This window comes from Bacillus multifaciens, from assembly GCF_030756675.1.
In the GTDB taxonomy this organism is placed as follows: domain Bacteria; phylum Bacillota; class Bacilli; order Bacillales; family Bacillaceae_G; genus Bacillus_A; species Bacillus_A multifaciens.
The window spans coordinates 1-56,673 of record NZ_JAVBXD010000014.1; the positions used below are offsets into that span (position 1 = coordinate 1).

The 56,673-nt window shown below is 36.1% G+C and carries 65 protein-coding genes and 1 pseudogene (1 of these 66 only partly in view); 48 read left to right on the plus strand and 18 right to left on the minus strand.

Annotated elements, in window-relative coordinates:
* Positions 1-310 precede the first annotated feature (310 nt).
* Positions 311-523 carry a hypothetical protein gene (locus Q9306_RS10910; protein WP_306198214.1) on the minus strand — a complete coding sequence of 71 codons (213 nt, stop codon included), beginning with the start codon at positions 521-523 and terminating at the stop codon, positions 311-313.
* Positions 524-629: 106 nt separating this feature from the next.
* Positions 630-1,496 carry a metallophosphoesterase gene (locus Q9306_RS10915; protein WP_306198453.1) on the minus strand — a complete coding sequence of 289 codons (867 nt, stop codon included), beginning with the start codon at positions 1,494-1,496 and terminating at the stop codon, positions 630-632.
* 198 nt (positions 1,497-1,694) lie between these two features.
* Here Q9306_RS10915 and fadH point away from each other — a divergent pair, with 198 nt between their 5' ends.
* The 3 genes from fadH to Q9306_RS10930 all read left to right on the plus strand — a co-directional run bounded on the left by fadH (position 1,695) and on the right by Q9306_RS10930 (position 4,573).
* Positions 1,695-2,459, plus strand: coding sequence for a 2,4-dienoyl-CoA reductase (gene fadH / locus Q9306_RS10920; RefSeq protein WP_306198216.1), 765 nt, complete (start codon positions 1,695-1,697; stop codon positions 2,457-2,459).
* A gap of 220 nt (positions 2,460-2,679) precedes the next feature.
* Complete coding sequence (locus tag Q9306_RS10925) at positions 2,680-3,897, plus strand: EAL domain-containing protein (protein ID WP_306198219.1); 1,218 nt, start codon at positions 2,680-2,682, stop codon at positions 3,895-3,897.
* Positions 3,898-4,081: 184 nt separating this feature from the next.
* A complete protein-coding gene (locus tag Q9306_RS10930) occupies positions 4,082-4,573 on the plus strand; it encodes a DUF3993 domain-containing protein (RefSeq protein WP_306198222.1) in 492 nt (163 codons plus the stop codon).
* 51 nt (positions 4,574-4,624) lie between these two features.
* Here the strand turns inward: Q9306_RS10930 and Q9306_RS10935 are convergent, their stop codons facing one another.
* Positions 4,625-4,864: a glutaredoxin domain-containing protein gene (locus Q9306_RS10935; protein WP_306198225.1), complete on the minus strand. Its 240-nt coding sequence runs from the start codon at positions 4,862-4,864 to the stop codon at positions 4,625-4,627.
* A gap of 391 nt (positions 4,865-5,255) precedes the next feature.
* Here Q9306_RS10935 and Q9306_RS10940 point away from each other — a divergent pair, with 391 nt between their 5' ends.
* From Q9306_RS10940 to Q9306_RS10995, 12 genes are all read left to right on the plus strand, one after another.
* The gene (locus Q9306_RS10940) at positions 5,256-5,492 is read left to right on the plus strand and encodes a YkuJ family protein (protein ID WP_020059327.1); all 237 of its coding nucleotides are present in this window, start codon (positions 5,256-5,258) and stop codon (positions 5,490-5,492) included.
* Between the two features lie 187 nt (positions 5,493-5,679).
* Positions 5,680-5,829: a hypothetical protein gene (locus Q9306_RS10945; protein WP_306198229.1), complete on the plus strand. Its 150-nt coding sequence runs from the start codon at positions 5,680-5,682 to the stop codon at positions 5,827-5,829.
* Between the two features lie 74 nt (positions 5,830-5,903).
* A complete protein-coding gene (locus tag Q9306_RS10950; RefSeq protein ID WP_306198232.1) occupies positions 5,904-6,422 on the plus strand; it encodes a ribonuclease H-like YkuK family protein in 519 nt (172 codons plus the stop codon).
* An 87-nt stretch (positions 6,423-6,509) separates the two neighbouring features.
* Positions 6,510-6,701, plus strand: coding sequence for an antirepressor AbbA (gene abbA, locus Q9306_RS10955; protein ID WP_098916347.1), 192 nt, complete (start codon positions 6,510-6,512; stop codon positions 6,699-6,701).
* Positions 6,702-6,917: 216 nt separating this feature from the next.
* Positions 6,918-7,361 (plus strand): cyclic-di-AMP-binding protein CbpB, encoded by a 444-nt coding sequence (gene cbpB / locus Q9306_RS10960; protein ID WP_306198235.1) that lies wholly within the window; start codon positions 6,918-6,920, stop codon positions 7,359-7,361.
* Between the two features lie 75 nt (positions 7,362-7,436).
* A complete protein-coding gene (gene ccpC / locus Q9306_RS10965; protein WP_489670928.1) occupies positions 7,437-8,294 on the plus strand; it encodes a transcriptional regulator CcpC in 858 nt (285 codons plus the stop codon).
* Positions 8,295-8,365: 71 nt separating this feature from the next.
* Complete coding sequence (gene dapD / locus Q9306_RS10970; protein ID WP_090914268.1) at positions 8,366-9,088, plus strand: 2,3,4,5-tetrahydropyridine-2,6-dicarboxylate N-acetyltransferase; 723 nt, start codon at positions 8,366-8,368, stop codon at positions 9,086-9,088.
* A 57-nt stretch (positions 9,089-9,145) separates the two neighbouring features.
* Positions 9,146-10,276, plus strand: a complete 1,131-nt coding sequence (locus Q9306_RS10975) for an N-acetyldiaminopimelate deacetylase (RefSeq protein WP_306198457.1) — start codon at positions 9,146-9,148, stop codon at positions 10,274-10,276.
* 216 nt (positions 10,277-10,492) lie between these two features.
* Positions 10,493-11,041 (plus strand): peroxiredoxin, encoded by a 549-nt coding sequence (locus Q9306_RS10980; protein WP_306198237.1) that lies wholly within the window; start codon positions 10,493-10,495, stop codon positions 11,039-11,041.
* A gap of 72 nt (positions 11,042-11,113) precedes the next feature.
* A complete protein-coding gene (locus tag Q9306_RS10985; RefSeq protein WP_306198239.1) occupies positions 11,114-11,572 on the plus strand; it encodes a TlpA disulfide reductase family protein in 459 nt (152 codons plus the stop codon).
* Positions 11,573-11,670: 98 nt separating this feature from the next.
* On the plus strand, positions 11,671-12,537 hold the full coding sequence (locus Q9306_RS10990) for a cytochrome C oxidase assembly protein (protein WP_306198241.1): 867 nt from the start codon (positions 11,671-11,673) through the stop codon (positions 12,535-12,537).
* A gap of 297 nt (positions 12,538-12,834) precedes the next feature.
* Positions 12,835-13,503: a potassium channel family protein gene (locus Q9306_RS10995; RefSeq protein ID WP_306198244.1), complete on the plus strand. Its 669-nt coding sequence runs from the start codon at positions 12,835-12,837 to the stop codon at positions 13,501-13,503.
* 40 nt (positions 13,504-13,543) lie between these two features.
* Here the strand turns inward: Q9306_RS10995 and rnjA are convergent, their stop codons facing one another.
* Both rnjA and Q9306_RS11005 read right to left on the minus strand, forming a co-directional pair.
* Positions 13,544-15,211, minus strand: a complete 1,668-nt coding sequence (gene rnjA / locus Q9306_RS11000; protein ID WP_306198246.1) for a ribonuclease J1 — start codon at positions 15,209-15,211, stop codon at positions 13,544-13,546.
* A gap of 3 nt (positions 15,212-15,214) precedes the next feature.
* Positions 15,215-15,427 (minus strand): DNA-dependent RNA polymerase subunit epsilon, encoded by a 213-nt coding sequence (locus tag Q9306_RS11005; protein ID WP_306198248.1) that lies wholly within the window; start codon positions 15,425-15,427, stop codon positions 15,215-15,217.
* 494 nt (positions 15,428-15,921) lie between these two features.
* Between Q9306_RS11005 and Q9306_RS11010 the strand changes: the two genes are divergently transcribed.
* Entirely contained in the window at positions 15,922-16,695 is a 774-nt protein-coding gene (locus Q9306_RS11010; protein WP_306198250.1) for a Cof-type HAD-IIB family hydrolase, read from the plus strand.
* A gap of 105 nt (positions 16,696-16,800) precedes the next feature.
* On the opposite strand, the gene def is transcribed toward Q9306_RS11010, so the two are convergent.
* The gene (def, locus tag Q9306_RS11015; RefSeq protein ID WP_306198252.1) at positions 16,801-17,355 is read right to left on the minus strand and encodes a peptide deformylase; all 555 of its coding nucleotides are present in this window, start codon (positions 17,353-17,355) and stop codon (positions 16,801-16,803) included.
* Between the two features lie 107 nt (positions 17,356-17,462).
* Positions 17,463-17,543: pseudogene (locus Q9306_RS11020) on the minus strand (YjcZ family sporulation protein); the annotation flags it as partial.
* Positions 17,544-18,128: 585 nt separating this feature from the next.
* On the opposite strand from Q9306_RS11020, the gene pdhA reads away from it, so the two are divergent.
* The 5 genes from pdhA to Q9306_RS11045 all read left to right on the plus strand — a co-directional run bounded on the left by pdhA (position 18,129) and on the right by Q9306_RS11045 (position 23,527).
* Positions 18,129-19,244 carry a pyruvate dehydrogenase E1 component subunit alpha gene (gene pdhA, locus Q9306_RS11025; protein ID WP_306198254.1) on the plus strand — a complete coding sequence of 372 codons (1,116 nt, stop codon included), beginning with the start codon at positions 18,129-18,131 and terminating at the stop codon, positions 19,242-19,244.
* Between the two features lie 3 nt (positions 19,245-19,247).
* Entirely contained in the window at positions 19,248-20,225 is a 978-nt protein-coding gene (gene pdhB, locus Q9306_RS11030) for a pyruvate dehydrogenase complex E1 component subunit beta (protein ID WP_306198256.1), read from the plus strand.
* An 89-nt stretch (positions 20,226-20,314) separates the two neighbouring features.
* A complete protein-coding gene (locus Q9306_RS11035) occupies positions 20,315-21,607 on the plus strand; it encodes a dihydrolipoamide acetyltransferase family protein (RefSeq protein WP_306198258.1) in 1,293 nt (430 codons plus the stop codon).
* A 6-nt stretch (positions 21,608-21,613) separates the two neighbouring features.
* Positions 21,614-23,026: a dihydrolipoyl dehydrogenase gene (gene lpdA, locus Q9306_RS11040; RefSeq protein ID WP_306198260.1), complete on the plus strand. Its 1,413-nt coding sequence runs from the start codon at positions 21,614-21,616 to the stop codon at positions 23,024-23,026.
* A 267-nt stretch (positions 23,027-23,293) separates the two neighbouring features.
* Positions 23,294-23,527: a hypothetical protein gene (locus Q9306_RS11045; RefSeq protein ID WP_306198262.1), complete on the plus strand. Its 234-nt coding sequence runs from the start codon at positions 23,294-23,296 to the stop codon at positions 23,525-23,527.
* A 188-nt stretch (positions 23,528-23,715) separates the two neighbouring features.
* On the opposite strand, the gene Q9306_RS11050 is transcribed toward Q9306_RS11045, so the two are convergent.
* Positions 23,716-24,108, minus strand: coding sequence for a DUF1885 family protein (locus Q9306_RS11050; protein WP_306198264.1), 393 nt, complete (start codon positions 24,106-24,108; stop codon positions 23,716-23,718).
* Positions 24,109-24,239: 131 nt separating this feature from the next.
* On the opposite strand from Q9306_RS11050, the gene Q9306_RS11055 reads away from it, so the two are divergent.
* Complete coding sequence (locus tag Q9306_RS11055; RefSeq protein ID WP_306198266.1) at positions 24,240-24,536, plus strand: DUF3055 domain-containing protein; 297 nt, start codon at positions 24,240-24,242, stop codon at positions 24,534-24,536.
* A 198-nt stretch (positions 24,537-24,734) separates the two neighbouring features.
* Complete coding sequence (locus Q9306_RS11060; RefSeq protein WP_020059303.1) at positions 24,735-24,866, plus strand: GapA-binding peptide SR1P; 132 nt, start codon at positions 24,735-24,737, stop codon at positions 24,864-24,866.
* 31 nt (positions 24,867-24,897) lie between these two features.
* On the opposite strand, the gene Q9306_RS11065 is transcribed toward Q9306_RS11060, so the two are convergent.
* Positions 24,898-25,728 (minus strand): protein-glutamine gamma-glutamyltransferase, encoded by an 831-nt coding sequence (locus tag Q9306_RS11065; RefSeq protein ID WP_306198269.1) that lies wholly within the window; start codon positions 25,726-25,728, stop codon positions 24,898-24,900.
* Between the two features lie 324 nt (positions 25,729-26,052).
* A complete protein-coding gene (locus Q9306_RS11070) occupies positions 26,053-27,528 on the minus strand; it encodes an aminotransferase class I/II-fold pyridoxal phosphate-dependent enzyme (RefSeq protein ID WP_489670929.1) in 1,476 nt (491 codons plus the stop codon).
* A 479-nt stretch (positions 27,529-28,007) separates the two neighbouring features.
* Here Q9306_RS11070 and Q9306_RS11075 point away from each other — a divergent pair, with 479 nt between their 5' ends.
* On the plus strand, positions 28,008-28,277 hold the full coding sequence (locus Q9306_RS11075; protein ID WP_306198273.1) for a UPF0223 family protein: 270 nt from the start codon (positions 28,008-28,010) through the stop codon (positions 28,275-28,277).
* An 81-nt stretch (positions 28,278-28,358) separates the two neighbouring features.
* Here Q9306_RS11075 and Q9306_RS11080 read toward each other — a convergent pair whose 3' ends face one another.
* On the minus strand, positions 28,359-28,985 hold the full coding sequence (locus Q9306_RS11080; protein ID WP_306198275.1) for a YktB family protein: 627 nt from the start codon (positions 28,983-28,985) through the stop codon (positions 28,359-28,361).
* A 209-nt stretch (positions 28,986-29,194) separates the two neighbouring features.
* On the opposite strand from Q9306_RS11080, the gene Q9306_RS11085 reads away from it, so the two are divergent.
* Both Q9306_RS11085 and Q9306_RS11090 read left to right on the plus strand, forming a co-directional pair.
* Positions 29,195-29,383 (plus strand): hypothetical protein, encoded by a 189-nt coding sequence (locus Q9306_RS11085; protein ID WP_035429204.1) that lies wholly within the window; start codon positions 29,195-29,197, stop codon positions 29,381-29,383.
* An 88-nt stretch (positions 29,384-29,471) separates the two neighbouring features.
* A complete protein-coding gene (locus Q9306_RS11090) occupies positions 29,472-30,260 on the plus strand; it encodes an inositol monophosphatase family protein (protein WP_306198280.1) in 789 nt (262 codons plus the stop codon).
* 68 nt (positions 30,261-30,328) lie between these two features.
* On the opposite strand, the gene Q9306_RS11095 is transcribed toward Q9306_RS11090, so the two are convergent.
* Entirely contained in the window at positions 30,329-30,508 is a 180-nt protein-coding gene (locus Q9306_RS11095; protein ID WP_098916326.1) for a DUF5325 family protein, read from the minus strand.
* Between the two features lie 141 nt (positions 30,509-30,649).
* Between Q9306_RS11095 and typA the strand changes: the two genes are divergently transcribed.
* From typA to Q9306_RS11110, 3 genes are all read left to right on the plus strand, one after another.
* Positions 30,650-32,491, plus strand: a complete 1,842-nt coding sequence (gene typA, locus Q9306_RS11100) for a translational GTPase TypA (protein ID WP_306198283.1) — start codon at positions 30,650-30,652, stop codon at positions 32,489-32,491.
* A 168-nt stretch (positions 32,492-32,659) separates the two neighbouring features.
* Positions 32,660-32,962: a YlaH-like family protein gene (locus Q9306_RS11105; RefSeq protein WP_306198459.1), complete on the plus strand. Its 303-nt coding sequence runs from the start codon at positions 32,660-32,662 to the stop codon at positions 32,960-32,962.
* Positions 32,963-32,977: 15 nt separating this feature from the next.
* Entirely contained in the window at positions 32,978-33,253 is a 276-nt protein-coding gene (locus Q9306_RS11110) for a hypothetical protein (protein ID WP_306198285.1), read from the plus strand.
* Between the two features lie 137 nt (positions 33,254-33,390).
* Here the strand turns inward: Q9306_RS11110 and Q9306_RS11115 are convergent, their stop codons facing one another.
* Positions 33,391-33,591, minus strand: coding sequence for a YlaI family protein (locus tag Q9306_RS11115; RefSeq protein WP_098916324.1), 201 nt, complete (start codon positions 33,589-33,591; stop codon positions 33,391-33,393).
* Between the two features lie 254 nt (positions 33,592-33,845).
* Between Q9306_RS11115 and Q9306_RS11120 the strand changes: the two genes are divergently transcribed.
* Both Q9306_RS11120 and Q9306_RS11125 read left to right on the plus strand, forming a co-directional pair.
* Positions 33,846-34,301: a pyridoxamine 5'-phosphate oxidase family protein gene (locus tag Q9306_RS11120; protein ID WP_306198290.1), complete on the plus strand. Its 456-nt coding sequence runs from the start codon at positions 33,846-33,848 to the stop codon at positions 34,299-34,301.
* 167 nt (positions 34,302-34,468) lie between these two features.
* Positions 34,469-35,797 carry a PhoH family protein gene (locus tag Q9306_RS11125; protein ID WP_020059290.1) on the plus strand — a complete coding sequence of 443 codons (1,329 nt, stop codon included), beginning with the start codon at positions 34,469-34,471 and terminating at the stop codon, positions 35,795-35,797.
* A 59-nt stretch (positions 35,798-35,856) separates the two neighbouring features.
* On the opposite strand, the gene Q9306_RS11130 is transcribed toward Q9306_RS11125, so the two are convergent.
* Positions 35,857-36,354: a molybdopterin-binding protein gene (locus Q9306_RS11130; RefSeq protein ID WP_306198293.1), complete on the minus strand. Its 498-nt coding sequence runs from the start codon at positions 36,352-36,354 to the stop codon at positions 35,857-35,859.
* A gap of 153 nt (positions 36,355-36,507) precedes the next feature.
* On the opposite strand from Q9306_RS11130, the gene Q9306_RS11135 reads away from it, so the two are divergent.
* From Q9306_RS11135 to pyc, 3 genes are all read left to right on the plus strand, one after another.
* Positions 36,508-36,792 carry an Fpa/YlaN family protein gene (locus tag Q9306_RS11135; RefSeq protein WP_020059288.1) on the plus strand — a complete coding sequence of 95 codons (285 nt, stop codon included), beginning with the start codon at positions 36,508-36,510 and terminating at the stop codon, positions 36,790-36,792.
* A 140-nt stretch (positions 36,793-36,932) separates the two neighbouring features.
* Positions 36,933-38,132 carry an FtsW/RodA/SpoVE family cell cycle protein gene (locus Q9306_RS11140; protein WP_306198295.1) on the plus strand — a complete coding sequence of 400 codons (1,200 nt, stop codon included), beginning with the start codon at positions 36,933-36,935 and terminating at the stop codon, positions 38,130-38,132.
* A 335-nt stretch (positions 38,133-38,467) separates the two neighbouring features.
* Positions 38,468-41,914 carry a pyruvate carboxylase gene (pyc, locus tag Q9306_RS11145; protein WP_306198297.1) on the plus strand — a complete coding sequence of 1,149 codons (3,447 nt, stop codon included), beginning with the start codon at positions 38,468-38,470 and terminating at the stop codon, positions 41,912-41,914.
* A 98-nt stretch (positions 41,915-42,012) separates the two neighbouring features.
* Here pyc and Q9306_RS11150 read toward each other — a convergent pair whose 3' ends face one another.
* Positions 42,013-42,960, minus strand: a complete 948-nt coding sequence (locus Q9306_RS11150; protein WP_306198299.1) for a COX15/CtaA family protein — start codon at positions 42,958-42,960, stop codon at positions 42,013-42,015.
* A 630-nt stretch (positions 42,961-43,590) separates the two neighbouring features.
* Here Q9306_RS11150 and cyoE point away from each other — a divergent pair.
* The 6 genes from cyoE (at position 43,591) to ctaG (ending at position 49,917) form a co-directional block, all read left to right on the plus strand.
* On the plus strand, positions 43,591-44,514 hold the full coding sequence (gene cyoE, locus Q9306_RS11155; RefSeq protein ID WP_306198302.1) for a heme o synthase: 924 nt from the start codon (positions 43,591-43,593) through the stop codon (positions 44,512-44,514).
* A gap of 92 nt (positions 44,515-44,606) precedes the next feature.
* Entirely contained in the window at positions 44,607-45,656 is a 1,050-nt protein-coding gene (gene coxB, locus Q9306_RS11160; RefSeq protein ID WP_306198304.1) for a cytochrome c oxidase subunit II, read from the plus strand.
* Positions 45,657-45,689: 33 nt separating this feature from the next.
* Positions 45,690-47,552, plus strand: coding sequence for a cytochrome c oxidase subunit I (gene ctaD / locus Q9306_RS11165; protein ID WP_306198306.1), 1,863 nt, complete (start codon positions 45,690-45,692; stop codon positions 47,550-47,552).
* Entirely contained in the window at positions 47,552-48,175 is a 624-nt protein-coding gene (locus tag Q9306_RS11170) for a cytochrome (ubi)quinol oxidase subunit III (RefSeq protein WP_098916315.1), read from the plus strand. Before ctaD ends, Q9306_RS11170 begins: the two co-directional genes overlap by 1 nt.
* 3 nt (positions 48,176-48,178) lie before the next feature.
* A complete protein-coding gene (ctaF, locus tag Q9306_RS11175; RefSeq protein WP_306198312.1) occupies positions 48,179-48,517 on the plus strand; it encodes a cytochrome c oxidase subunit IVB in 339 nt (112 codons plus the stop codon).
* 461 nt (positions 48,518-48,978) lie between these two features.
* A complete protein-coding gene (gene ctaG / locus Q9306_RS11180) occupies positions 48,979-49,917 on the plus strand; it encodes a cytochrome c oxidase assembly factor CtaG (protein WP_306198314.1) in 939 nt (312 codons plus the stop codon).
* A gap of 376 nt (positions 49,918-50,293) precedes the next feature.
* Here the strand turns inward: ctaG and Q9306_RS11185 are convergent, their stop codons facing one another.
* Entirely contained in the window at positions 50,294-50,659 is a 366-nt protein-coding gene (locus Q9306_RS11185; protein WP_306198317.1) for a YugN family protein, read from the minus strand.
* A 211-nt stretch (positions 50,660-50,870) separates the two neighbouring features.
* Here Q9306_RS11185 and Q9306_RS11190 point away from each other — a divergent pair, with 211 nt between their 5' ends.
* The 6 genes from Q9306_RS11190 (at position 50,871) to Q9306_RS11215 (ending at position 54,285) form a co-directional block, all read left to right on the plus strand.
* Positions 50,871-51,908: a CAP domain-containing protein gene (locus Q9306_RS11190; protein WP_306198320.1), complete on the plus strand. Its 1,038-nt coding sequence runs from the start codon at positions 50,871-50,873 to the stop codon at positions 51,906-51,908.
* Between the two features lie 88 nt (positions 51,909-51,996).
* Entirely contained in the window at positions 51,997-52,410 is a 414-nt protein-coding gene (locus tag Q9306_RS11195) for a YlbD family protein (protein WP_306198322.1), read from the plus strand.
* An 11-nt stretch (positions 52,411-52,421) separates the two neighbouring features.
* Positions 52,422-52,667 carry a YlbE-like family protein gene (locus Q9306_RS11200; protein WP_306198324.1) on the plus strand — a complete coding sequence of 82 codons (246 nt, stop codon included), beginning with the start codon at positions 52,422-52,424 and terminating at the stop codon, positions 52,665-52,667.
* A gap of 76 nt (positions 52,668-52,743) precedes the next feature.
* Positions 52,744-53,316 (plus strand): histidine phosphatase family protein, encoded by a 573-nt coding sequence (locus Q9306_RS11205; RefSeq protein WP_306198326.1) that lies wholly within the window; start codon positions 52,744-52,746, stop codon positions 53,314-53,316.
* A 76-nt stretch (positions 53,317-53,392) separates the two neighbouring features.
* The gene (locus tag Q9306_RS11210; RefSeq protein WP_306198328.1) at positions 53,393-53,845 is read left to right on the plus strand and encodes a YlbF/YmcA family competence regulator; all 453 of its coding nucleotides are present in this window, start codon (positions 53,393-53,395) and stop codon (positions 53,843-53,845) included.
* A gap of 164 nt (positions 53,846-54,009) precedes the next feature.
* Entirely contained in the window at positions 54,010-54,285 is a 276-nt protein-coding gene (locus Q9306_RS11215) for a YlbG family protein (protein ID WP_306198332.1), read from the plus strand.
* Between the two features lie 315 nt (positions 54,286-54,600).
* Here the strand turns inward: Q9306_RS11215 and Q9306_RS11220 are convergent, their stop codons facing one another.
* Positions 54,601-54,990: a DUF7147 family protein gene (locus tag Q9306_RS11220; protein WP_306198334.1), complete on the minus strand. Its 390-nt coding sequence runs from the start codon at positions 54,988-54,990 to the stop codon at positions 54,601-54,603.
* A 631-nt stretch (positions 54,991-55,621) separates the two neighbouring features.
* On the opposite strand from Q9306_RS11220, the gene rsmD reads away from it, so the two are divergent.
* Positions 55,622-56,197: a 16S rRNA (guanine(966)-N(2))-methyltransferase RsmD gene (rsmD, locus tag Q9306_RS11225; RefSeq protein ID WP_306198336.1), complete on the plus strand. Its 576-nt coding sequence runs from the start codon at positions 55,622-55,624 to the stop codon at positions 56,195-56,197.
* Complete coding sequence (coaD, locus tag Q9306_RS11230) at positions 56,185-56,673, plus strand: pantetheine-phosphate adenylyltransferase (protein ID WP_306198338.1); 489 nt, start codon at positions 56,185-56,187, stop codon at positions 56,671-56,673. The genes rsmD and coaD overlap by 13 nt, the downstream gene beginning before the upstream one ends.
* Positions 56,668-56,673: the 3' portion of a sporulation integral membrane protein YlbJ gene (gene ylbJ, locus Q9306_RS11235; RefSeq protein ID WP_306198341.1), read on the minus strand. The gene runs 1,227 nt beyond the window's last position; the window shows 6 of its 1,233 coding nt (coding positions 1,228-1,233); its start codon lies off the right edge, out of view; its stop codon occupies positions 56,668-56,670. The two genes, coaD and ylbJ, sit on opposite strands and share 6 nt — an antisense overlap.

A 56,673-nucleotide genomic window follows, 5' to 3' on the forward strand; every position in this document is an offset into this window, starting at 1 on the left:
CATGTTTTATTTTCAAGTTTTGTATTTCTTAATTATACAAAAATGTACCATACAGAGAGAGACTTTTTTAGTGTCTACTCTATAGGGTACATTTTATTTTTTGGAGGGACGAGAGCATCTGAAGCGGTTAGTGCCTTTTCCTACCACATGCAAGATAGAAAGTGAAAGTAAGGTATTTTTTCGCCTGTAAAGCAGCAGTTTACATGTTGAAAAATGAAAATAGATGTATTTGCACGTAATGGAATAAGGGATACATATAGAATAAAGGCCTCGATTCGAGGCCTTTTTCACATAGTTGTTTCTATTTACATTAGTAAAAATATGGTGTTGGACAAGGAGGGCCGTAGCAAGGGTAAAATGGAGGTGGATAGTATGGTCTAGGGCCAAATGCCAATGCCCCGCCGATTATACCTCCTGCAAGACCGGCTAGAAAAGGGAATCCGAAAAATGGTATAAATCGTGAATTTCCAATCGGACCAACTGGAGCTGAGCGAAATGGAATTGGCTGATAATGTGGATACATGTTAAAACCTCCTTCAATGAACTCATTGTTATCATATGGGAAAATAACGTGGATGAGCGAGTACAAGAGAGAATGATGCTGAAAATAGGCGAAACACTTTCCTATATTATGTCGATTGTAATGTGAAGAGTGTAATTTCCGGCTTTGCTAAAAATCGAAGTGGTACACGCGTTGTTCCAATGCCTCGATTTACATACAATAACAATTCATACTCTTTCTTAATATGATAAAAACCTTCAATATAGTGCTTAGCAAATGTCGGAGTAATAATGGCGCCAAAGAAAGGGAATTGTACTTGTCCGCCGTGACTGTGTCCAGAAAGTTGTAAATTAATAGGGAAATTTGCAATATGAGGTGCAACATCGGGTTCATGAACGAGAACAATCGTATAAAGATGATCTTGCGCTTGTTTTAAGATACCATGTATGTCAGGGGTTCCGAGCATGATATCGTCAATACCGAAAATAGAAATTTCACTTCCATCTAGTAGACGTATACGTTTTTCAGCATTTTGTAATATTTCAAATCCGGATTGTTTCATGATGTGACTGTAGTATTCTGTTCCGTATCCACCATGATCATGGTTACCAAAAATAGCAAATTTACCGAGCGGAGCATGAATCGTTTGTAAAATTGATGAGACAAATGGAGTATCTTCATATGTTTGATAATTGTCGATTAAATCTCCAGTAAAGAATACGATGTCGGGTTTTTTTTCATTTATTTTTGCAACTACTTTAGAAAGTTGCTGCAGTGAGTAATAATACCCTAAATGTAAATCGCTAAATTGAACAATTTTAATGCCGTTAAACCCATGTGGAATAAGTGGAGAGTGAAGTGTATGATTCGTAAAAGAGAGAAGGGATGGCTCTATAAACCTTGCATAATAGTAACCTGTTCCAGTCGTTATACAAGTGTATAATAGTGTACGAATGCTTTTTTTTATAAAATTTCTTCTTGTAATTTGATTCATATTCATATGAGCGAGATGATAGAAAATGATAAAAGTAGATAGACGTGATTTGTTATAATGATTCGCTGCGTATCTTCTCTCCTTTCGCTAATAAATAGTGTATTTTATTAAAAGATATCAGAAAAATTTAAATTTATAAAGAATTCTGTCGTGTAAAATGATAAAATGAATATGTATTCATTTTAGGGAGGGAAAATTATGACAGAAAAGGTAGTTGTAATTACAGGTGGTTCAAGTGGAATGGGAAAAGGAATGGCAACTCGTTTTGCAAAAGAAGGAGCGCGAGTTGTAATTACAGGACGTACACTAGAAAAATTAGAAGAGACTAAGAAAGAAATTGAACAATTTGAAGGACAAGTATTACCTGTACAAATGGATGTGCGGAATATTGAGGATATAAAAGGAATGATTGAAACAATCGATAAAGAATTCGGCCGCATCGATGTACTAGTAAATAATGCAGCAGGAAATTTTCTTTGTCATGCTGAAGATTTATCGCCAAATGGTTGGAATGCTGTTATTAACATTGTGTTAAATGGTACATTTTATTGTAGTCAAGCAATCGGTAAATACTGGATTGAAAAAGGGATAAAGGGAACAATTATTAATATGGTTGCAACTTATGCATGGGATGCGGGTCCCGGTGTTATTCATTCCGCAGCAGCAAAAGCGGGTGTGTTAGCAATGACGAGAACGCTTGCTGTTGAGTGGGGACGTAAATATGGAATTCGTGTGAATGCAATTGCTCCAGGACCAATTGAACGTACAGGGGGAGCCGATAAGCTATGGATATCTGAAGAAGCTGCGAAGCGCACATTACACAGCGTACCACTTGGCAGGCTTGGAACACCAGAAGAAATTGCTGGTCTTGCTTTTTATTTATGCTCTGAAGAAGCTGCGTACATAAATGGAGCTTGTATTACAATGGATGGTGGTCAGCATTTGCATCAATATCCGTTTTAAGAGGGGGGGATTTGTGACTAATTTGTGACATTTTAAAAGAGAGTCTTTACAGAAAATTGTTTATAAGGTATATTTAAGACCTCTTTTTTCTTCATAGTAGAATTGCTAATTCCCCTTAGCATTTTACCCCTCTAATCCCTTCAGGAGAACTGAAGGGATTTTTTATTATTTTTTTTACATAACGTGTTATAATCTTGAAAAGCAAAGGGGGGGGAGAACTATGGTAGATGCATTAGATGTGATGAGTAATTTGGATAAAGTCCTTCCTTATTATCAAGCTATTTTTAGTGCAGATGAACATACTGTAATTGGATATGAAGTAGTAGGACGTATACAAACAGAAGAAGGGATTCACAGTCTTGCTGCGTTTTTTCGCGATGATTCGATTCCATATGAATTTCAACTTGAAGTAGATAATATTATTTTAGGAAAAGCATTGGATCGGTATTTGGAAACAGATCAATCATGTTTATTATTTGTGCATCGTAATGCGCATATATTAATGAGTGATGAAAGTGAAAGTTTACTGCATTTATTATTAATGTATGAGAAGAAAGGGCTTTGTTTAAATCGTATTGTATTAGAAATAACAGAACATGATTTTAAAGAAGATATTGAACAGTTTAACCATTTGCTTATGTATTACCGTACATATGGTATTCAAGTTGCGATTAATAAGGTAGGAACAGGTACAAGTAATCTCGAACGAATTAGTATGTTAACTCCTGATATTCTAAAGGTAGATTTAACAAATTTACGTCAGACGGCGTTGTTACAATCGTACCAGGATATTTTATATTCATTATCACTCTTGGCGAGACGCATTGGAGCAACATTATTGTATGAAGATATTGATGCATTCTATCAGTTGCAATATGCGTGGAAAAATGGTGGAAGATATTACCAAGGTGATTATTTGAAAGAATCTTTGTCTAATTTTATTGATAAAGACATTTTGAAAGAGCGCCTTGGCAGTGAGTGCCATCAATTTATTCAGCGTGAAAAACGAAAATTGCAGAAGGTTTATGAACTAACAGAAACGCTTCGAGAATATGTTGGGAATGTATTAGCAAAACAGAAAAAAATAGAAGATTTTAATAAATGGCTAATGAATTTTAGTCAACAAGTGACACATTGTAGTTTTCGTATTTTTATTTGTAATGAAGACGGATTTCAAAAATCAGGAAATGTTATGAGAAAAGACGGAGAATGGGTGTTAATGCCAGAGTATTATATGAAAAATTGGAGTTGGCGTCCGTACTTTTTAGAAAACATTATGAAACTACGTTTTGAGAAAAAGGGAAGATTGTCTGATTTATACGGGGATCTTGAAACTGGTGAATTAGTTCGGACATTTTCGTTTCCTATTGATGATGAGCATTATTTATTTATTGACTTATCTTATGAATTTTTATATGAAGAAGATGTTTTATTATAATGCACGAAATATTTCGTGCATTTTTTTGTTTGTTTTTATCATAAATTGGTAATAGTGACAACTATGATAAGAATGGTGTCTATCGTTGTAAACATTTTACGAACGAAAGCTACTCTTTCAGTGCATAATCATTGCTACAATGAATAGTAGAAGGATAAGCTCTTTTTACAAGGAGGGTGCGAAAATGAAGAAATATGGGATTTGGATTGTGCTATTTCTTTTCGTTGCATTTGTAATTGGACAAGGTGTGACAACAGTGCTTGGAAAAGAAGAAACAAAAATCGATCAAAATGAAATATTTGAAACGATTCAAAAGGGATATGAAGCGCAGTTCTCTATTCGTAGTAAGCGACTATCGATGGATAAAATGTATGATACATTATCTCCTTATTTCACGGATAACTTTCTTCAAGTTTTTACGGATGAAAATAATCAAGATGTAAAACGGAGCGCGCAATATTTGTTACCTACAAAAGAAGCACCATTTACTTTTTCATCCAAAACAAAAATTGTATACAATCAAGAGTATAATTTGTTATACGTGTATGAACGGAATATAAAAACAGAAGAGTATCAAATTATTACACTGCAAAAAAACGGTGATAAATGGAAAATGGCGGGATATCATGAAAATAAACAGCTCTTATCTGAAATAGAAAAATACGAAAAAGAGTAAAGTGAAACTCTTGTCATGGAGGGGTTATCCTAAAATGACAGGAGTTTCATTTTATTGTTCGATTCCTAAAAGTTGTTGTAATTTTTCGATTTGAAATCCTGCTACAACTTCCCCGTCTACAACAACAGTTGGGGTAGAATAGGACTCATAATCATAGAGAAGACGATTGCGAGCAGCAGCGTCTTTTTTGATATTGTATTCTGTGAAAATAACATCATTATGCTTTAGAAATTCTTTTATAATTTGACATGGTGGGCAATCAGGTTGTGTGTATACATCTACTTTCTTCATATAGTTCCTCCTCTACAATTTATTTTCATTATATTCTCGTATATAAAAAACTTCAATAAAGTGAAACTTCTATCAGTGAGGAGTTTACTGCTCGTTAATGTAGGAGCAAGTAAAATTTATATTAACATAACAAGTTTTTTATCGAGAACAAATTGAATAATCCTTATTTATCTTTTTTACAACATTGATATAAAATTTTTCTGTTAAATGCGTAAGAAAGGCAGTAGAAGTGTAGATTTCGGCTTTTTGTATGTTTTTTCGACAAATTTTAGTTGAGTTTCTTGCTCATAAGCATTATCCTAGGGTGTGGGACATTTTTTCAGTTATGACGGATAGAATGAGTATTGCTGTAAAACCTATTCGTAGGAACATTAGAGAAAGGGGAGATTTCATGTCTCTGCTCCAAGGAATTTTAACTCGTCTTGTTAGTCTAAAAGAACAAGCTGAAAGCGGCGAAGTAGCACAACGCTATTTTGAAGTGAACGGTGAACGCAAATGTAGCGTAAAATATTTTGATAAAAGCGATATGTACGAGCTAGAAGTGTATCAACAAGGAGAAAAACCACAAGTATATCAATTCGATAATATTGATATGGTTGCAATCGAAATTTACGATATTCTTTCTTGATACATAAAAAGAAGGTGCCTCAAAAAATGAAGGCACCTTCTTTTTTTATGATGAATAAGATTCTCTCTCTGACCCTAAACTGATAACGCATTCTATAAAGTGAAGTTTTCATCAATCGTGCTCTTACGGATAGGTAGCTTTAAGATAGAGGCCTGATTATAAGCGGCGATATAAAGAGGTGAGAAAAGTGGAAAAAATGCCGATTGTTGTGTGTCCAAAATGTCATAAACAGTCAGAAATTACACATGTGTTAACAGCACAATCGAATCAAAATGTTATTTTTAAATGTCCGTTTTGTGCATATTTAATACGCAATATCGAAACGAGTAAAGGATAAGTAAGGCATATTTTGTTGCTTTGTCCCATACAATGAGAATACGAAAGTCTGTCTATGAGAAGGGACGTGACTGTATGGGCGGAGAATATCAATTTTACAATTTATCAGAGCGACACATGAGTTTCGAAACTGTATTTTCAAGAATTTGTCATTTTATTCGAAGTGCACCGCGCAACATGTATCGATTGTCAATTGGAACAGATTCACAAGTACATCAAAATGATACACGTTTTATTACAGCTATTCATTTGCATCGCGTTGGAAAAGGAGCTTGGGGGTGCTTATATCACCAAACGATAAAGCGAAAGCCCCCAAGTTTACGGGAAAAAATTTATTTGGAAACGCAATTTAGTCAAGAGATCGCTTGTTTATTTACACCTGAGCGAATACAACAACTTTGGGATATTCTTTATCCGTACTGCGGAGAAGGTGCTGAATTTGTAATGGAGATTCATTTGGATATTGGAAAATATGGTTTGACGAGAGAGTTTATTTCGGATATGACAAATAAGATTACAGCAATGGGATTAACACCTAAAATTAAACCCGATTCATATGCGGCGTTTAGCTATGCAAATCGGTACACGAAATAATTTTTGTACTGAATTTTCAATCTGTTAAATAAAGGGCATATTTTATATAATAAATAAATAAGGACGGTTTAATAAGGGGAGGAAAAAATGAGTAGAGAAATTGATTTAACAAAAGAGGAACAAAATTTATTGTTAGATGTGTTGTTTCGACAAAATTATGCGAGTGAAATACTTTCCGTTGAACTTTCTGATATTGAAAACGGGCGAAAGAAAACAGATGTATCTCATTACAAACGAATTACAAGCTTATTTGCTCGTCTGAAAAACGAAGGATATTAAGGCTGCCAGAATGGTGGTCTTTTCTTTTGTTTCTATGGTAAAATGAACTGTGATTATTTATTTTAAATAAGAAAATAGGGACAGATAATAATATGTAAACGCTGTCATAAACTGAGAATAGAAATGAGAAAGTAAAACATTACTTGAACGAATTGTTTTTTACGATTGGTTTACAATTGCTACTTGTTAGAATGAGTCAAAGTGGGGGATATCAATATGATTAGCATTCCAAAAGAAGATTTTCAGCAAGTTTTTGTAAAGGACTTAATGATTTCATCGGAAAAAGTAGCACATGTTCAAATTGGAAATAGTTTGGAGCACGCTTTACTTGTTTTAGTGAAATCTGGCTATTCAGCAATTCCAGTATTAGATCCGATGTACAAATTGCATGGATTAGTAAGTACAGCGATGATTTTGGATGGTATTTTAGGGCTAGAGCGAATTGAATTTGAAAAACTAGAGGATATGAAAGTAGAAAGTGTGATGAAGGGAGATATTCCACGCCTCAAGTTACAGGATTCATTTTCAAAAGCATTGGAGATGACGATTGATCATCCATTTGTATGTGTTGAGAACGAGGAAGCGTATTTTGAAGGGATTTTGACGCGTCGTGCCATTTTAAAATTACTAAATAAAACAGTGAGACGATTTAATCGATAATGTTGGAAAAGGCGACTTCAACTGAAAGAAGAAGTCGCCTTTATCGTTCAGTTGTAACGAAAGAAGGGGAAAACATTGCAAATTGATGATTTTCAGATGATGGTTATTTTAGCACAAGAGTTAAATATGAGAAAAGCCTCTGAGCGCTTATTTGTATCACAACCAGCGCTTAGTCAAAGGCTTCAATCGATGGAAAAACAATGGGGAATGAAATTTTTTATTCGCTCTCAAAAAGGATTAACGATTACACCAGAAGGTGAAAAAGTAGCGAATTATGCTAAAGATATGTTGCAACGAGAGGAAGCGATTAAGAGTGAACTAGCAACTTTTCAAACGGAAACATATGGGACTTTAAAGATTGCTGTTGCCTCTGTCATTGGGCAATATTGGTTGCCGCCAGTTTTAAAGATGTTTGTACAAAAGTATCCATCCGTAAAAATCTCTCTCTTTACAGGCTGGAGTAGTGAAGTGCAAAATCACTTTTACGAAGGTGATGTTCATGTAGCGATTTTGCGAGGAACACAAGAATATAAAGGTTATAAGAAACAATTATTTGAAGATGAATTGTATTTAGTTGATACAGAAATTAAGGATATTTCCATGTTAAAAGACACCAATAGGCCATTCATTCAATTCAAAAGTGATTCAACATATTATGGACAAATTCAAAATTGGTGGTATGGTTTATTTTCTAATCCCCCTAAACGTACGATTGTTGTCGATCAAATTGAAACGTGTAAACAACTTGTTTTAAATGGTATCGGTTATGCACTTTTACCCTCTACTGTTTTAAAAGAAGTAAGGGAAAAGACATATAAAACTCCAGTAAAACTGACGAGAGAAACGTGGTTATTAACAAGTGAATCAGCTAGACAATTAAAACAAGTGCAGGCGTTTTTAGATATTATTGAAGAAATTCAAGCAGGAAAATAAGATTATTTTCTTGCGAGGAGTCTTCTCGTTTGGTAGAGTAACAGTATAAATGGATTTAGGAGGCAACAAGCATGAAAATGATGGATGCAAACGAGATTATCTCGTTTATTCAAAAAAGTGAGAAGAAAACTCCTGTAAAGGTATACATAAAAGGGGATCTAAAAGAAATTACATTCCCAGAAACAGTACAAGCGTTTGTAAATAAAAAATCAGGCGTATTATTTGGGGAATGGTCTGAAATTAAGACAATCCTTGAAGAAAATAAAAAACATGTTGTAGATTATGTTGTAGAAAATGATCGTCGTAACTCTGCAATTCCAATGCTTGACTTAAAAGGCATTAAGGCACGTATTGAACCAGGTGCTATTATTCGTGACCAGGTTGAAATTGGTGATAATGCAGTTATTATGATGAACGCAACAATTAACATTGGTGCTGTAATTGGTGAAGGCTCAATGATCGATATGAATGCAGTACTTGGTGGACGTGCAACAGTAGGTAAAAACTGCCATGTAGGAGCTGGAGCTGTACTTGCAGGCGTTATCGAGCCACCTTCTGCAAAACCAGTTATCGTTGAAGATGATGTTGTAATTGGTGCAAATGTAGTAGTCTTAGAAGGTGTTACAGTAGGAAAAGGTGCAGTTGTTGCGGCGGGTGCAGTTGTAACAGAAGATGTACCACCATACACAGTTGTTGCAGGAACACCAGCGCGTGTTATTAAAGAAATTGACGAAAAAACAAAAGCGAAAACAGAAATTAAACAAGAACTTCGTCAACTGAACCCAGAAGAATAAAAAAGAAAGCGTAAGGGCTTGTAGGCTCTTACGCTTTTTATCAATGGTGGTGAAACGATAATGGTAAATAAATTTATTCAAATGCGGAGAGATTTACATCAAATTCCGGAGCGTGGTTTTCAAGAATGGAAAACACAGCAATATATTTTGAATTATATAAATACTCTCCCGTGTGAGTATGTAGAAGTAAAGACATGGAAAACAGGTGTCATTGTAAAAGTACATGGCAGTAATCCGAAAAGAACAATTGGTTACCGTGCTGATATCGACGGACTTCCAATTACGGAAGAGACAGGATATGAATTTTCTTCATTACATGAAGGGATGATGCACGCATGCGGGCATGATATGCATACGACAATTGGTCTTGGGTTATTAACAGCTTTTGTTACAGAGCGAATTGATGATCATCTTGTTTTTATTTTTCAACCAGCTGAGGAAGGGCCGGGTGGCGCTCTTCCGTTATTACAAAGTGAAGAGTTACAAGCATGGAAACTAGATATGATTCTCGGGCTTCATATTGCACCAGAATATCCAGTAGGGGCAATTGCGACAAAAGAGGGATTACTTTTTGCGAATACATCCGAACTATACATTGATTTGAAAGGGAAAGGTGGACATGCAGCATATCCCCATACAGCAAACGATATGATTGTTGCCGCAAGCCATCTTGTCACACAACTGCAATCTGTTATTAGTCGCAATGTCAATCCACTAGATAGTGCAGTTATTACAATCGGTAAAATTACTGGTGGAACAGTACAAAATATTATTGCGGAAAAGGCTCGTTTAGAAGGAACGATACGGACATTATCTGTTGAATCTATGAAACGAGTAAAGGAACGGATTGAAGCAATTGTTGCAGGAATCGAAACGTCTTTTGGGTGCACAGCGCATATTGATTACGGAGCGATGTATCATCAAGTATATAACGATGAAACGTTAACGAAGGAGTTCATGAAGTTTACGGACGAACATACAGATATGAATGTAATCACTTGTACAGAAGCGATGACAGGAGAAGATTTTGGATATATGCTACGTGAGATTCCAGGCTTTATGTTTTGGCTTGGTGTCGAATCTGAATATGGACTGCATCATGCGAAATTACAGCCAGATGAATCAGCAATTGAAAAAGCGATTTTATTTTTAACAACATACGTAAAATGGAAAGGGAACAGAGCGTAATGCTTGTTCCTTTTTTATGTCGATTTTTTATTTGTATTTATTTAGTACATTTTTTTTGTAATTCTAGCACAATACTTTATAATGGTAGGTAGGGGAAAGAGTTGGTAGTTACTCGTTTTATAATAATTATTAAATGATATTGACTGAAAACCATTTTTTCCCATATAATATAAGAGTAGACAAGATATGACTAAAAGTTAACGGAGGTTGGTACATATGGCAGAACGTATGGTAGCAAAACAAGCTCCACGATTTGAGATGGATGCTGTTATGCCAAACAAAGAATTTGGTAAAGTAAGCCTTGAAGAGGTTATGAAACAAGACAAATGGACTGTGCTTTTCTTCTATCCAATGGATTTTACTTTCGTATGTCCAACAGAAATTATCGCACTTTCTGATTGTTATGATGAGTTCGAAGACTTAGATGCAGAGGTAATCGGTGTATCAACTGACACAATTCATACTCATTTAGCGTGGATTAACACTGACCGTACGAAAAACGGTTTAGGTGAGTTAAAATATCCATTAGCTGCTGATACAAATCATGTAGTATCTCGTGATTATGGCGTATTACTTGAAGAAGAAGGAATTGCGCTTCGTGGTCTATTCATTATTAGCCCAGAAGGCGAATTAATGTATCAAGTTGTCCATCATAACAACATTGGACGGGAAGTTGACGAAGTACTCCGTGTTCTTCAAGCGCTTCAAACTGGTGGACTTTGCCCAGCAAACTGGAAACCAGGTCAAGAGACTTTAAACGTTTAATTTTTGAATGAATGAACAAGGTCTAGCAAATTGTTGTTAGACCTTTCTCTACATATATAAGGGGGAAATGTTATGAAATTACGTGAACCAATGCCTTCCTTAGAAGGAGCAACGACTGTACTAAATGGAGAAGTAGTTAAAGAAGCGCTAATTGGCGATAAACCAACATTGATTCATTTTTGGTCTGTTAGCTGTCATTTATGTAAAGAAGCAATGCCGAGTATTAATGAGTTCCGTGATAACTATAAAGATAAATTAAATGTAATTGCTGTACATATGCCGCGTTCAGAAGAAGATCTGGATCTTGAGAAAGTGAAAGCAGTAGCAGAGGAGCACGGTATTGTACAGCCTATTTTGGTGGACAATAAGCATGTGATTACAGACTCCTTTGAGAATCAATATGTACCAGCATATTACGTGTTTGATAAAAACGGTGTATTGCGCCATTTCCAAGCGGGTGGTAGCGGTATGCAAATGTTAACAAAACGAGTAAATCGCGTTCTTGATGAAGCTGAAAAAGAAGCTGAATAAAGGAAAGCCTCCCATGTAGCAGGGAGGTTTTTATTTACATTTTATATGAAATTTGTGTAAAATTAATATGGTACATAGAGAAAAAGGTAGGGGATAGTGTGCAAATCGGAAGTACTATACTATGTTTCTTTTTATATACATATGTAATTGTAGCAGCAATTTATTTTGGTGTTAGTTTCTATACATATTGCTTAGCAAAAAAAGAAAATTATACGAACACATATGAGTGGGTGAAAGAGTATTTATCACCTGTTGCCGAAATTATGAATGCATTTGCTCTATTTTTATTTGTTGGATTAATCGCTTTTTCAACGAGTTTGGTTGGAAATAAAATGACTTTATTTATCCTTGGTGCCATTATTTTTATGTTACTAGGAATTCGAATTGGTAATATGGTATTTTGGAATAAGTCACTGGTGGAAGGCTATACTGGCATATGCATTCCAGGCTTGTTAGCTGCAATTGTTACGAATATAGAACATGAGTATTATCAGCTTCATTTTTGGTTAATTATTATTCTAACAGTTGTCTCTGTCTTATACATAAGCGCGACCTTTTTAACGTATTGCGCACATAAACGAGAAGACAGGAAGGCGGTATTACTCTTTCGAAAGTGGGCTTTATTTTGGAGTGTTCCAACAATGATTGTTATAGGAGCAATTGCAATTGCTGTGAACGGATATGAGCTAGTAGGCTGGCAAAAGATGATGGAAATGTGGTGGGTGTTTATTGTTTCTTTTATTGGCTTTTTAGGAGCAACTCATTATTTATTTCATCAGCATCACTATCAGCTTGCGATTTTATTTGCTTTTATAAATTTACTATTTGCTTTTTTTGGACAAGAAACATTAATGTTCGTATTTCAAACGTTCAGCTCGTTTGGAAATATATTTATCTTTGGTATGTTAGTATGTATGCTAGCTTTTTATTTACAACAATTTTTTTATATTCAAAAACAGAAATAAGAGTGAACAGGCAATTAATGCACGTTATGAAAGCGGCAAAACAACTACCTTAAGAATGTGATGAATCTAGAAGAGATAACTGCTGGTGAGAAGTTTTTTTCCATTATTAGGAATGGAAAAACAATAATGGACGTTTCACTTTGTAAAATATGCTACAATGATAGTTGGTTATGATGTATAGGGGAAAACGTCTTCACATTAAGTTTTTGAAGAATTAAAGAAGATAGGTGGGAGATAAAGAAGCCCCACTGATCAAGATTTCACTTGATACGATTTGATATTACTGGAGGAATTTGTGTGAGCACGAAAGAAAAAGAGTTTGCTGTTATTGGTCTTGGACGATTTGGGGGTAGTATTTGCCGGGAATTAGCGCAATTAGGAATGGAAGTTATGGCGATTGATATGGATGAAGATCGTGTAAATGAGTTTGCAAATATTGCATCTCATGCTGTAATTGCAGATTCTACAGATGAGATGGTATTAAAAAGTCTTGGTATTCGAAACTTTGAGCATGTAGTTATTGCAATTGGGGATAATATTCAATCAAGTATTTTAACAACCCTTATCTTGAAAGAGCTAGGTGTGAAGAATGTTACTGTAAAAGCACAAAATGATTATCATGAAAAAGTTCTTCGTAAAATTGGAGCTGATCAAATTGTTCACCCTGAGCGTGATATGGGAAAAAGAATTGCCAATAATATTGCCTCAAGTAGCGTTTTGGACTATTTAGAGCTTTCCGATGAACATAGTATTGTTGAGATTATTGCGAACGAAAAGATTGATGGTCATTCATTGATTGATTTAGATATTCGTGCAAAGTTTGGATTGAACATTGTAGCAATTAAGCGTGGGAAGGAAGTTCTTGTTTCACCACGTGCGACAGAAAATGTTCAAATGGGAGATATTTTAATTGTAATTGGTCACGATAATGATGTAGACCGCTTCGAAATATTTTTAGCGAAATGAAAAAAGGACAATGCCAGCATAGCGGCATTGCCCTTTTTTGTTAAATTTCCATAATGATTGGTAAAATCATTGGTCGACGTTTCGTTTTTTCGTATAAGAATGGAGCCAATGTATCTGTAATTTCATTTTTGATTTCAGACCACTGTGTCGTTTTGCGCTCCATTACTTTTTCTAAATGAGTTGTAATTAATGTTTGTGCATCGTTAATTAAATCGCTACTTTCGCGCATGTAAACGAATCCGCGAGAAATGATATCTGGACCAGCAGCTACTTTGAAATCCTTCATATCGATGCTAACAACAACGATAACAAGTCCCTCTTCTGAAAGAATACGACGATCGCGAAGTACGATGTTACCGATATCACCGATGCCATTTCCGTCGATATAGACAGAACCAGACGGAATCTTTCCTGCGATTGCTGCTTCATCTTCACGAAGTGCAAGTACATCACCATTATCAATTATGAAGCAATTTTCTTCGGGAATACCGCAATCATTTGCAAGTTTTGCATGCATGCGTTGCATACGATATTCACCGTGAATTGGCATAAAATATTTTGGTTTAATGAGACGTAACATTAGCTTCTGTTCTTCTTGTCCACCGTGCCCACTTGTATGAATATCAGTCAATGGCCCGTGAATGACTTCAGCGCCTGCACGATATAACATGTTGATAGTACGGCTTACACTTACTGTGTTTCCTGGGATTGGAGAAGAAGAAAATACTACAGTATCACCTGGAATAATTTGGATTTGACGGTGTGTACCGTTAGCGATGCGAGATAACGCAGCCATCGGTTCTCCTTGACTCCCTGTACATAAAATAACAACTTTATTTGCTGGTATGCGATTTAGTTGTGATGGTTCAATAATTGTATCTTTCGGACAGCAAATATAGCCAAGGTTTTGTCCGATTTCCATTGCAGCTTCCATACTTCGGCCGAAAACAGCAATTTTTCGATTGTTTGCTACTGCAGCTTCTACAACTTGTTGCAGCCTGTGAATATTAGAAGCAAACGTAGCGAATATAATACGGCCCTCTACTTTACGGAAAATATCCTGGATGCTGTCACCAACGCGGCGCTCAGACATCGTAAAGTGAGGGACTTCGCTATTCGTACTATCAGATAGCAAGCAAAGGACACCTTCTTTTCCGATTTCAGCCATTTTTGTTAAGTTTGCTGGCTCACCAACTGGAGTGAAATCAAATTTGAAATCTCCTGTATGCACAACCTGTCCTTGCGGTGTCTTCACAACGATACCATATGAATCAGGAATACTATGTGTTGTGCGGAAGAAGGAGACGGATGTTTTTTTGAACTTAATTACATCGTCTTCTTTAATTTCATGCAATTGTGCTTTTCGCAGTAATCCGTGCTCTTCTAACTTATTTTTAATTAGTCCAAGTGCTAGTTTCCCACCATAAATTGGAATATTCACTTGGCGTAATAAATAAGGAATCCCACCGATATGATCTTCGTGTCCATGTGTAATAAAGAGCCCTTTAATTTTTTCTTCATTGCGTACGAGATACGTGTAGTCAGGGATCACATAATCAATCCCAAGAAGTTCGTCTTCTGGAAATTTGATTCCAGCGTCAATAATAATAATTTCATCTTGAAATTGAACAGCATATGTATTTTTGCCGATTTCACCGAGTCCGCCAAGTGCGAAAACAGCAGTCTGGTCATTTTTTAAGAATTTCATAAATTAAACGTTCTCCGCTAATTTGAAATCTGCATATTGCTTTTCATATTCAAGATGAGCACCAGTAACAGGCTGGATAAACTCAATATTATATGCGAACTTGTGTAATCTTGTGCGAACTTCTTTTTCAGACTCAGCTTCTAGATATAGCACCTTAGTATTTTCACGTACAGGTACTTCTAGCATTTTTTCTTGATAAAATACTTTAAAAATCATTAAAACAATCTCTCCTTGTCTATGTTTTAGGCTATCTTTTACCTATTATAAAGCAAACGGTTATGATTTTCATGTTTTTTCGAATAAGAGTGAAGAAAAAAGCCCGAAATGGGCATGATTTAAGCAATTGTTTTTTTACGAAGTAAATCGTTCCAATATACTTTTAATTTTTTCTTCAATTTCTTTAGCACGGTTGTCCCTTCCTTTCTTCGCTCAAAACATGCAGATAATCTTATTAGAGTGTGCAAAAAGAATTAAGATTAAAAAATGAACTATCTTGTAAGAAAATAATTCGTTCAACTTATAGTATGAGATAGAATAGAAAAGAAAATGCATATGTTGAACCGTAGTACCGTTTTTATTTCAGTATATGCATAGTTAGGCAGGAAGGTTAGATAAGAAGCGCTTGATTTATCAATATGTTATACTTTTTTAGTGTTTGAAAAAATAGTAAGAGTATAGTTTGAATTGATGAAGTAGAGAGGATTATAGAAATGAATGATAAAATTGTCTTTTTTGATATTGATGGAACATTGCTAGATCATAACAAAGAAATACCAAAGTCCACAAAAGAAGCTGTACGTCGTTTGCAAGAAAAAGGTATACATGTGGCAATTGCAACAGGACGTGCCCCGTTTATGTTTGAAGATATTCGTAAAGAGCTTAACATTCATAACTATGTAAGTTTCAATGGACAATATGTGGTGTTTGAAGATGAAGTTATATATAAAAATCCTCTACACGCTGATGCGTTGCGTGATTTCACGAAATTTTCAGAGCAAGAAGGCTATGCGCTTGTGTACATGAATCATAAAGAAATGAAAGCAACAGTGACATCGCATCATTATGTAACAGAAAGCTTTGCTAGCCTTCATATGGCTCATCCCGCGTTTGAACCTAGTTTTTATGAGGAACGTGACGTATATCAAACGCTTTTATTTTGCAAGGCAGGAGAGGAAGAAAAGTTTATTAACGACTATGCAAAGTTTCATTTTATTCGCTGGCATGCTTACTCTATGGATATTATTCCAATGGGAGGATCGAAAGCGAAAGGGATTGAAAAATTTATCGAAAAGCTTGGATTCACAAGGGAACAAGTGTATGCATTTGGAGACGGATTAAATGATTTAGAAATGATTGAAGCTGTGGGTACAGGAATTGCAATGGGAAATGGGCATGAAGATTTGAAAAGACTTGCGAATTATGTAACTAAAGATGTTGCAGAGGATGGTATACTTCATGGATTGCAGTGGGCAGGATTGTTATAAAGTATAAATATGAGAAGTATTTCAATAAACAGAGTCAGTTTTCACCAACTTCATTGAAAACTGACTCTGTTTATTTTGTTATTTGCACGTCGTAAAAAGTTTGTTTTATCTTTCTAAAGGTGCTGCATTTTCTGGAATCATAAATGGATTATCTTTATTAATATGGTCATAAAACATAACACCATTTAAGTGATCAATCTCATGTTGGAATACAATTGCTGGTAATCCTTTTAAACGTAGTTTGACTTCTTCGCCATCTACTGTTGTCCCTTTTACAGTGATACGAGTGTAACGAGGTACATAGCCAGGGACTTCACGGTCTACGGACAGACATCCTTCTCCCCCTGAAATGTATGTACGTTCAACAGAGTGGCTAATAATTTTTGGATTAAATAAAGCGTAGCTATATAATGTGCCATCTCGATCTGTGACATGAACAGCAATCATTCTTTTAGAAACACCAATTTGCGGTGCGGCTAAACCAATTCCAGGGCGTAAATTATATTTTTCAACCATTTCTGGATTTTGACTGTTAATCACAAATTCGATCATCTTTCGTAATATATGAACATCTTCTTCGCTTGCAGGTAGAGCTATTTCTTCAGCCACTGCTTGTAAAATGGGATTTCCTTCACGAATTACATCATCCATTGTAAGCATATATAATCTCTCCTTTCATTTTTAGTCTACCAAAGGTTATGAAAAAAGTCATGGCAAAGAACAAGACGAACAAACGCCTTGTTCTTTTATAGTTGTTTCATTTTACATTAACAGATGCAGGCAGCACCGACGATAATTAAGAGAATAAATAATACAACGATTAAAGCAAAGCCGTGTCCAAAGCCGCCGCAACCACCACCACCACCATAGCCATACGAAGGATATGCGCAAGTTGAGGGGTAACAAAAAGTATATCCGTACATGTTGTGACCTCCTTTACCATTTCCGCGAATGCTGCGGTTAATATAATGTATGGAGGAAAGGAGAGAAATGTATAGTTATTTGCCTAAAAAGACGAAAGATGCTGTATATTTTTATTAGGATAGGACAAAAGATAAGAGTGAAGTGAAACGTTTACATATTATTCTATGAGCAAAATATCTAGGAAAAGGAAATAATATAACAGGAGGTTTTTGTTCACTAATACAGATAGTATTTTGAAAACTTGTATTTGTTAAGAAAATCTCTGTAACCTTTGAGAAAAATCGAAATCAAAGTGATTGACATGACGATTAGAATAGTTGTAAACTTAAAAACGTGATCAATATTGTATTAATTTGTTTAAATGAAAACATTAGTACAGATTGTTAGGTATACAAATTATTCAATAACTGACGAATGATGCGTCAGTTTTCAAACTTATGCTTTCATTTTAGTGAGATGCTAGTGAAAGCGTTTAAGAATATGGTTCAAGAGAGGAAGAGGTGAACGGAATGGGTACTAAAACAAAAAAGACCCTATTTAATGTTGATGAGCAAATGAAAGCTATCGCAGCTCAATTTGAAACATTACAAATTTTAAATGAAAAAGGCGAAGTTGTGAATGAAGCAGCTATGCCAGAATTAACTGATGAGCAATTAAAAGAATTAATGCGTCGTATGGTTTATACTCGCGTATTAGATCAACGTTCTATTTCTTTAAACCGTCAAGGTCGCTTAGGTTTCTATGCGCCAACAGCTGGACAAGAAGCTTCTCAATTAGCAAGTCATTTTGCTCTTGAAAAAGAAGACTTCATCTTACCAGGATACCGTGATGTTCCACAATTAGTATGGCACGGCTTACCATTATACCAAGCATTCCTATTCTCTCGTGGACATTTCATGGGTAACCAAATGCCTGCGGACGTAAATGCACTTTCTCCACAAATCATTATCGGTGCACAAATCATCCAAACGGCTGGTGTTGCATTAGGTATGAAACTTCGTGGTAAAAAATCTGTTGCAATTACTTACACTGGTGACGGTGGTGCGTCTCAAGGTGACTTCTACGAAGGTATGAACTTTGCAGGTGCATTTAAAGCTCCAGCAATCTTCGTTGTTCAAAACAACCGTTATGCAATTTCTACTCCAGTAGAAAAACAATCTGCAGCAAAAACTGTAGCACAAAAAGCAGTTGCAGCTGGTATTTACGGAATTCAAGTAGACGGTATGGATCCATTAGCTGTATATGCAGCAACTGCTTTTGCTCGTGAGCGCGCAGTAAATGGTGAAGGTCCTACTTTAATTGAAACTTTAACATTCCGTTACGGTCCACATACAATGGCTGGTGATGATCCAACTCGTTACCGTACAAAAGATATCGAAAATGAATGGGAACAAAAAGATCCAATCGTACGTTTCCGTGCATTCTTAGAAAACAAAGGCATCTGGTCTCAAGAAGAAGAAGAAAAAGTAATCGAACAAGCTAAAGAAGACATTAAAGAAGCGATTGCGAAAGCTGACCAAGCTCCAAAACAAAAAGTAACTGATTTAATGGAAATCATGTACGAAAAAATGCCTTTCAACTTAGCTGAACAATATGAAATTTATAAAGAAAAGGAGTCGAAGTAAGCCATGGCTCAAATGACAATGATTCAAGCAATCACTGATGCTTTACGCGTTGAAATGAAAAACGATCCTAACGTACTTGTGTTTGGTGAAGACGTTGGTGTAAACGGCGGTGTATTCCGTGCTACTGAAGGATTACAAGCTGAGTTCGGTGAAGACCGTGTAATGGATACTCCACTTGCAGAGTCTGGTATCGGTGGACTTGCAATCGGTTTAGCATTAGAAGGCTTCCGTCCAGTTCCTGAAATCCAATTCTTCGGTTTCGTATACGAAGTAATTGATTCTATTTCTGGTCAATTGGCTCGTTTACGTTACCGTTCTGGTGGACGTTGGACTGCTCCAGTTACAATTCGTTCTCCATTTGGCGGTGGTGTTCATACACCAGAATTACATGCTGACAGCTTAGAAGGATTAATGACACAACAACCAGGTTTAAAAGTTGTAATTCCATCTACTCCATATGATGCGAAAGGTCTTTTAATTTCTGCAATTCGTGACAACGATCCAGTTGTTTACTTAGAGCATATGAAATTATACCGTTCTTTCCGTCAAGAAGTACCAGAAGGCGAATACACAATTGAAATTGGTAAAGCTGATGTGAAACGTGAAGGTACAGATGTATCTATTATCACTTATGGTGCAATGGTACATGCTGCATTAAAAGCTGCTGAAGAATTAGAAAAAGAAGGTATCTCTTTAGAGGTTGTTGACTTACGTACAGTTCAACCATTAGATATCGAAACAATTATCGCTTCTGTTGAAAAAACAGGCCGCGTTGTTGTAGTTCAAGAAGCTCAAAAACAAGCTGGTATTGCAGCTAACGTTGTAGCGGAAATCAATGACCGTGCAATTTTAAACTTAGAAGCTCCAGTTGTACGTGTTGCAGCTGCTGATACAGTATTCCCATTCTCTCAAGCTGAGAGCGTATGGTTACCAAACCACAAAGATATTGTTGAAGCTGTTAACAAAGTAATGAACTTCTAATTTTAGTTTCATGTGCAAAAGAAGTCAGCACATGCTGATTTCTTTTGCAATTTCTAATAATAATGATATGAATCAGGGGGCTGAATTCCGTGGCATTTGAATTTAAACTACCAGATATCGGTGAAGGTATCCACGAAGGCGAAATCGTAAAATGGTTTATTAAAGTAGGCGATGAAGTAAACGAAGACGATGTACTTCTTGAAGTACAAAATGATAAAGCAGTTGTAGAAATTCCATCTCCAGTTAAAGGGAAAGTACTTGACATTCTTGTAGAAGAAGGTACAGTAGCAGTAGTAGGAGATACTTTAATTAAGTTCGACGCTCCTGGCTATGAAAACCTTAAGTTTAAAGGTGACGATCATGACGACGCTCCAAAAGCTGAAGAAGTAAAAGAAGAAGCTCCAGCAGCGGCAACTACTCCAGCAGCAACTGAAGAAGTAGTTAATGAGCGCGTAATTGCTATGCCATCTGTTCGTAAATATGCACGTGAAAAAGGCGTAGACGTTCGTCTAGTAGCTGGTACTGGTAAAAACGGTCGTATTGTAAAAACTGACATCGATGCATTTGCAAACGGTGGACAAGCAGCGGTAGCACAAACTGACGCTCCAGTAGCAGCAGAAGCTCCAGCAGCAGCAGCGAAAGAAGAAGCTCCAAAAGCACAACCAATTCCAGCTGGTGAATACCCAGAAACTCGTGAGAAAATGAGCGGTATTCGTAAAGCGATTGCAAAAGCAATGGTTAACTCTAAACATACAGCTCCTCACGTAACATTAATGGACGAAGTAGATGTAACAGAACTTGTTGCTCACCGTAAGAAGTTCAAAGCTGTTGCAGCTGACAAAGGTATTAAATTAACTTACCTTCCATACGTTGTAAAAGCGTTAACATCTGCATTACGCGAATACCCAATGCTGAACACTTCTTTAGATGATGCAAATCAAGAAATTGTTCACAAACATTACTTCAATATCGGTATCGCAGCTGATACAGACAAAGGTCTTTTAGTACCAGTTGTTAAAGATACAGATCGCAAATCTATCTTCACAATCTCTAACGAGATCAATGAACTTGCTGGTAAAGCACGTGAAGGTCGCTTAGCTCCAGCAGAGATGAAAGGTGCTTCTTGCACAATTACAAACATTGGTTCTGCAGGTGGACAATGGTTCACTCCAGTTATTAACCACCCAGAAGTAGCAATCCTAGGTATCGGCCGTATTGCTGAGAAACCAGTTGTGAAAAACGGTGAAATCGTTGCAGCTCCAGTATTAGCATTATCTTTAAGCTTTGATCATCGCTTAATCGACGGTGCAACAGCTCAGAAAGCATTAAACCAAATTAAACGTCTATTAAACGACCCACAATTATTAGTAATGGAGGCGTAATAAACAATGGTAGTAGGAGATTTCCCAATTGAATTAGATACAGTCGTTGTTGGTGCAGGTCCTGGTGGATATGTTGCAGCAATTCGTGCAGCACAATTAGGACAAAAAGTAGCTATTATTGAAAAAGCTAACCTTGGTGGTGTTTGCTTAAACGTTGGATGTATTCCTTCTAAAGCGTTAATTAATGCAGGTCATCGTTATGAGAATGCAAAACATTCTGATGACATGGGTATTACTGCAGAAAACGTAAAAGTTGACTTCACAAAAGTTCAAGAATGGAAAAACGGTGTAGTTAAGAAATTAACTGGCGGTGTAGAAGGCCTTCTAAAAGGTAACAAAGTTGAAATCATTCGCGGTGAAGCTTACTTCGTAGATGCAAACACATTACGCGTAATGACTGAAGAAGCAGCACAAACATATACGTTTAAAAATGCTGTTCTTGCAACAGGTTCTACACCAATTGAAATTCCTGGATTCAAATACTCTAAACGCGTACTTAACTCAACTGGTGCATTAAGCTTACCTGAAATTCCGAAAAAACTTGTTGTAATCGGTGGCGGTTACATCGGTATGGAATTAGGTACTGCATATGCAAACTTCGGTACAGAAGTTACTGTATTAGAAGCTGGCGATGAAATTTTAGCTGGTTTTGAAAAAGCAATGAGCCAAGTTGTAAAACGTGCTCTTCAGAAAAAAGGCAACGTAACAATCCATACAAAAGCTATGGCTAAAGGCGTTGAAGAAACTGAAAACGGCGTAAAAGTTAGCTTCGAAGTAAAAGGCGAAGTACAAACTGTAGATGCTGATTATGTATTAGTAACTGTAGGTCGTCGTCCAAATACTCAAGAAATTGGTCTTGAGCAAGTTGGAATTAAAATGACTGACCGCGGCGTAATCGAAATCGATGAGCAATGCCGTACAAACGTATCAAATATCTATGCAATCGGTGACATCGTTCCTGGACCACCATTAGCTCACAAAGCTTCTTACGAAGGTAAAGTAGCGGTAGAAGCAATTAGTGGACATGCATCAGCAATCGATTACATCGGAATTCCAGCAGTATGCTTCACTGATCCAGAATTAGCATCTGTTGGTTACACGAAAAAACAAGCTGAAGAAGCTGGAATGAGTGTAGCTGTATCTAAGTTCCCATTCGCTGCAAACGGTCGTGCGTTATCATTAAACAGCACAGATGGTTTCGTACAACTTGTAACACGTAAAGAAGACGGTCTTCTTGTAGGTGCGCAAGTTGCAGGTGCAGGTGCTTCTGACATTATCTCTGAGATTGGTTTAGCTATCGAAGCTGGAATGACAGCAGAAGACATCGCTCAAACAATCCATGCTCACCCAACATTAGGTGAAATCACAATGGAAGCAGCAGAAGTTGCTCTTGGAATGCCAATTCACATTGTAAAATAATATAAGAAAAATAAAACAACCGTCTCCTAGCTAGTAGGAGGCGGTTGTTTTATTTAGTAAAGAAGTTTGTAACAAATTGTAGGTTTCTTTCTTTTTTAGAAATTAGTACATATATCTGAAATACTGCCATACAAAATAAAAAATGTGATAATTAGCTAAAAAATATAACACTTTGCGTCTTTTATCCGTTTCCTCATATATATGTAATGTTTTCTTTTAGCGCCCATATATTGTAATACAATAGGACGTGTGAAAGGAGGCAACAACATGAAAATAACTTTCGTTGCTTTGTTTCATTTTATTATATGGAGCGGATTTTCCATTGTGTTATTGCTATCAAGTCGCGATAAGTTGCATTACAAAGTACTGCTCTTTTTTGTGTTCTTTTATTTGGCTTATGTTATTGCACATATGATGTTGCACTCCAGAAAAGAGGCAATTTTTTTTACTGTTACAAATAGTTTTCTCTTTTTTATGAGTAAGCTGCTTTTTTTTGTATGAATCCATTTTGATTTTTCGACATATAGATTGCTGCTGTGCAGAAAAGAAGGAGCTTCCACTCGCTTTTTCCCTTTGTTTAAACTTCGCATGTGGCAGGAAAAGGCCCTGACCGCTTCTATGCATGGCCAAATGCTCTTGCCTACCTAAAAAAGATGGTCTATGTCGTTTTTAAATTTGAAATAATATAGTTAACGTTTATAAAAGTACATTGTTCTTCCATTAAAAAGCTGTAATTCTCCTTCTAATTTCTTTGCTAAAAATCTGCAAAATTCATTAGCTTTTCCTTTATCTCCAAATGTTGCAGCAGACGGTAATGTAATTTGTATAAAAAATTGTTCGTTTTCAATTCCTATTCCTACATAAATAGAATGATAGCGTTCATGATTAGATTTCAAACAGAGTGTTGTATCGGAAGTATCAACCATTTCGTATGGAAAGGCAGTGTTTGCGTATGAAAAGCCGAGTTGTTGACCTGTTTGAGCTGTAATTGTTTTATAGTAATGAAATAGTTGTTTAACATCGTCTAAAGAAATAGATTGCTTTTTTGAATTTGGGACGAGTTTAATGAATGCATCTTGCATAATAAACCTCCTAAGGACATAATATATTACTATTTTAACATTGTTGTAAATTTTTTGACAATTAAAAGGAATCTTGTTTGTTTTGTTTAATATATACATTGGAGATAAATCAAGAAGAAAGGAGAGGGACAATGTTTGAAAAATTATATGATGAACATGAAAATACAAAAGTCCGCTTTCTTGGTTTTATGACAAATGAGACACGTTATGATTTTGGTGTGGTGTACACAACTATGTTTTTTGGTAAACCTCTTGTTGTTTGTATGCAGACTGGTCGAGCAACTCTCCTTGGACAGGATGACATTGAAAATGTGCACCATTTACAAGACGTTTTTAAACTAAAGACGAGTGAAGAAGCGAACGATCTTGCGCAGTTTTTTAAGTTTCTATTGCCACCTACTTCTGTGCATGCTGAATATGAGGAATAATTGTGTAAAAGCAGTCGTAATAATAAATATACGACTGCTTATTATTTGTAAATGTTTCATACTAATAAAATGAAAAAATAATTAATGTGTCACAATTAAAACTATTGACGAAAACAGTATAACATATTAAAATAAAGACAGAAAGTTAAGCGGTTACAAAAAATTCTTTGGAATTACAATATTAGGGGGAATTTAAAAATGGGAACTATCGTATGTCAAATTTGTGAAAACACAATTGCGCATTTTGAGGATGAAAAAGTAACAGTATTATACGGAAAATGCGGTTCTAAATGTGAGTGTGAGCATAAAGAACATACTAAAGCCCAATAAATAAAGAAACGCCTGCATGCGCAGGCGTTTTTTAGTGGATTGAAGTCGTGTGACCAATTGTTGCAATAATTGCATCATCTCGAATGGGAATGAGCTCGATTTCTGTTTGCATTTTCTTTGTAGAGGCAAATTTACTCATTATTCGACTATCTATACGTGTTAGAAAATCTGTTAAATATGCTGTTAAAAAAGCGAAAGGAATACGTCGTTGATTGAGTACCTCGATAATTTGACTTTCTGTTTTTACACCGACACCGTGCCCATAAAAAAAGAAATTTCCTAAATAAATTGCATTCTCTCCTTGCCATTCAATTGTTGCTGGGTTCACTTGAGGGTTTTTAAAATAAACAAGGTCACCAGGAACAACTTCTCCTCCCGTTTTTGTAATGAGTTTCAAATTTTTATCATAGTCCCATGTATATAAGTGAAGATTTGCAAATAAACGATTAAATGTTTCCTCATCATAAAATGCTAGCAGTGATTTATAGAAGAGAATAATCATTGCGGTTGCACATTCTGTTCCGTATTTTTTTCCATTTAGAAAAATATCGCGAATAGCAAAAGAGGGTAACACATTAGGGCGAAGTTGAAAACCGCCTAAATGTGTTCTTTCCCAAAACTCGGGATTGCAGTAAGATTGTGCAAATGTACGAAATTGTAGTCCACTATTAAATAACTCTAAAGAAGAAGTAATGATATGAACACGGATATTTATATCAAAATTTAACTCGTATAATGATTGGAAGTTGTATACTTCTTGGTTTCCAGTCATGATTTCTAAAATTTGTTGTTTTTCCGAAAAGAAAGGTTCGTTTTCATTTTTTATATATGGATGTACAATGGAACGGCCAATTACAATCATAAAATCCCACCTATATGTTTACATTCTTTTGGTTTTGTCTTAAAGGGCGGTGAGGCTCTCAGTTTAAATTTTAGGGGAAGTACTACTGAGAGGTGTCTAATTGATTCTCACCTACTAATGTGACCCGTATATGAACGGATCAGAGCTTTTAGTGATTAACAATTCGTAAGAGCTAGGTTTGGCAGGCTTTTCGTCTCATGGAAGTTTCACATTATATCGTATGAATAGGCGAATAAAGGGTGCATAGGAAAAAGAATATGAGGGCCGGAAGAGGAATGTTTGTGAATAAAAAATCCCACTTCAAAGTATGAAGTGGGAAGGTGGTTATTCGCTAATTGCTTTATATTCTTTAATGACACGTAAAGTTTGTAATGTCATATCTTCAGGACCCTGTACTGGTAGTCCTGCTTCTAAGTTCTTTTGGATATAGTCTAAATTTTCTTGTGTAATAATCTCACCAGGAGCGAAAATTGGAATACCTGGTGGATAGACCATAACGAAATCGGCTATAATGCGGCCAGCAGCTTCAGCAAAAGGAACAACTTCTGTTTCAGAATAAAAGGCATCGCGCGGAGATAGCGCAAGCACAGGGATTTCTGGGATATCCACTTGCATTTGTACACCTTTTTCTGCTCTATGTTTAAAGGCAACTGATAAATCATGCAGAGCGTTCACGAGTAAATTTGTTTCATCTTCTGTATCTCCAAGTGTAATAAGACACAGAATGTTATATAAATCGGAAAGCTCAACCTCTATATTATAATGCTCTCTTAACCATAGTTCAGCGTCGTGTCCTGTAATTCCTAATTCTTTTACAGAAATGATAAGTTTTGTTGGATCATACTTAAAAGTTGCATCTGTTCCAAGCAGTTCTTTACCAGGACAATAGAGGTGTTCAATCTCATTTACGCACTTTCGAACATCTTCTGCTAATTGAATGGTTTTTGTAATAAGTTCTCGTCCTTCTGTTGCAAGACGCTTTCTTGCAACGTCAAGTGAAGCTAATAAAATATAAGATGTTGAAGTTGTTGTCAGCATACTAATAATCGATTGAACATGCTTTACGTTTACAAGCCCTTCTTTTACATTCAAAATAGAGCTTTGTGTTAATGAGCCACCTAGTTTGTGAACACTTGTTGCGGCCATATCGGCACCAGCTTGCATTGCTGACATCGGCATTTCATCGTGAAAATGAATATGAACACCGTGGGCTTCATCAACTAGTACCGGTATATTGTAGGAATGAACTAATTTTACAATTTGCTCTAAGTCAGCTGCAAATCCAAAATATGTTGGATTAATGACAAGGAGTCCTTTAGCATCAGGATGTTCTTCAAGCGCTTTTTTTACAGAAGGAATTGTAATTCCGTGTGAAATCCCTAATGTTGGATCAATTTCTGGATGAATAAAAATTGGTTTTGCGCCTGAGAAAATAATCGCTGACATAACAGATTTATGAACGTTACGTGGTACAAGAATTTTATCTCCAGGACCACAAACACTCATCACCATTGTCATAATTGCCCCACTAGTTCCTTGGACAGAAAAAAACGTATGATCAGCGCCGAAAGCCTTTGCTGCTAAATCTTGCGCCTGTTTAATCATACCTTTCGGATGATGTAAATCATCGAGCGGTGCAATATTAATTAAATCAATTGATAATGCATTATGCCCAATAAATTCGCGGAATTCAGGATCCATTCCTTGTCCTTTTTTATGACCTGGGATATGAAATTGGACTGGATTTCGCTTGCTGTGCTCTTTTAAAGCAGTAAACAATGGTGTTTCGTATTGGGACAATTTATACACCCCTTCTTTTTTTTGGTATATTTATTAGTTTTGTTTTATGTTTATCCTGTTAGACTAATCAACAGCAGAAGAGAAATTCTCACTACTATTTGAAGTATCCCTTTATGTTCTATAAAACAAAAGCATTATATCACCTATAGGAGAAGATGTATAGAAAAATAATAATGGTAATTATCGTTTTTTTGTCTGCGGGGTAATGTGTAAAAAATGAATGACTGGGATAATAAAAATTCAAGGGGAGAGTATTAACGAACGGAGCTTGAACAAAATAAGTGGCAGAAAGAGTGAAAGGTATTTTAATTAATGGCTGATATTCCTGCCGAATCCAAGAAAAAAATAGTATCGACTAGATTTTGGATTGTTGAAAAAACTATTAGTGACTAAGCATACAGGTGGAAGTTTCACTTTATCTCGCGTATGATAATGAAGAATAACAAATTAGAGTGAGTTGGACTAGATGAGGTGTTATTATGGAATATCAATATCCAATTAATTATGATTGGTCAACAGAAGAAATGGTTGCAGTAATTAAATTTTATGAAGCGATTGAACAAGCTTATGAAAAAGGGTTGAAAAGAGAAAATCTGATGAGTTTGTATCGTCATTTTAAAGAAATTGTGCCAGGAAAAGCAGAAGAAAAGAAAATCGACAAAGAATTCCAAGAAGTGAGTGGTTACTCCATTTATCGTACAATTCAAAAGGCGAAAAATTTACAAGAAGAAGATATTGTTAAAATGTAAAAATTTTTTGAAAAATGAAAAATGAAGTGTTATAATGGGATAACAACTAAAACGGACAATACAAATATTGTCCGTTTTGCTTTATCGATTACAGATTTTATATAAAGGAAGGAGTGATTGCATCGTTGTTTCAATTTTTTGAGTGAATTGTTCATCAGTAAGATCTTTAAATTCTTCTGGAGAAATGTGAATTCCTACTAATAATTCTGCCTTTTTAACAGTGCCTAATCGTTCAATCATTTTTTGTAGCTCTTCTAATTGAAGAGTGCTATGTAATTTTACATCAGGCTTAGTATGGTCAATGGACCAAACGAAATCATTTGGTATATTTGTCTTTAAATCATTTAAATGCTTTAAAAAGGCATGAGCCGCTTCCATTTTTTGTGGGCACTCATAAATTAAACCAAAGTATATAAAAGCATGTGTCCCCCATAGTCCAATTTGAAAATGTGGTAGCATTTTATATCCGCGTTTATTTGTTGAAAATGCAACCCAAGTATCGTTTGGTGGATTGACTTTACGACGAGCATGTTTCGCGACATGATGGAAAAAAGGTTCACCAGTTTCATTTGTTAAGAAATGAGAAATTTGTTCGCCGAGAGTTTCTAACTTCGGATGAATGTTCGTTTTTATTGCAGCCATTCTTTCTTCTAGACCATCCACAGAGAATACAGTGAAGTCTTTTTCTTTAAAAGTTTTTGATGTCATAGTTGTTCCTCCAACTCCTAGTTTGTTTTTATTCTAACATAGCTAGTACAATTCATAAAAAAAGACGCTTATAAAAAAATTTTAGATAAAAATGCAAATTAGTTGCATAGATGATTTATCCCACATAATATAGTATAAAACAAAAAAATCAGAAAATTGAGTAAATTCAAAGTCGAGGGCAAACGAATATTGGGAGGAGGCAAATGAATATGAGACAGGTAATTAACGCGTTAAAAAGAACGGATGCGGAGAAGAGAATTCCGGTGTTACGTTTAGAGTTAGATTATGAGTTAGCAACGCTATATGATGCAATGATGGAAAATGACGACATGAAAAAAGAAGAGTGTATGAAAAAATTAGAAGTGTTAAGACTTGAAATGATCCGGTTAGAGGCGTAATAATAGTGTATGTATAAAAAATTAGTTGGTGCGAACCTTATAAAGGGTTCGTTTTTTCTGTGAACTGTACAGATCGGAGTGTTTAAATATGCAAGAGGTATGGGAAGAAATTGATGCATACGCAAAACAATGGATAAAAGAAGCGGGGCAGCACCTTGTTTCATCAATGAAGCAGTCTCTTATTATTGAAACGAAGTCAAATGCCTCTGATTTAGTAACGAATATGGATCGAGAAATTGAACAGTTTTTTATTGGGAAAATTAAAGAGACATTTCCTAAACACTATATTCTCGGAGAAGAAGGATATGGCGATGAGCTTGCTTCAACGGATGGAATTTTGTGGTTAATTGATCCGATTGATGGAACGATGAATTTTGTTCATCAAAAGCGAAATTTTGCAATTTCAATTGGCATATATGAGAATGGTATCGGGAAAATTGGTCTCGTATATGATCCAGTTCATGATGAGTTATATCATGCGAAGATGGGTGCTGGAGCATTTTGTAATGATATAAAAATCCCATCATTACAGCCGAGTGAAGTATCTTTAGGAGTTATTGCTGTAAATGCTACGTGGCTTACTGATAATCCTCGTCTTGATATGAGGAAAATGGCACAACTTGTAAAAAAAGCAAGAGGAACACGTTCGTATGGCTGCGCAGCACTTGAAATGGTATATGTAGCAACAGGACGATTAGATGCATATGTAACACCTCGCTTGTCTCCATGGGATTTTGGCGGTGGAAAGATTATTGTAGAAGAGGTTGGAGGAAAAGTAACCACTTTTACTGGAGAATCGCTTGAAATTATTGAGAAGAGCAGCGTTCTCGTTGCAAGACCAGGTGTGTATGAAGAGATGCTGCAATATGTACAGTAGGTGTATAAAATCCAGAGAAAAAACAAAAAAGTAAGAGGCATAGAAAATTGCTTCTTACTTTTTTGTTGTTATTGTAGCTTACGCATTTTTCTTTTTGTTATAAATCCGTATCCGATTGTAAAAATCGTACCGACAATACAAATAATAACACCGATTGGGCTATTCTCAGCAATCATAATTCCAATACCAATCATAAAAATAACGCCAATGATAGCTGTTAATAAAAAACGATACTGAATCTGTTCCATGTATTTCACCCTCCAGTTTTATTGTACTTTCACAAAAGTGAGAATACAACTATATTTTCATTCTTGATTTTATTTTGATTGCTATTGTATCCCCTTCGCTCTTATAATAGAAAAGGATTAAAAAGACACTAGGAGTTGGACATGTTGAAAAAACGAGAAGATTTACGAAATATAGCAATTATCGCCCACGTTGACCATGGTAAAACAACACTTGTTGACCAATTGTTACGTCAAGCGGGGACGTTCCGTGCAAATGAGCATGTTGAAGAACGTGCGATGGATTCGAATGATTTAGAAAGAGAACGCGGTATTACTATTTTAGCAAAAAATACAGCGATTCATTATGAAGATAAACGAATTAATATTTTAGATACACCTGGACACGCTGACTTCGGTGGTGAAGTAGAGCGTATTATGAAAATGGTTGATGGTGTGTTACTTGTTGTTGATGCATATGAAGGTTGTATGCCACAAACACGATTTGTTTTAAAGAAAGCACTTGAGCAAAATTTAACTCCAATCGTTGTTGTGAATAAAATTGACCGTGACTTTGCTCGTCCAGACGAAGTGGTTGATGAAGTAATTGATTTATTCATCGAACTTGGGGCAAACGAAGATCAGTTAGAATTCCCTGTTGTATTTGCATCAGCAATGAACGGAACAGCAAGCTTAGATTCAAACCCAGCAAATCAAGAAGAGAACATGAAATCATTGTTTGACACAATTATTGAACATATTCCAGCACCAGTTGATAATAGTGAAGAGCCACTTCAATTCCAAGTAGCACTTCTTGATTACAATGATTATGTTGGTCGTATCGGAGTTGGACGTGTATTCCGCGGTACAATGAAAGTAGGGCAACAAGTTGCGTTAATGAAAGTTGATGGAAGTGTAAAACAATTCCGTGTAACGAAATTATTTGGTTACATCGGATTAAAACGTCAAGAAATTGAAGAAGCGAAAGCTGGAGACCTAGTAGCTGTTTCTGGTATGGAAGACATTAACGTTGGTGAAACGGTATGCCCAGTTGAACATCAAGAGGCATTGCCATTATTACGTATTGATGAACCAACACTACAAATGACATTCCTTGTAAATAACAGCCCATTTGCAGGTCGCGAAGGTAAATATATTACATCTCGTAAAATCGAAGAGCGTCTTCGTTCACAGCTAGAAACGGATGTAAGTTTACGTGTAGACAATACAGAATCTCCGGATGCATGGATTGTATCTGGACGTGGAGAGTTACATTTATCAATCTTGATTGAGAATATGCGTCGTGAAGGATATGAATTACAAGTATCTAAACCAGAAGTAATCATTAAAGAGGTTGACGGCGTAAGATGTGAGCCGGTAGAACGTGTACAAATTGATGTGCCAGATGAATATACTGGTTCTATTATGGAATCAATGGGGGCACGTAAAGGTGAAATGTTAGATATGGTGAATAACGGAAACGGTCAAGTTCGCCTTACTTTCATGGTTCCAGCACGTGGTTTAATTGGTTACACGACAGAATTCCTAACATTAACTCGTGGTTATGGTATTTTAAACCATACATTCGATTGCTACCAACCAGTACATGCTGGACAAGTTGGTGGACGTCGCCAAGGTGTTCTTGTTTCACTTGAAGCAGGAAAAGCATCACAATACGGTATTATGCAAGTTGAAGATCGCGGTGTAATCTTCGTTGAACCAGGTACAGAAGTATATGCTGGTATGATTGTTGGAGAACATACACGTGAGAATGATTTAACAGTTAACGTTGTGAAAATGAAGCAACAAACTAACATTCGTTCTGCGACGAAAGATCAAACTTCAACGATGAAAAAACCACGTATTATGACTTTAGAAGAGTCATTAGAATACTTAAATGATGATGAATACTGTGAAGTAACACCAGAATCAATTCGTCTTCGTAAAAAGATTCTTGATAAGAGCGAACGTGAAAGATCTGCAAAGAAAAAGAAATTCGCTGAGTGATAACCAAAAAGGAAGCTACCTCATCTGAGGTAGCTTCCTTTTTGGTTATTGAGGTTTGAATTTTCGGAATTTTGTATAGACAATGTGTATATAGCACGCTACTCTTATAGTAGAGCATAATAGAAAGTATAACTGGGGAAGAAGGGAAGTGGCAAAAAAATGTCGGAAGTGCTAGAAAGAATGTCATTTTTTGCGAGGTTATACAATGTAGATACGAACCCTGAAGTAGGAATGTGGCTTCTTTACGGTACAATTATTATATTCAGCATTATTGTTTATAATTTAGGGTTTTCTAGAAAGTTATCTTTGTTAAAGAATGTAGTAATTTATACTGTACTAGTACTTGGTTGCACTATTTTAACCTTTTTTGCTGTTTTTCTGCCTGTAGGAGAAGGGCTTGTTGTAGCGATTATTATACTTGGTATATATAAATTACGTTTACGGCAAGCGAAATATTCAAAGGTAGGCTAAAAGGGGGAATGAAAGATGCGTTCTGTGCAAGATGTACTATATAATTGGTTAACCATTAAAATTATTGCAGAAGCCCGACCGTATGATGAAGCCGCTCAAGAAACATATATGCTTTTTCATAATATGTTACATGAAGACCATCAGTTAAAACATGTTACGGTGGAAAAAAAGGAAGATATGTATTTTGTTACATATGAAAGAGAAGGGGAAAAGAAATCAGTTCGATTTCCGCTTGAGTTAATTGATTGTTTTTTAGAACAGATAAACCGAGATCCAGAGAAATATAAATAAGCTCTTATCCTGTTCGATAAGAGCTTATTTATACGTTACAATTATGTACACCATATTATATATGGTTGCATTAACCATATAGTGATGTTTATTTAATTGCTTTCAGCGTTCAAATAGACGATATTCCTATTAGCATATTACCATTCATCTTCAACCGTTTTATCGCGATATAATCGGAAGTTACCTGTTGCATGTCTTTCTAAAGTACGTTCTGTAATTCGATCTGTACATTGTTTACACAGAAATGTATGAATAGGACGATTGCGAAGACGTTTTGCTACGGGATTTTCGTCATTTAAATCTTCTTTTTTATCACAAAGAACACATTTGACTCTCATTTTGTCACCTCAGCACAAATTCTATCTTACTTTAGTATATCATGTGCTTTAGATATTTTTGAACTATAGAAGAAAAAATAAATATTTTCGCAATTCGAAAAATAGGTTATTATATAAGTGAAACTACTATCAACGTAGAATTATAATTTTTGATGATGGTTAGTGGAAACATATAGGCAAGTTTCTTTTCTTAAGTTTTTCAGTTAAGTGCTTGGCAGAGCGAAAGCAATATAGTTGATTATGGAGGTGGAAACATGGCAAATATAGTAGAGCTAACATTAACAGATGCTTTAGTGAAAGCGCTACGTGAAGAGCGTATTGTAACAGTGGCAACGACTGATTTTGAGAAGGGTATTCCCAATGTAAGTGCGATTTCATGGGTATATGCAATGGATGAAAAAGTGATTCGTTTTGCAGTGGATCAACGCTCTCGCATTGTAGAAAATTTGCGTCATCATGCAGGGCTCGTTTTGACTGTTATGGCAGATGAGTCCGTATATTCTATAAGTGGTAAAGCGATTATAAAAACTGAGCGCATAGAAGGTATTCCGCTGAAATTAACATTAATTGAAGTTTCTGTGCAAGAAGTGCGTGACGTAATGTTTTATGGTGCGAAACTTGCTATTGAACCGAAATATGAAAAAACATATGATCTTCGCGCTGCGGCAAAGTTAGACAATCAAGTTTTATCAGCGATGAAGGATATTTGAAAAAGGATGGGCAGCAAAGAAAGTTGTTCATCCTTTTTCTTTATATTTCAAGTAATTTCTATTCTACCTCGCTTGTACAGTACATATAATTATAACAATGGTTCGTCCATAGTTATGGATGAAACCCTTGTTCTACAAATTTTATGGTGGAGTCAGGGGGTAACAGGTTGAATAAAATTTATGTGCTAGATACGAATGTACTTTTGCAAGATCCGTTATCTATTTTTTCTTTTGAAAATAATGATGTAGTCATTCCGGCTGTTGTGTTAGAGGAAGTAGATTCAAAGAAACGCTATATGGATGAAGTTGGCAGGAATGCGCGCTATGTATCAAAACTAATAGATAAATTTCGTGAACTTGGGAAATTACATGATAGCATTCCTCTTGAGAATGGAGGGACATTTCGAATTGAGTTAAATCATCGTTCGTTTGTTCAATTACAAGATATTTTTGTAGAAAAAACAAATGACAATCGTATTTTAGCTGTGGCTAAAAATTTATCATTAGAAGAGCAAGAAAAAGAAAATGGAAAATCTGTCATCCTTGTGAGTAAGGATGTACTTGTACGAGTAAAAGCTGATGCTCTAGGTTTACAAGCTGAAGATTATTTGAGTGATCGTGTTACGGAAGTAGAAAACATATATACTGGCTTCTTAGAGTATTACATACAAAAAGAAATTTTAAACCGCTTTTATGAAAAAGGAGAGCTTCCTCTTTCTGAAATTGCTAATCATCCGTTTTATCCCAACCAATTTATTGTAATGAAAGATGCTTTAGGTGGATCAAGTTCGGCTCTTGGGATTGTGGATCATTCCGGGAAAAAGATAAAAAAGCTTATTTTTCCAAATGAACAGATTTGGGGGATTCGTCCTCGGAATGTACAACAAATTATGGGGATGGAATTGTTGCTACGTGAAGATATTCCTCTTGTAACATTGACCGGGAAAGCTGGAACGGGGAAAACGTTAATAGCATTAGCTGCGGGACTAATGCAAACAGAAGATTTGGGAATGTATAAAAAGTTGCTCGTGGCAAGGCCGATTGTTCCAGTTGGAAAAGACATCGGATATTTACCAGGAGAGAAGGAAGAAAAGTTAAGACCGTGGATGCAACCAATTTATGATAACTTGGAATATTTATTTAATACAAAAAAGCCTGGGGAACTAGATGCAATTTTAGCGGGAATGGGTTCTATTGAAGTAGAAGCTTTAACATATATTCGCGGACGCAGTATTCCAGAGCAGTTTATTATTATTGATGAAGCGCAAAATTTAACAAAACATGAAGTGAAGACAATATTAACTCGTGTCGGCGAGAGAAGTAAAATTGTTTTAATGGGAGATCCACAGCAAATTGATCATCCATATTTAGATGAATATAATAATGGTTTAACATATGTAGTAGAGAAGTTTAAAGAACAAAAAATTAGTGGACATGTGAAGTTTGTAAAAGGTGAACGCTCTAATTTAGCACAACTGGCAGCGGATTTATTGTAGGAAAGAGTGGCGAAAAGCCACTCTTATTTGTTTGTTTCCTATGAACGGAAAGGTTCACTTTACACAATAGTAAATTTTCGAATATATCGAACAGGATTATGGACATTAGAGCCATCACCGAAATAAAGATGAACAGGTCCATCTTCTTTTAGTGGCTTCCCTTTACTAGAAAATCCGAGAATAGCATCCTTGGCTTCTTTTATTGAAATCGTTGTAATACCAGATTCGGTATGAATTTCTACATGTGTTGCGTCATTAGAAATTTCTGCGTTTTCTAAAAAAGGTAAAAAAGGTATACCGAATGTTCCTGTAATAATTTTCTCTTTTTCAAATCTTGCAACGCTTTTATTAATAGGTGGGAAAATAGCTCCTTCTCTAATTTCACGATCCCAATGTTTGGATGCTTCTTTCGTATATTGTGCTAACTCACTTGTTTTTTCTTTTGGAGTTGTAAAGTATGTTGTTAAGTCGACTTTTCGATCATCAAAAATCCAGACACTTGGATCAATTGTAATTGGAAAGCGTACATTGCCGTTAATAAATAAGATTTCATTCATTGTTGTTCCCCCATTTGTCTTATACTCCCACTTTTCAGTATAATAGGACTAGGAACAATTGTCACAGAAAATGTTTCTATTGCAATTTATGAAAACTATCGCTAATATTAATAGATAGGATAGGAGAGTAGGACGGAAACGGAGGGAACCAATTTGGCGTCTGAGACAGTAACAAATCATCAGGAAAAGGCACTTGCCCTTCTACAAGCTGATGCAGAGAAAATTTTAAAACTTATTAAGGTGCAAATGGACCACCTTACGATGCCACAGTGTCCATTATATGAAGAGGTACTCGATACACAAATGTTTGGCTTATCCCGTGAAGTTGATTTTGCGGTTCGTCTTGGTCTCATAGCAGAAGAGCAAGGTAAAGAAATTTTGGGAGAATTAGAACGCGAGCTATCAGCGCTGCATGATGCTTTTACAAACAAACAATAATAGCTGGTTCAAATAAAGGGCTCAAACTGAATCAGTTTGAGCTTTTTTGGTGGAAAAAAACGATTTTTCTTGAAAAGCAGGAAGAATGTAAATACATATGGAATACAACTGTAAAAAAGAAGAGAGAAAGAGGATTTGGGATGAAAAGAGTCTGGAAGTCGATAGATTATTCTTTAGTGCTTCCTCTAGTTATCGTATGTGTGCTCGGGCTTATTATGGTTTATAGTGCTAGCTCTATTGTTGCGATTACAAAGTATTATCCGAAATACGGATGGACGAGCGATCACTTTTTTCTGTCGCAGTTAAAAGCGTTGATCGTCGGAACAATTGGATTGCTTATTATTATGTTTGTTCCCTTTCAAGTTTGGCGAAAGCGTATCATTACAGTTTTAATCGTCGTAGTTAGTATTGGAATGCTGCTAATTGTTTTAAAATGGGGAACTGTTGTGAATAATGCTAAATCGTGGGTGTTTGGTGTACAGCCGTCGGAATTTGTTAAATTAGGGATCATCATTGTATTAGCGCGCTTTTATGCAAAAAAGCAAGCAACGGATGGACCGATTTGGCATGGTGCTGGCCGAGTGTTTATTTTTTTATTCATTACAATTTGTTTAATTCTAAAACAGCCTGATTTAGGAACAACATTATTAATTCTATCAACTATTGGGATTATGACGTTCTGTTCAGGGGTACCCTTTCAAATTTGGCTAAAACGAATTGTTCTCACATCTATTATATGGATTCCGCTCGGATATTTTATAGGAAAAAGTGTTTTATCGCCTGTTCAAATTGCGCGGTTCACTACGTTTTGGAATCCATTTGGGGATGCGCAAGGGTCAGGATTTCAATTAGTCAATTCGTTTGTTGGAATTGCTTCTGGTGGTGTAGGTGGTAGAGGACTAGGAAATAGTATTCAAAAGTATGGGTATTTACCAGAACCGCATACAGACTTCATTATGGCAATTATATCTGAGGAACTAGGATTTGTTGGAGTCGCGATTATTTTAATAGGTTTATTACTCATTGTCGTTCGTGCTTTTCGAGTTGCACAAAAATGTAAAGATCCTTTCGGGAGTCTACTTGCAATTGGAATTGGCAGCATGATTGGAGTGCAATCTATTGTAAACTTAGGCGGAATTACGGGGATAATGCCACTTACTGGTGTACCATTACCATTTGTTAGTTATGGTGGTACATCTTTAGTGTCAACTTTAGCAGCTATGGGAATTTTATTAAATGTAGCTAGTTTTGTGAAACAGCAAGAAAAAAGAGAGCAGCAAGAGCGAGAACAACAACAACAACAACCTAAACAAGAGAGACATCTTGTTGTTGTAAAATAAAAGAAGCTTTGTACATTTGTACAAAGCTTCTTTTATTAGCATATTTTTAGGAAAAATGATGATTATTTTATTGTTTTACAATAAAGGGTATGACACATTTGTTGAATGTGTTCTACAAAAAGGATGGTTGCTTCCGTCTTTTTATGCTATACTAATTTTGCGAGATAAATTGGACAGAGTGCTTATCATTTGTCAAAAAATAAGGTATGATGAATAAAAATAAGATGAAGCTTGCACGCAGTGAAAAAGTACTGTTGGAAGTGAAATACTTACTCCCACTAAAGCGGGACAAATTTGTGGTGTAATGAATGGTAGGAAAATTGAGGGGGAAAATCATGAAAAAGCTGCAACGTATTCAGAAAGTATTAGTAGCTAACCGCGGTGAAATCGCAATTCGTGTGTTTCGTGCTTGTGCAGAATTAGGGCTACGCACAGTTGCGATTTACTCGAAAGAAGATAGCGGCTCATATCATCGCTATAAAGCAGATGAAGCGTATTTAGTTGGAGAAGGAAAGAAACCAATTGACGCATATCTTGATATTGAAGGTATTATTGAAATTGCAAAAAGTAATCATGTTGATGCAATTCACCCTGGATACGGATTCTTGTCAGAAAATATCGAATTCGCAAAACGTTGCGAAGAAGAGGGGATTATTTTTATCGGTCCAAAGAGTAAGCATTTAGACATGTTTGGAGATAAAGTAAAGGCAAGAACGCAAGCTCAATTGGCGAATATCCCTGTTATTCCTGGTAGTGATGGTCCTATAAATAATCTTGAAGAAGTAGCCGATTTTGCGAAAAAGTATAGTTACCCGATTATCATTAAAGCAGCTCTTGGCGGTGGCGGACGAGGGATGCGGATTGTACGCAGTGCAGAGGAATTAAAGGAAGCGTATGATCGTGCAAAATCCGAGGCGAAAGCTGCATTTGGGAACGATGAAGTATATGTAGAAAAATTTGTTGAAAATCCAAAACATATTGAAATACAAATATTAGCAGATGAGCAGGGAAATATTGTTCATCTATATGAACGTGATTGTTCTGTACAGCGCAGGCATCAAAAAGTTGTAGAAGTAGCACCAAGTGTGTCTCTTCCAGTTGAATTGCGCAATCGTATTTGTGAGGCGGCAGTTCAATTAACGAAAAAGGTTAATTATGTGAACGCGGGGACAGTTGAGTTTCTAGTAAAAGGAAACGAATTTTATTTCATTGAAGTGAATCCGCGTGTTCAAGTGGAACACACAATTACAGAAATGATTACAGGGATTGATATCGTTCAATCACAAATCTTAATTGCTGACGGATATGCTTTACATGGTGAAAAAGTAAGTATTCCAAAACAAGAAGATATCATTACGCATGGATTTGCAATTCAATCACGTGTGACAACAGAAGATCCCCTAAATAACTTCATGCCAGATACCGGAAAAATTATGGCGTATCGTTCTGGTGGCGGCTTTGGGGTGCGTTTAGATACAGGGAATAGCTTCCAAGGTGCAGTTATTACACCATATTATGACTCATTACTTGTAAAAGTAACAACTTGGGCATTAACGTTTGAACAAGCGGCATCTAAAATGGAACGTAACTTAAAAGAATTCCGCATTCGCGGTATTAAAACAAATATTCCGTTTTTGGAAAATGTTGTAAAGAATCAAAACTTTTTATCGGGAGAGTATGATACATCATTTATCGATTCCTCACCGGAACTATTCGTATTTCCAAAACGAAAAGACCGTGGTACAAAAATGCTATCGTATATTAGCACTGTAACGGTAAATGGATTCCCTGGAGTAGGAAAACAAGAAAAACCGATTTTTGCAGAAGCACGCATTCCAAACATAAAACATTCTGAACCAATCAAAGCTGGTACGAAACAAATTTTAGATGAGCGCGGAGCCGAGGGATTAGTAAAATGGGTTCAAGAACAAAAACAGGTTCTATTAACCGATACTACATTTCGTGATGCACATCAATCATTATTAGCAACTCGTATTCGTACACAAGAGTTGAGACACATTGCTGAACCAACAGCAAGAATGTTACCGAATTTATTTTCGGCAGAAATGTGGGGCGGAGCAACATTTGATGTCGCGTATCGTTTCTTAAAAGAAGATCCATGGGAACGTTTATTACATTTACGTGAGAGTATGCCAAATGTATTATTCCAAATGCTTCTTCGTGCATCAAATGCAGTAGGGTATAAAAACTATCCAGATAACTTAATTCAAAAGTTTGTAGAATGTTCTTCGCAAGCGGGCATTGATGTATTCCGTATTTTTGATAGCTTAAACTGGGTAGAAGGTATGCGTGTTGCAATTGATGCTGTGCGTCAAAGCGGTAAAATTGCAGAGGCAACAATGTGTTACACAGGTGATATCCATGATCCAATGCGTAGTAAATATGATTTAAATTACTATAAAAACTTAGCAAAAGAGTTAGAAGCATCAGGTGCTCATATTTTAGGGATTAAAGATATGGCAGGCTTATTGAAACCAAATGCAGCGTATGATTTAGTATCCGCATTAAAAGAGACGGTATCGATTCCAGTTCATCTTCATACGCATGATACGAGTGGAAACGGTGTATTAACATATGCGAAAGCAATTGAAGCTGGTGTTGATATTGTAGACGTTGCGGTAAGTTCTATGGCCGGTTTAACATCTCAGCCGAGCGCTAATACATTGTTCTATGCATTAGAAGGAAATGAAAGACAACCGAATGTGGACGTGAATTCTTTAGAGAAACTCTCTCATTATTGGGAAGATGTTCGTAAATATTATTCTTCTTTTGAAAGTGGAATGAATGCACCGCATACAGAAGTGTACATGCATGAAATGCCAGGCGGTCAATATAGTAATCTACAGCAACAAGCAAAAGCTGTCGGGTTAGGCGATCGCTTTGATGAAGTGAAAGTGATGTATCGTCGTGTTAACGATATGTTCGGCGATATCGTTAAAGTAACTCCATCATCTAAGGTAGTCGGTGACATGGCTCTATTTATGGTACAAAATCATTTAACAGAAAAAGATATTTATGAGCGTGGTCATGCATTAGATTTCCCAGGATCAGTTGTCGAAATGTTCTCTGGTGATCTTGGACAACCATATGGGGGGTTCCCTAAAGAGTTACAAGAGATTATTCTAAAAGGAAAAGAGCCCTTAACTGTAAGACCAGGTGAATTACTAGAACCAATCGACTTTGAAGCATTAAAAGAGGAATTATTCTATAAACTTGGTCGTGAAGTAACGATGTTTGATATTGTAGCGTATGCGTTATATCCAAAAGTATTTCTGGATTATCAAAAGGTTGCAGAGCTATATGGAAATATTTCTGTTCTTGACACACCGACATTCTTCTATGGAATGAAACTTGGTGAGGAAATTGGTGTGGAAATCGAACGCGGTAAAACGTTAATTGTGAAATTAATTTCGATTGGAGAACCACAATTAGACGGTACACGTGTTGTCTACTTTGAATTTAATGGACAGCCTCGTGAAGTTGTTGTAAAAGATGAAAGTGTTAAAGCGACGGTTTCACAACGAGTGAAAGGGAATCGTGAAAATCCAAGTCATATTAATGCAACAATGCCGGGAACGGTAATTAAAGTAGTAGTAAAAGAAGGGGAGCAAGTGAAAAAAGGTGATTCCATGGCAATTACAGAAGCGATGAAAATGGAAACAACTGTACAAGCCCCATTTACTGGTACGGTGAAAAAAGTGTATGTGAAAGACGGAGAGGCAATTCAAACAGGTGATTTGTTGATTGAATTAGAGCAATAAAATAAGGTTATCACACGAATTTTGAAAATAAAAAAGAGCTGCTTATGTGCAGCTCTTTTGTTTTGAAAAAATAATAACATGCCGGAAAAGACAAGTTATTATGATAGTTTCGTTTGCTTAGTAGTACGGTTTATTTCTGTTTTTTTCATGTTTGTTTTACTGCGTGTTCCTAGCATCACTAAATAGCATAATACAGCAAATAAGCATGATATAAAGAGTGAATGCAGAAGAGACATTGTTAAGCTTGCTTCTGTATATACAACTAAAATACCGGCGATTGCTTGACATGTGACAAGAATGAAAGCTGCAATCCATCCATAACATATAACAGGTTGTTGCTTATAATGCCTGATAGCTATCAGCATTGCATATAAAATCCAAGCGAAAATTAATAGTGCAGCAATTCGATGTCCCATCTGTACCCATTCATGAAACTGCATTGGGAGTGGGCTATTTTTACTGCATAATGGGAAACTCGGACATGCTAAACTTGCATGTTCATGACGCACTAACGCTCCCGTATAGACAACAAGGTAACTGTAAATTGTTACACCGTAAATGTGAAATTTCATTTTCTTATCAATAACAAGTGAATGGGCATCAAATTTCTTATCAATCTCAAAGATAAGAAGTGTTAATAAAATAACAGCAGCAAACGAAATAAGGGAAATACCGAAATGAATTGCTAATACAGCCGGAACTTGCCCCCATACAACTGCAGCAGCACCCATAAGCGCTTGCGCTATTAAAAATACGAAAGATAAAATAGCAAGTGCTTTTGTTTCACGAACGTGTCCATAGTATTTCCAAGATAAGATACATAGTAGTGTAACGAGAATTCCTGCAGAACCTGAAGTAAGACGATGACTCAGTTCAATAATTGTTTCCATTGATAAATTCGAAGGAACAAGTTCTCCGTTACACAGCGGCCAAGATTTACCACAGCCTTGTCCAGAGCCGGTTTTAGTAACTAATGCCCCGCCAAGTAGTACAAATAATAAATCAAGACTTGTAATGACTGCTAACCATTTTATAAAGCGTTGCAATCCTTTTCACCAGCTTTCAATTTCAAAGTTATTGTGCAATATTTTAATAAAATAAAGTAAAACTTCCCTCGTTTTTGTTTTCAAACCTTACTAAGGATTAGTTCAACTAATTTGGCACATACCAGCAGTTACCCGACCGATATTCTTTGTGTCTTTAGAATCTTGAGGTGGAGGTCATACTACTTGTAAATAGCCAAATAAATGTTATAGAAACAGAAATGCACTACAGTCCTATGATATATAAAATCTGATAAAATAGCAAAGGGATGAGAAAGGGAGAAGGGAAGGAAAATAAAATGTTGATTTTAACAAAAAATAGTGAGTTTTATAAAGAAATGCACGGAAATGCATGCGGAATCTGACAAAATGGTTTATTATAAAAGATAATTACATTCTATACTTGATGAAGGAATCGAAAACTTTTTAAGTCATAGACACAAAAAGTTCATGTTTTCTTCACAAATTCTTCGTGAAATATGTTTTAATATATTCTAGCGAGAAGTGTATATTAATAGCAAAACCACAAAACAACATTTCCATTGTAATAATATTGCTATATAAAAGCACGCTGTTTTATTTTAAGTAAATGGGCAAAAGAAAGTATGGAAGTTTTAAGAGGGGGTTAAAGTGATGAGCCATGCAACAAGTGAACTGCATGATGAGTCAGCTGTAACAAATGTACCGGAAACAACACGTGTACAAGATTTATTAGCGCTCGTTAAGATGGGGATTGTAAATTCGAATACACTTACTGTATTTACAGGATTATGGTTAGCTCTACATTTCAATGGATTGAATGTAATGGACCATTTAGATAAAATGTTTTTTACAATCGTCGGCTCTGCATTAATTATGGCGGGGGCATGTAGCTTAAATAATTATATTGACCGCGATATTGATCATTTAATGGAACGAACAAAAAATCGTCCAACAGTAACAGGAAAGTATAAACCTGGATTCGCATTAACTTTAGGGATTACAATTGCGCTTTTGGGCTTTGTATTTTTACTATTTACAACACCGATGGCAGCATTTATTGGTTTTATTGGTTTCTTTACCTATGTTGTTCTATATTCATTATGGACAAAGAGAAAATATACGTTAAATACAGTAGTAGGGAGTGTATCAGGTGCAGTTCCACCTTTAATCGGTTGGGCAGCTATTGATCCTAGCTTGAATCATCCTATTGCTTGGATGCTATTCTTAATTATGTTTGTTTGGCAAATTCCACATTTCCTCGCACTTGCGATGAAACGTGTTGAAGAATATCGCAATGCAGGCATTCCCATGCTTCCTGTTGCGCATGGATTTGATATTACAAAACGTCAAATTATGATTTGGACAGTATGCTTATTGCCACTGCCATTTTATATGAGTGCACTTGGAGTAACATTTATGGTGATTGCAACATTGCTTAACATCGGTTGGATCGTGTTAGGGTTTTATGGCTTCCGTAAGAAAGATGACATCAAATGGTCCGTGCAAATGTTTGTATACTCCTTAAATTACTTAACAATCTTATTTATTTCAATGATTGTTGTAACTTTCTTCTAAGACAACGACATGAGGGGATTTCTTTACGTTGAGATTTACTTTACTTACTATAAAGTACAATCTAATTAACAAAGAAAGTGGGGGTTGTTTGCATGAAGAAACAGTGGCGATTGCTTTCGCTCGTTTCACTAGTGGCTTTACTGTTAGGGGGATGCGGTAAAGCCTTTCAATCTACTTTGATTCCACAAGGTGAAGTAGCAAAAATGCAATATGATTTATTGTTATTAGCTAGTGCAATCATGATTGGTGTCGTTCTTGTTGTTACGATTATTTTCTTGTATGTAATTGTGCGTTTCCGTCAAAGGAAAGGCCAGGAAGATTATATTCCGAAGCAAGTAGAAGGAAATCACAAGCTAGAAATTATATGGACAGTCATTCCGATTTTACTTTTATTGGTATTGGCTGTCCCTACTGTTACATATACGTTTAAACTTGCTGACGTTAGTGGAATGGAGAAAAAGAATATTGATAAAGATACAATCGTTGTTGATGTAACAGCGAATCTTTATTGGTGGGAATTTTCTTATAATAATGAAAAATTAGTAACTTCGCAAGATTTAGTCATCCCTACAGGTAAAAAAGTGTATTTAAATTTAAAAGGCGCTGATATCAAACACTCATTTTGGGTGCCATCTTTAGCTGGAAAAATGGATACAAATACAGATAATGTGAACAAGATGTGGATTAAAGCAGATAAGGCAGGCACATATAATGGCTTTTGTACAGAATTTTGCGGACCTTCTCATTCTTTAATGCAGTTTAAAGTGAAAGCTGTTAATGAAAGCGAGTACAAAAAATGGGTTGCTAGTATGAAAGAATTAGATGGTAAGAAAACTGTTGCTTCTACGCAAGAGCAAGAAGGAAAACAAATTTTTGAAAAGAGTTGTATCGGTTGTCATGCTGTTGGATCAAATGATAGCAGACCACCTTCCGCACGTATCGCACCTAATTTAGCAAATTTCGCAGACCGTGATATGGTTGCGGGAATTGCTGAAAATAATGAACAAAACGTAAAAAAATGGTTAAAAGACCCTGAAAGCATGAAACCAGGAAATAAAATGACTGGAAAATACGGTAATCTTACTGACGATCAAGTAGAGTCATTAAATGCTTACTTGAAAACATTAAAAGTTGAAAAGTAATGAGAAACTATTTGCGAAGGGGAGGTTGAAAACGTGAGTTCTGTAGCAAAAAAACAGGGAGTTGGCTCTGTTATTTGGGATTATTTAACAACAGTGGATCATAAAAAGATCGCCATTCTCTATTTAATTGCAGGTGGATTATTTTTTATCATCGGTGGATTAGAAGCTATATTTATTCGGTATCAGTTAGCGTTTCCAAACAATGATTTTCTTGTTGGAGATGCATATAATCAAGTTTTAACAATGCACGGAACAACAATGATTTTTTTAGCAGCAATGCCGCTTGTATTTGCAATGATGAACGCAGCTGTACCACTTCAAATCGGCGCACGCGACGTTGCGTTTCCATTTATTAATGCGCTTGGATTTTGGTTATTTTTCTTTGGAGGCGTATTTTTAAATTTAAGTTGGTTTTTAGGCGGAGCGCCTGATGCAGGATGGACATCATATGCATCGTTATCACTTGCATCAAAGGGGCATGGCATTGATTTCTATGTTCTCGGTTTGCAAATTTCAGGTATTGGAACATTAATAGGTGGAATTAACTTCCTCGTTACCATTATTAATATGCGTGCACCTGGAATGACATATATGCGTATGCCGATGTTTACATGGACGACATTTGTAACATCTGCACTTATTTTATTTGCATTTCCGCCACTTACAGTCGGTTTAGCTTTATTAATGTTAGATCGTTTATTTGGAACAAGCTTTTTTAACCCGGCCTTAGGAGGAAATACGATTATATGGGAGCATTTGTTTTGGATCTTCGGTCATCCAGAAGTATATATTCTTATACTCCCAGTTTTCGGAATATTCTCAGAAATATTCGCGACATTCTCTAAAAAAAGATTATTTGGCTATTCATCTATGGTATTTGCAACGGTACTAATTGGATTTTTAGGATTCATGGTGTGGGCACATCATATGTTCACAGTGGGTCTTGGACCAGTAGCAAATGCTATTTTTTCTGTAGCTACAATGGCAATTGCTGTTCCGACAGGGATTAAAATTTTCAACTGGCTCTTTACGATGTGGGGTGGCAGTATTCGCTTTACAACGCCAATGATTTGGGCTGTTGGCTTCATTCCATCATTCGTTATGGGTGGTGTAACAGGGGTTATGCTTGCCTCTGCTCCTGCTGATTATCAATTTCATGATAATTACTTCGTTGTCGCTCACTTCCATTACGTAATTGTGGGTGGAGTTGTGTTTGGATTATTTGCGGGGGCTCATTATTACTGGCCGCTTATGTTTAATAAAATCTTAGATGAGACACTTGGTAAAATTACGTTTTGGTTGTTCTTTATTGGTTTCCATCTAACGTTCTTTATTCAGCACTTCCTTGGTTTAATCGGTATGCCGCGTCGATATTTTACGTATTTGCCAGGACAAGGATTAGAAACCGGAAACTTAGTTAGTTCAGTAGGCGCAGTATTTATGGCTCTTGGAACAATTGTACTTTTGGTTAATGTTATAAAAACATCTTTTTCAAAAAAACAGGCCGGCCGCGATCCTTGGGATGGCCGCACGCTAGAATGGGCAATTCCTGCACCGACACCTGAATATAATTTCAAACAATTACCGTTTGTGCGTGGATTAGATCCATTATGGATTGAAAAACGAGAAGGGAAAAATGAGATAACGCCAGCAGAGCCGATTGGTGATATTCATATGCCAAATTCATCTTTCTTACCGTTTGTTATCTCTTTAGGCCTGTTTATCGCAGCATTTGGAGCGATGTATATGCAAGGTGGGAAAGAGAAAATGTGGTTAGTGGTAGCAATCGTTGGTCTTATTATTACGTTTGGAGCAATGTTCTTCCGATCTGTAATTGATGATCATGGATACCATATTCATAAGGAAGATTTAGATGATAAAGGGGGTAAGGCGTAATGCATGCAGAGGAAAAATTAACGAATGAAACCTTTCCAGCAGAGCCTGAAAAAGCAACCCTCGAAGGAAAGAATAAATTTATTGGATTTTGGTTGTTTCTAGGAGGCGAAACGGTACTGTTTGCTTCCTTGTTTGGAACATATTTAGCACTGAAAAATTCAACAAATGGTGGACCGACGTCACAAGAAATGTTTCAAATGCCGCTCGTGTTCATTATGACAATGCTTCTTTTAACGAGTAGTTTAACAAGTGTATATGCAATGTATCATATGAAGAATTTTAATTTTAAACAAATGCAGCTTTGGCTAATTATTACAGTATTGCTTGGAGTTGGGTTTTTAGGTTTTGAGATTTATGAGTTTAATCACTATACCCATGAATTTAAGCATACGATGAAAAGTAGTGCATTTGGTTCTGCATTTTATGCATTAGTTGGTACGCATGGGTTACACGTTTTATTTGGATTACTTTGGATTTTAACTCTAGTAGTGCGTAATGCGAAGCGTGGTTTAAATTTATATAATGCTCCAAAGTTTTACGTCGCATCAATATACTGGCATTTTATCGACGTAGTTTGGGTGTTTATTTTCACTGTAGTATATTTAATGGGAATGGTGGGATAAACAATGGCGATAAAACAAACAAATATAACTAACCCTAAAGTGGATCTTGCTTATCGTAGAAAAAAAAGTGCAGAAGAAATGAAGCATCAAGTCGTTACTTTCGGGTTAATGATTTTTTTGACAATCATCGCATTTGTAGCAGTAGCATATCCAAAAACATTTAGTCCACTTTTTTCTGTACCATTTATTTTACTGTTAGCTGCCGTACAAGTTATTTTTCAATTGTATTATTTTATGCATATGAGCCATAAGGGGCATGAAGCTCCGACATTTTTCTTGTATGCTGGTTTACTAGTCGGATTATTAACGATTTTAGCATTTATGACAATTGTTTGGGTTTAAAAAAAGAAAGGAGATTGGGTTTCATCAATCTCCTTTTATTTATCCCGCTATTTGTGGGCAGTAATACTCTCATCTCAAAATTCGGCGAAAGCATTGTCTAGCTTCAGTGGCTAGAATGTTCGGTGGCTTCGCTTCTTCCTACGAGGTAAAAAAACACCTCTACGTCAGAAGCTCCATCCCCCTCACATTCTGAACGAGCCACTTCCGCATTTCTTTGTTGTCCAGCTCTAGCGGCTAGAATCGCAGGCCGTTTCGCCCCCTCGGACGAGGCAAAAAGTACCTCTCCGCCCTGTGCGTGGGCGTCCTGCGATTCTGAGCGAGCCGCTTCCGCTTTTCTGAAGAAGTTAGGTGGGAGATAAACTGCCCGTAAAAGCCCGATTGGCGAGGGCTAATAATCAGTGGGGGATGAAAAACCCCCCACTGATTAAAGTTTCACTTTATGAAAGGGAGGGTGTCAAAAAATGGACAACTTATGGATATTTGGTTTTGAAGCACTGTGGAGCCCAATCTTTTTTCTTTTTATACTAGCTATCGTAATTTGTTATTTTTTAATTATTGGAAAGTATCGACATCGTTTTCCGTACGGAGAGGAAGTGAGTAAACGGAAAATCTTTTATTTTACAAGTGGTATGTTCCTATTATATTTGGTTAAGGGTGGCCCAATTGATTTACTTGGACATATTGTGTTTAGTGCACATATGTTAGAAATGGCAATCATGTATATTGCTGTACCTCCATTATTATTACTGGGGTTACCAATCTGGTTGTTTGAGTATATAACATCATTTCGATTTATTCGTATAACGTTACGTATATGGGCAAATCCTATTATCGCATTAATTGTTTTTAACGGGTTGTTTTCGATGTATCATTTACCAATTGTGTTTGATACGGTAAAGCAGAGTCAAATTGGACATCCAATTGTTCTTGCTGTATTGTTTTTTATGGCAATTATGTTGTGGTGGCCGATATTTAATCCGTTACCACAATATCAAACATTAAGTGATATTAAAAAGATTGGTTATATGTTTGCTAATGGGATGCTATTAACACCGGCCTGTGCACTTATCATTTTTGCTAATGAGCCGTTGTTTGTGACATATACAGATCCAAATGCATGGATGAAGGCGATGGAGCTTTGCGTGCCAGCTGGAACATTATCTAATTTAAATATTACAGGTCCTGATTTCTTACATTGGATTCCTATTTTAGAGGATCAGAAAACAGGAGGGATTGTAATGAAGATTATACAAGAAATTGTATATGGCACAGTTATTGGGTATGTTTTCTTCTCGTGGGCGCGTAAAGAACGGAAAAAAGATGCTGAACAGATACATGCATTACCTCCGTATTTGCAATCTCAATCATCCACGTCTGATGGAAAACTCTCATCTAGATAAAGTGAAACTTTTCTCAGTAGGAAGGCTTACTGCCCTAAAGTAGCGGGATAAATTTAGTAAACCAAAAGAAGGTGTACACGATGGTACACCTTCTTTTGGTTTATATAAATCCATTTTAATTTTTCGACATATAAATCGCTGCTATGCAGAATACAATCTGATCGCTACTAGCTTGCTCATTTTGTTTTAAATCTCGCATGCGGCAGGAAAAGGCCCTGACCGCTTCTATGCACGGCCAGATGCTCTCGTCCTCTCCTAAAAAGAAAGGGGTTTTTAAGTAGGTTTTTCAATTTGCATTTATATATCTTTCTTTTGAGAAGTGCAGTGTTCATAAAAGTATAGTAGGTTGTGTTAGTAAAATTTATAGAAGTTTTCTTTATTCTATAATTGCTAAATCTTGTAACTCTTTTTCAATGTTTTGAAGTAACTGTTCACTTTTTTGGAGAACATTTTTGGGGAAACCCTCGTTCTCTCCATACTCCACGCCGTGTGGATAATAATGTTTGCCAAGAAGAGGTTTTAATAACTTAATATGGGCATGTCGTCTGCCAATATCTCCTTCTATCGCAAAACCTTGTATACGTAAATAATATACATCTTTCAGCATTTCAAATTTATAGTCGTATGTAACTCGCTCGTAATCCCATTGCCCAGCTAGTACAAAGTGATGATTGTCCATTACCTCTGAAAGAAGTGTGAAATCAACAACTACGCCTTCAAGTTTCGTATTTGTAAATTGCATGAAATAGCCTCCTTATTATAAACGTAGAACCACTTAAATTTATAATAGTACGAATAGTAAGAAAACGCAATTCGTATAGAGAGAAAAGGGAGAATGTCTGATTTTATAAAAGAAATATGATATAGTGAACATAGTGTGGTACACACAAAATGGAGAAAACAGTTTTGTTTGTGTATACCTCAATTTCATGGTTATTCAGGAGGTATATAATTTGAAAAAATTGTTTCGTATTATAGTAATTACTATTCTTATTTTAGCAATTGATCTATACGGGAAATTACTCGTTTCTCAATATATATTTCAATCTCCTCAGTTAAAAAAAGAGCATAAAATTGTGAAAACAAAAAAAGAAAAAGAGATTAAGGGAGTACCAGAAACAATTCCAGAGTTACTTGGTAGTGATTCTGAAATTTTATTAGCGAACTGGGGCGAACCAGCACGAATTGAATCATCTGCATATGGTTATGAATGGTGGGTATATAATCAAGACTTATCGAAATATGTGCAGTTTGGGGTTAAAGAGCACAAAATTGTTACGATTTATGTTGGCGGAGAGAAAGTGAGTGTTTCACCATTTCATATTGGTGAAAAGTATGAAGATATTTATAAAAAAAATCCGTTTTCATATGAAATTTCACTCAAAATGGGAAAAAATAGCTATCAATTCGAATTATCTGATGTTGAGCTAACAGAACAACCACTCGCATCGATAGAAGAGGGATGGGCGCAATTATATTTTGATCATTTCACACATAAACTTGTCGGTGTTCGTTATATGGATGATGAAACGTTAATCAAACAAAGACCGTATCAACTTGTTTCTTCTGGAGAATTAACGAATCCACAGCCGTTATCACCAGAGCAAATAAAGCAAGTTGAACAAGGGAATGCACAACAAATTTTAGATTTGACAAATGTTATTCGAAGCCGTTATCATCTCCCGTTATTAGTATGGGACCAGCAAACGGCGGCAGTAGCATATGAACATAGTAAAGACATGAAAGATAACAACTATTTTTCTCATGATTCACCTTCGTTTGGTACATTAGGAGATCGTTTGCAAAAAGGAAATGTATCATTTCAATTAGCTGGGGAAAACATTGCGGCGCAGCATAGTGATGCAATTGCAGCGGTTCAAGGATGGTTAAATAGTGAGGGACATCGAAAGAATTTACTAAACGAACAATTCACTGGTTTAGGAATTGGTGTGTATGATAAATTTTATACACAAAATTTTATTCAGAAGTAGGGTGTATGGATTGCCTAAAAATAGGCGAACCATGCGCCCCTTTTTTTCTTACAATATAGTAAAAGATACATCTGATGGGGTGATTGTAATGACAATAGTGAAAGGAGATTTACATCCTTCTATTCAAAAGTTCAAGGAGTTTGTACGTCAGCATCCAAAGATGGTTCATGATGTTCGAAATGGAACGAAATCATGGCAACAGTTTTACGAAGAATGGTATTTACTTGGAGAAGAAGATGGTGTATGGAATCGCTACAAAGTAAATGGGGAGATAGTCCCTCCTTCTGTACAAGAAGAGAGCGGAGAAAAGTCAGAGGATTTTATGGGACAAATGGTATCGTTTTTTAAAAAAATAGATGTGGAACAGGTGCAGCAACATTTAGTGAATATGACGACAGCTATTGGAAGCGTGCAGCAGGTTATTCAACAGTTTCAAGGGAACCAGACAACAAAGCAACAGCGTAATTCCGAAAATAATCCGTTTTTCTTTCAAAAAGACTAGGAGGAAGAGTGATGAGAGCAGAACTCATCGAATTTATAAAGTCAAATGAAGATTTACAGAAATATATTCGCGAGCAGCCGTATTGGTATCGGAAACTTTCTAGGAATCCAAGTGAAAAAGAAGCATTTGAATTAGCAGCCATGCAATATTTTAAAAAGACAATCCCAGATAAGGTAGCTAAGTTTCAAAATCAATTATCCGTTGCTTCTCTTATGATAGACATGTTTCAATATATGAAACAGCAAAACGTTAATTAATTGGTAGTAAAAATTGTGTCCGTCATGCGAAACTTTTGTTACAATAATAATGGATTATAGAAAAAGGAGTTACAACATGACGGAAATTTGTTTAGTACGACATGGACAAACTGATTGGAATTTTCAAGAAATTATTCAAGGAAGAGAAGATATTCCTTTAAATGAAATTGGAAAAAAACAAGCAAGTCAAAGTGCCGCAGCGTTAAAAGCCGGATCATGGGATATCATTGTTAGTAGTCCGCTAGTAAGAGCACACGAAACAGCACAAGCTATTGCTAATGCGGTGAAAATGGATACAATTCATCTTGATGAACGTTTTATGGAACGAAATTTTGGTGTAGCATCAGGAAAGCCAGTTGCTGAAGTTAGACAGTCTATTGCAGATGGTAACGTGGAAGGAATGGAAACAGATCAAGAAATTGTTGAGCGGTGCTTTACAGCATTAAAAGATGTTGCCCAAAAATATATGGGGAAACGTATTATTATTGTTGCGCATTCCCACGCAATTAAAGCTATGTTACATGGTATTTCTCCAGAAGAAATTACATTTCAAACACCATTACAAAATGCTTGTATCAGTTATGTGAGAGAAATAGAAGGAACATGGGAAGTTGTGAAGTACAATATTGCTGAACATATTTGTTTGTAATTTATATCTGAATAAAGTCATAGAGTTAGTAGTTCTGCTATAAATGTGATATGATTAATATTCGGAGGTGTCTCTAATGATTGTAGCGACGCTAGAGAGCGTAATGATTTTAGATAAGGCTGAACAATTTGCAAAGGCAGTTGTTCGTTCAGATATAGCAGAGCAGTACCGCAAGTGCTACCATACATTGCAGCAAGATCCGGAAGTACAAATGCTGATTCAACAATTTACAGCAATGAAAGAGCGTTATGAAGAAGTGCAGCGTTTTGGAAAATATCATCCTGACTATACAACTGTATCGAAACAAATGCGAGAGTTAAAACGAGAAGTAGATTTGCATGAAAAAATTTCTGCTTTTAAAAAAGCAGAAAATGATTTGCAAAAGTTATTGGATGAGATTAGTGTAATTATGGGAGCCGAAATCTCACCTGCTATTAAAGTTCCGACAGGCAATCCGTTTTTTGATGCAGGTGGTTGTGGAGGCGGTTGTGGCTCTGGTGGTAGTTGTGGGTGTAAAAAAACGGGGTAATTTGCCCCGTTTTTTAGAATATAAGAAATGGCTTCCGTTTTTTAAATATTTGAAAATCGATGATGAAATTTTCAGCGGTGGGGGCTTAATACCTGTTAATACGGAGGGAAATTCTGAAGCTTATTGTGAAATAAATGAATGATATTAAATAAAAGGAGAACATTATGTTTGGGCAACGACAAAGTATGATTGTCTATCTACATTCCTTAAAACATGCTAAAATTTTAAGGAAATATGGAAACATTCATTACATATCAAAACGGTTTAAATATGCTGTTGTGTATTGTGATATGGAGCAATTAGAACATATGATGCGAAAATTAAATAAGCTTCCGTTTGTAAAGAAAATCGAGCCATCTTATCGGCCGTTTTTAAAAACGGAGTTCGAAAATTCCAGACCAGATCGTGCAAAAGAATATGATTATAATAAGATGGATTAAAACCCCACCAAAATTTTGGTGGGGTTTTTTGTATTATTCATCTTATCCCGCTATTTTGGGGCAGTAATACTCCTGCCTCAAAATTCAGCGAAAGCATTGTCTAGCTCCAGCGGCTAGAATGTTCGGTGGCTTCGCTTCTTCCTACGAGGTAAAAAACGCCTCTACGTCAGAAGCTCCATCCCCCTCACATTCTGAGCGAGCCACTTCTGCTTTTCTTAAAGGTAGGCAGGAGATAAACTGCCCGTAAAAGCCCGATTGGTGAGGGCTAATAATCAGTAGGGGATGAAGAAAACCCCCACTGATTAAAGTTTCACTTTATTGCAGCGGTGGAATAAAATGATTCATTCGTAAAATACTGATAAGATGATTAAAGTATAGTTCATTTTCTGGAAATACAGTAGATGGTTTTACAGTAAAAGAAACTATTTTTTTTCCGATTTGTTCGGCGGTTTCTTCAAATAAAGTAATTCGTTTGCTTTTTTTATCTGTTAATACAGGGATCCCTTCTCGACATATGTATAAAGGTTGGAAATCGCCTACTGTCGTGGGGTGAAGAACAACGACGAGAGAGCATACAGCTTTGTCGTTTTTCGAAGTATTAAATTGTAGCATATGCGATACTCGATGTTTGTTTGCTTTTGCAATTTCGAGTAATTCGTATAAATCGGAGTATCCTTCTCCTAGTTCAATAAAACGTTGAATCATGTCTTTTCCTCCTCTTTCTTTTACTGTATCATTTCATTTTCAAAATGAAAAGGTGACAAAGAAAAAACCCTGCCGAAGCAGGGCCCTTCTTATACTAGCATGACTAGCAAGAAGGCAAAGGGAGAGGAGAAACCGGAGGAAGAACTTATGGGGAAACGTAAGTCTTCTCCGCGGTTGGCAACAACATCGAAGGTGATGTTGTTATATTTATTTATCTCCAAACTGTATAAAGATATACATTGTAAAATTAAATTTTCTCTTTTCCTTTTTATTTTTCTTTCGTATGTTTTATGATAGGATAAAAAAGGTGAATATACATAAAGTGAAACTTTCGTTCGTGGAGGTATTACTGCCTACGAATAGCGGGATAAAGTTGAGCTTATACAAGAATGATTTATATAAACATTTGTTATATGAATCCATTTTGATTATTCGACATATAGATTGCTGCTATGCAGAAAAAAGAAGCCTGCACTTGCTTTCTTCCTTTGTTTGAACTTTGCATGTGGCAGAAAAAGGATCTGACCGCTTCTATGCATGGCCAGATGCTCTCGCCCGCCTAATAAGAATGGTTTTATGTCGTTTTTTTAATTTGGATTGATATAGAAAGAGATAAAGGTAGTGAAAAATTATGAGAGTAGTTTCGGGAAAGTGTAAAGGTCATCCTTTAAAAGCTGTACCAGGTAATACAACGCGGCCGACAACAGATAAGGTGAAAGAGGCTATTTTTAATATTATCGGTCCTTATTTTGATGGTGGTTTAGCTCTTGATTTGTTTGGCGGGAGCGGTGGGCTTGGTATTGAGGCTCTTAGTAGAGGGATAGATAAAGCTATTTTTGTTGATCGTGATGGAAAAGCGATAAAGGTGATCCATCAAAATTTAGAAAGTTGCAGGTTAGAAGCGCAAGCTGAAGTATATAGAAATGATGCAGAACGTGCTGTAAAGGCGCTCATGAAACGTGAGTTATCGTTCAATCTTGTACTATTAGATCCACCGTATAAAGATCAAAAGATTGTTTCTTTAATAAGTATAATGGATCAGCATGATCTATTGAAAGAAGATGGAATCGTTATGACTGAACATGGGGTAGATGTAGACCTACCTGAAACGATTGGTAGACTTGTGAAGGTAAGAGCTGAAAACTACGGTATTACAGCGATTTCAATTTATAAGTATGAAGGTGAGGGGACCGAATGGCAAGCATAGCAATTTCTTCGGGAAGTTTTGATCCGATTACGCTTGGACATTTAGATATTATTAAAAGGGGTGCAAAAGTTTTTGATGAAGTATATGTTGTTGTTTTAAATAATTCATCAAAAGAGCCGCTTTTTACGGTAGAAGAGCGTTTAGAATTAATTCGCGAGGCGACAAAAGACATTCCGAATGTAAAGGTTGATTCGCATAGTGGATTATTAGTAGAGTATGCGAGGATGCGCAATGCGAATGCGATTTTACGTGGTTTACGTGCGGTATCTGACTTTGAATATGAAATGCAAATTACATCCATGAATCGTAAATTGGAAGAGAATGTAGAAACATTTTTTATTATGACGAATAATCAATATTCCTTTTTAAGTTCAAGTATTGTAAAAGAGGTAGCTCGTTATGGTGGCAATGTTTCTGGACTTGTTCCGCCAATTGTAGAACGTGCTTTAAAAGAGAAGTTTCAAACCCCGTTATGA

Excerpts from the sequence above, each read along its gene's own strand:
- Q9306_RS10910 (WP_306198214.1), bottom strand. The coding sequence starts at position 523 with ATGTATCCACATTATCAGCCAATTCCATTTCGCTCAGCTCCAGTTGGT.
- Q9306_RS10915 (WP_306198453.1), bottom strand. The coding sequence starts at position 1,496 with ATGAATCAAATTACAAGAAGAAATTTTATAAAAAAAAGCATTCGTACA.
- fadH (WP_306198216.1), top strand. The coding sequence starts at position 1,695 with ATGACAGAAAAGGTAGTTGTAATTACAGGTGGTTCAAGTGGAATGGGA.
- Q9306_RS10925 (WP_306198219.1), top strand. The coding sequence starts at position 2,680 with ATGGTAGATGCATTAGATGTGATGAGTAATTTGGATAAAGTCCTTCCT.
- Q9306_RS10930 (WP_306198222.1), top strand. The coding sequence starts at position 4,082 with ATGAAGAAATATGGGATTTGGATTGTGCTATTTCTTTTCGTTGCATTT.
- Q9306_RS10935 (WP_306198225.1), bottom strand. The coding sequence starts at position 4,864 with ATGAAGAAAGTAGATGTATACACACAACCTGATTGCCCACCATGTCAA.
- Q9306_RS10940 (WP_020059327.1), top strand. The coding sequence starts at position 5,256 with ATGTCTCTGCTCCAAGGAATTTTAACTCGTCTTGTTAGTCTAAAAGAA.
- Q9306_RS10950 (WP_306198232.1), top strand. The coding sequence starts at position 5,904 with ATGGGCGGAGAATATCAATTTTACAATTTATCAGAGCGACACATGAGT.
- abbA (WP_098916347.1), top strand. The coding sequence starts at position 6,510 with ATGAGTAGAGAAATTGATTTAACAAAAGAGGAACAAAATTTATTGTTA.
- cbpB (WP_306198235.1), top strand. The coding sequence starts at position 6,918 with ATGATTAGCATTCCAAAAGAAGATTTTCAGCAAGTTTTTGTAAAGGAC.
- dapD (WP_090914268.1), top strand. The coding sequence starts at position 8,366 with ATGAAAATGATGGATGCAAACGAGATTATCTCGTTTATTCAAAAAAGT.
- Q9306_RS10980 (WP_306198237.1), top strand. The coding sequence starts at position 10,493 with ATGGCAGAACGTATGGTAGCAAAACAAGCTCCACGATTTGAGATGGAT.
- Q9306_RS10985 (WP_306198239.1), top strand. The coding sequence starts at position 11,114 with ATGAAATTACGTGAACCAATGCCTTCCTTAGAAGGAGCAACGACTGTA.
- rnjA (WP_306198246.1), bottom strand. The coding sequence starts at position 15,211 with ATGAAATTCTTAAAAAATGACCAGACTGCTGTTTTCGCACTTGGCGGA.
- Q9306_RS11005 (WP_306198248.1), bottom strand. The coding sequence starts at position 15,427 with ATGATTTTTAAAGTATTTTATCAAGAAAAAATGCTAGAAGTACCTGTA.
- Q9306_RS11010 (WP_306198250.1), top strand. The coding sequence starts at position 15,922 with ATGAATGATAAAATTGTCTTTTTTGATATTGATGGAACATTGCTAGAT.
- def (WP_306198252.1), bottom strand. The coding sequence starts at position 17,355 with ATGCTTACAATGGATGATGTAATTCGTGAAGGAAATCCCATTTTACAA.
- pdhA (WP_306198254.1), top strand. The coding sequence starts at position 18,129 with ATGGGTACTAAAACAAAAAAGACCCTATTTAATGTTGATGAGCAAATG.
- pdhB (WP_306198256.1), top strand. The coding sequence starts at position 19,248 with ATGGCTCAAATGACAATGATTCAAGCAATCACTGATGCTTTACGCGTT.
- lpdA (WP_306198260.1), top strand. The coding sequence starts at position 21,614 with ATGGTAGTAGGAGATTTCCCAATTGAATTAGATACAGTCGTTGTTGGT.
- Q9306_RS11045 (WP_306198262.1), top strand. The coding sequence starts at position 23,294 with ATGAAAATAACTTTCGTTGCTTTGTTTCATTTTATTATATGGAGCGGA.
- Q9306_RS11050 (WP_306198264.1), bottom strand. The coding sequence starts at position 24,108 with ATGCAAGATGCATTCATTAAACTCGTCCCAAATTCAAAAAAGCAATCT.
- Q9306_RS11055 (WP_306198266.1), top strand. The coding sequence starts at position 24,240 with ATGTTTGAAAAATTATATGATGAACATGAAAATACAAAAGTCCGCTTT.
- Q9306_RS11060 (WP_020059303.1), top strand. The coding sequence starts at position 24,735 with ATGGGAACTATCGTATGTCAAATTTGTGAAAACACAATTGCGCATTTT.
- Q9306_RS11065 (WP_306198269.1), bottom strand. The coding sequence starts at position 25,728 with ATGATTGTAATTGGCCGTTCCATTGTACATCCATATATAAAAAATGAA.
- Q9306_RS11075 (WP_306198273.1), top strand. The coding sequence starts at position 28,008 with ATGGAATATCAATATCCAATTAATTATGATTGGTCAACAGAAGAAATG.
- Q9306_RS11080 (WP_306198275.1), bottom strand. The coding sequence starts at position 28,985 with ATGACATCAAAAACTTTTAAAGAAAAAGACTTCACTGTATTCTCTGTG.
- Q9306_RS11085 (WP_035429204.1), top strand. The coding sequence starts at position 29,195 with ATGAGACAGGTAATTAACGCGTTAAAAAGAACGGATGCGGAGAAGAGA.
- Q9306_RS11090 (WP_306198280.1), top strand. The coding sequence starts at position 29,472 with ATGCAAGAGGTATGGGAAGAAATTGATGCATACGCAAAACAATGGATA.
- Q9306_RS11095 (WP_098916326.1), bottom strand. The coding sequence starts at position 30,508 with ATGGAACAGATTCAGTATCGTTTTTTATTAACAGCTATCATTGGCGTT.
- typA (WP_306198283.1), top strand. The coding sequence starts at position 30,650 with ATGTTGAAAAAACGAGAAGATTTACGAAATATAGCAATTATCGCCCAC.
- Q9306_RS11110 (WP_306198285.1), top strand. The coding sequence starts at position 32,978 with ATGCGTTCTGTGCAAGATGTACTATATAATTGGTTAACCATTAAAATT.
- Q9306_RS11115 (WP_098916324.1), bottom strand. The coding sequence starts at position 33,591 with ATGAGAGTCAAATGTGTTCTTTGTGATAAAAAAGAAGATTTAAATGAC.
- Q9306_RS11120 (WP_306198290.1), top strand. The coding sequence starts at position 33,846 with ATGGCAAATATAGTAGAGCTAACATTAACAGATGCTTTAGTGAAAGCG.
- Q9306_RS11130 (WP_306198293.1), bottom strand. The coding sequence starts at position 36,354 with ATGAATGAAATCTTATTTATTAACGGCAATGTACGCTTTCCAATTACA.
- Q9306_RS11140 (WP_306198295.1), top strand. The coding sequence starts at position 36,933 with ATGAAAAGAGTCTGGAAGTCGATAGATTATTCTTTAGTGCTTCCTCTA.
- pyc (WP_306198297.1), top strand. The coding sequence starts at position 38,468 with ATGAAAAAGCTGCAACGTATTCAGAAAGTATTAGTAGCTAACCGCGGT.
- cyoE (WP_306198302.1), top strand. The coding sequence starts at position 43,591 with ATGAGCCATGCAACAAGTGAACTGCATGATGAGTCAGCTGTAACAAAT.
- coxB (WP_306198304.1), top strand. The coding sequence starts at position 44,607 with ATGAAGAAACAGTGGCGATTGCTTTCGCTCGTTTCACTAGTGGCTTTA.
- Q9306_RS11170 (WP_098916315.1), top strand. The coding sequence starts at position 47,552 with ATGCATGCAGAGGAAAAATTAACGAATGAAACCTTTCCAGCAGAGCCT.
- ctaF (WP_306198312.1), top strand. The coding sequence starts at position 48,179 with ATGGCGATAAAACAAACAAATATAACTAACCCTAAAGTGGATCTTGCT.
- ctaG (WP_306198314.1), top strand. The coding sequence starts at position 48,979 with ATGGACAACTTATGGATATTTGGTTTTGAAGCACTGTGGAGCCCAATC.
- Q9306_RS11185 (WP_306198317.1), bottom strand. The coding sequence starts at position 50,659 with ATGCAATTTACAAATACGAAACTTGAAGGCGTAGTTGTTGATTTCACA.
- Q9306_RS11195 (WP_306198322.1), top strand. The coding sequence starts at position 51,997 with ATGACAATAGTGAAAGGAGATTTACATCCTTCTATTCAAAAGTTCAAG.
- Q9306_RS11200 (WP_306198324.1), top strand. The coding sequence starts at position 52,422 with ATGAGAGCAGAACTCATCGAATTTATAAAGTCAAATGAAGATTTACAG.
- Q9306_RS11205 (WP_306198326.1), top strand. The coding sequence starts at position 52,744 with ATGACGGAAATTTGTTTAGTACGACATGGACAAACTGATTGGAATTTT.
- Q9306_RS11210 (WP_306198328.1), top strand. The coding sequence starts at position 53,393 with ATGATTGTAGCGACGCTAGAGAGCGTAATGATTTTAGATAAGGCTGAA.
- Q9306_RS11215 (WP_306198332.1), top strand. The coding sequence starts at position 54,010 with ATGTTTGGGCAACGACAAAGTATGATTGTCTATCTACATTCCTTAAAA.
- Q9306_RS11220 (WP_306198334.1), bottom strand. The coding sequence starts at position 54,990 with ATGATTCAACGTTTTATTGAACTAGGAGAAGGATACTCCGATTTATAC.
- rsmD (WP_306198336.1), top strand. The coding sequence starts at position 55,622 with ATGAGAGTAGTTTCGGGAAAGTGTAAAGGTCATCCTTTAAAAGCTGTA.
- coaD (WP_306198338.1), top strand. The coding sequence starts at position 56,185 with ATGGCAAGCATAGCAATTTCTTCGGGAAGTTTTGATCCGATTACGCTT.